This is a genomic window from Paenibacillus sp. FSL H3-0469 (assembly GCF_038051945.1).
In the GTDB taxonomy this organism is placed as follows: domain Bacteria; phylum Bacillota; class Bacilli; order Paenibacillales; family Paenibacillaceae; genus Paenibacillus_AQ.
In genome coordinates, this window is record NZ_CP150302.1 from 1 (window position 1) to 57,671 (window position 57,671).

Sequence of the window (57,671 nt, forward strand, 5' to 3'; positions counted from 1 at the left end):
CGTAGCGCGCTTCACCTCCGGTTCATCCCCAGATTCTTTTGACAAAAACTGCTGTAACGCTTACCATTCAATATAGAAAGAAAGGAGAGGGTCGCCTTGAATTGGCTCGGATCTTTGCAGCAGTTGGGCAGAGCCATTATGCTTCCTACCATGGTGCTTCCGGCGGCAGCTATCCTGCTGAGTCTGGGCAGCTTACCGTGGTCTGCATGGGGACTTTCTTCGCTATCCGAAGTGACGACGTACGCGGGGCAAGGAATATTCTATTTCATGCCTTATTTGTTTGCTGTCGGTGTGGCGTGGGGGTTGTCCAATCAGGCCGGACCGGCGGGACTGGCCGCACTCGCAGGGATGTTCACTTATGACCGGATTGTGTCCAACATGGGAGACGGGGCTGTACAGCCTGCAACATTAATTGGTATTATCCTTGGGATTGTAGCCGGTGTAGCGCATAACCGGTTTAAGAATATCAAGCTGCCGGAGGCGATCCAGTTTTTTGGAGGGTCGCGTTTTGTTTTGCTGTTCATGGGCTTATTCTCGGCGCTGTTCGCCTGGATCATGCTCGGTGTGTCTCCGCTCTTGCAGGAGCTGCTCAACGAGCTGTTCAGGGTAGTGCAGCTGACCGGCGGCTATGGAGTGTTTGTGTACGGGGTGCTATACAGGGTGCTGACGGCCTTTGGCCTGCACCATATTCTGAATAATGTGTTCTGGTTTCAATTGGGCTCCTTTACGACGCCTGACGGCAGTGCGGTCGTACAGGGGGATTTGCCGCGCTTTTTTGCCGGTGACCCTACAGCGGGTGTGTTCATGGCCGGGCTATTCCCGATTATGATGTTCGCCCTGCCCGCAATTGCCTTTGCGATCATTCAGGAAGCGCGCGAGGACCTCAAGCCCAAGATCAAGAAGACGTTTTTACGTGCAGCTTTGGTGTGCTTTCTGACCGGAGTGTCGGAGCAGATTGAATTTGCCTTCCTGTTCGCGTCGCCGTATTTGTTTGCACTGCATGTGGTCATGTCCGGGCTTGCGATGGTGCTGACCTACTCGCTCGGGATTCATCATGGCTTCTCCTATTCGGCGGGGACCATCGACTTCTTCCTCAATATGCATCTGTCCCAGCGGGCCTGGCTGCTGATTCCAATCGGGATCGGCTATGGCATTGTATATTATAACGTGTTCCGCTGGGCGATCCGCCGGTTCCAGATTCCTACGCCGGGCCGCGAGGAAGGCTCTGAGCTGGGCGACTGGGCGGGCAATATCCCGTATCAGGCTCCGCTGATTCTGGAGGCACTGGGCGGCAAGGAGAATATTGTGCAGGTTCAGGCCTGCATCACCCGGCTGAGATTAACGGTGCATAATGACCGCTTCATAGATACAGGGGCACTGAAGGGGCTGGGCTCCGCAGGCATTATCAAGCTGGGCGGGGGCAATGTGCAGGTCGTCTTCGGTACATATTCGGAGCTGATCCGTGAGGAGATTGACAAGCTGATGCTGCGCGATCTGCCGCAGGTGCTGTTCAGTGCGCCGATCCAGGGACGGATGATGCCGATTGAAGAGGTGCCGGATCATATTTTTGCCGCGAAGCTGGTTGGGGATGGGGTGGCCTTTGTCCCGGAAAAGGGAGAGCTGGTCTCGCCCGTATTCGGCAAAGTGATGCACGTATACCCTACGATGCACGCAGTGGGCATTGCTACGCCCGAAGGGCTCGAGGTGCTCATGCATATCGGGATCGATACTTCGCAGCTTAAGGGCCCGTTTGAGGCGCTTGTACAGGAAGGTGACAGTGTGGAGCCGGGGCAGCTGCTGGTCAAGTTTGATCTGGCCTACTTGAAGGAGCATGCCGCTTCGCTGGCGACACCGATGGTGATTACCAACCCGGACCGGGTCAAATCCTGGAGCTATGCGCCATTCAAAAACGTGAAAAAGGGGCAGTCTTCCGTCATGTCCGTGGTACTACATGAAAGCAATGTTGGAGGGATCGAAGCATGATACAAGGCATAGGCGCCGCAGCAGGTGTTGCCATCGGGAAGGCCTTTGTCCTGCCGAACTGGGAATGGAGTCTGCCGGACACCCAGGTGAATCCGGTGGATCTGGCGAAGGAGTTCGAACGGTTGTACGAAGGCATTCGGACCTCCAAGGACGAAATCGAGTTTATTAAAAAAGAATTCCGCGAGGTCGTCGGACCGGAGGAATCGAGTATTTTCGATGCCCATCTGGCGATCCTGGATGATCCGGTGTTCATGAGCGAAATCCGCGGCATTATCGAACGCCAATACAAGGCAGCCGAGGTGGCGGTCAAGGAAGCGATCGACCACTTCGTGGCGATGTTCGATTTGCTCGACGATGAATATATGAAGGAGCGTGCGGTGGATATCAAGGATGTCGGCAACCGCCTGCTGAAGCATCTCCTGGGTGCGCCTGAGGTTACACTGCCGTCGGATACCCAGCCGTACATCCTGGTAGCGAAGGAGCTGTCCCCCTCACAGCTGGCGCATTTGAATCCGGCGTATGTGCTGGGCATAGCGACGATGATGGGCGGCAAAACCTCGCATTCCTCCATCATGGCCCGTGCGCTCGGCATTCCGCTGGTGGCGGGCCTGGAGAACAAGATCCTGACTCCTATCCAGACAGGGGACATGCTGGTGCTCGATGGGGAGACCGGGGCGGTCATGATTCATCCGGATGAATCCACACTGCTTGATTTCAACACCAGACGTGCGAAGCAGCAGCGGAAGCGGGAGCAATTGGAGCTGCTGGCAACTGTCGAAGCGGTCACGAAGGATGGCGTGTCTCTGCGGCTGGCCGGCAATATCAGTTCCGTGAAGGAGCTGAATATGGCGCTGAAATACGGGGCCGAGGGAGTAGGGCTGTTCCGCACAGAGTTCCTGTATATGGACCGCAGTTCTTTTCCGACAGAAGAGGAGCAGTTCGAAGTTTATAAGCTGGTCGCGGAAAAAGTCGGCAAGGAGTCCGTGGTCATCCGTACGCTTGATATCGGGGGAGACAAGCACCTGGATTACTTCCAGCTGCCGGAGGAGCAGAACCCGTTCCTTGGCTACCGGGCCATCCGGATCAGCCTGGACCGCAAGGATATGTTCAAAACCCAGATTACAGCCATTCTGCGGGCCAGTCATTACGGCAATGTGCGGATGATGTTCCCGATGATCTCTTCGGTCGAAGAGGTGCAGGCGGCCAAAGCGGTGCTGAACGAGGTGAAAAGCGAGCTGGACAGCCGGGGAGTACCGTATAACCGCGAGATGAAGGTAGGTATAATGATTGAGGTTCCGGCCGCAGTGATGATTGCCGACCTGCTGGCGGAGGAAGTGGACTTCTTCAGTATCGGCACGAATGATCTGGTGCAGTATGTACTGGCTGTGGACCGGATGAATGAGCAGATTGCCCATATGTATCATCCGTACCATCCGGGAGTGCTGCGCATGATCCGCATGACGGTGGATGCGGCACGCAGCGTAGGCATCGATGTCAGTGTATGCGGCGAGATGGCCGCAGACGAGCGCTCACTGCCGCTCTGGCTGGAGCTGGGGATCAGTGTGCTGAGCATGTCGCCGCAAGCCTTGCTGAAGGTGAAGCACCGTACGCTGAACACCCTGGCTTCTGAAGCCAGAGAGATTGCGAAGGTCTGCTTCCGCAACCGCACCAGCTCGGAGACAGAGGAGCAGCTTACAGCTTTTGTAGGACGGAGCGGATTTCCGCTGGGCGCCGGCGGAGATTCCAAAGAGAAGACGTCATAGCCTTCTTGCGGCATAGAGTTATCAGCATGACAAGGACAAGTTGAACAAGAACATCGATATTAAGTCCGGGGTGAGGGTCAAGGGGGCCATACACACCGGGCTTTTTCAATGATTTTATATGTTTTGGGGTCCCCGCAAAGTATCTGAGTCATCATTGAAGCTAAGCCCCATTTTATGGGGTTATTTTGCTTTTGCAATCACTGGGAACAAGTGCGCTGTCAAAAAAGTAAAACCGTTTGGGCTGCGGGACAGTCAGTATATACAGAAGTCAAAAAAGAAAGGGGAGACTAAGCCTGGATGGAACATACGTGGGAAGGTGAGCAGGTGCGCCACTTGAATGAACAGGAGCAGCTGTTTATCAGCCGGGTACTGGAGCAGAAAAAAATACTCTACAGCATTGCTTACAGCTACTTGCGCAGTGAAGCGGAGTCACTTGAGATGGTTCAGGAAACTACATACCGGGCCTGGGTGAAGCGCGGGAGCCTGAAGGATGAGGACCGGTTCGCACCCTGGCTGACCCGGATTCTGATCAACTGCTGCAAGGATGAACTGAAGCGGAGGAAGCGGCTGGCTGCTCCTGTCCCGGAACCGGCAAGCGCTGGACTACAGGAGATGACCAGTGACCGTAAGCTGGATATGGAGCAGGCCCTGGAAGCGGTAAAACCGAAATACCGTCAGGTGCTTGTGCTGAAGTACTACCGGGATATGACGCTGACAGAAATTGCCGAGGTGCTGGGTAAGCCGGAAGGAACGGTCAAGACCTGGCTGAACAAGGGACTTAAGCAGTTGCGCGACAAAATGAGAATCAAAGGGGGACTATAGCATGGTCAAGACCGAAGAAGAGCTGCTGAAGGAGTACTACCACAGTCTGTCGGCAGAAGCGGATGAGGTTACAGAGATGAAGCTGAATACGGCAATCCGTAAAGGCATAACGCTTTCACGCAGAAGCTCTATGTCATTAAGGAAGCGTTATGCTCTGGCTACAGCGGCGGCAGTGCTGGGGATTGTGCTGTTATTCTCCTTTCCCCGGGCGGGTGAGGTGTTGAAGACCCAAGGGGCAGCTCCCGATCAGGCAGCAATATATCAGAGCTATGGACCCTTTGAAAAGTACATTCCAGCTGCGATGACCACAAACGCCGTATCTTCGGCAATCGAGGCTGGCCTTGTACAGCGCATTACGGGTGTTACTGCGGAGCAGAATGGATTTGTCCTGACTGTAGACGGAATTGCTGCAGATCAGAAGGGGATTATCATTTTGTATTCCTTGCAGAATAAGACTGATGAGAAGGCCAAAGTAGCACATATTCAGTTAACATCAGCTGTTTCAAATCCTTTGCATACATCCCTGGGGCCTGAGAACTCAATTTCCCCAAATCGTATAACCTATGGTTATGAAGTAAGGCAGTGGGAGAGTGACGGAGGCGCTCTTCCGGATCAATTTACACTGGAATTGGAACTTGGTAAGTACAAACAGTTCACGTCAGCTTCAGCAGATAGCTCTATTGCTAAATTGTCTGTAGCTCTTCCGCTAGACCGGGAGGAGATTGCTAAGGCAGGAGAAACCATACATGTAGACAAAACACTGGAAATAGAAGGTCAGAAAATTAAAATTAATCAGGTCTATCTGGCCGCCTCCGGCATTTATATGGATTATACTTCCGACCCGCTGAACTCCAAACAGATCTTCTCCATGTACAAACCGGGGCTCTTAGCAGGCGGTAGCGGTGATTTTACGTATCTGGCTTTACGCGCTGCCAGCTTTACGGACAGTGGGGGCAGACTGATATTTGCCAACGACAGGAGCTCGGCACAATCGCTCCAGCTGCAAATCAATGGAATTCTGGCGCTGGATAAGAAGGCAACCCAATTAATTGTAGATACGGATAAGCAACAAATTATCAAGGCTCCAGATCAGAATTTGCAAATGTCTGTCCACAACACGGAAAGGGGCTCTACGATGGTGCTGGAATATGATTCTCAGGCACAGAATAACAGTATCTACAATGACTTTAGGCTGGGGCCAACATTTACCGATGGAGCAGGTACAGTTCATTCAACAGATCAGTTTGATATCGATATTCCGCAACGCACGGAGCCGGAGAAAGCGAAGTCAATCCCTCACATGTATTACCTTGGTTTGGGGGGCAATATATATCCGCAGCCGCTGACGTTCGCCATTAAGGCATATCCTGCCCTGATCAAAGAGAAGCTGTCCGTTCCAATCCGGTAACCATCTGGTGAATTAGAACAAGCCCTGAACCTCATCGAAAGATAAGGCAGGGCTTGTTTGTGGCCGTTCCGGCATTAGTCTGCTATTCCAATTCTATTCCGCCTATTCACCAGCAAGCGCATCGCAGAACGCTTTGCCGTAAGGCGGCAGGTCCGGCGGGCGGCGGGCGGAGATGATATGGCCGTCAGTGACGACAGGCTCGTCCTTCCAGATGGCTCCAGCGTTCTCCATATCGTCACGGATGCCCGGTGTGGAGGTGACGGTTACGCCCTCTAGTATCTTCGCGGATATCAGTACCCATCCGGCATGGCAGATCTGGCCAATCGGCTTCTTCGCACTATTGAAATCCTGCACCAGCTTCAGCACTGCGCTGTACCGGCGGATTTTGTCGGGTGCCCAGCCTCCGGGAACGAGGATACCGTCATAATCGGCAGCGTTCAACTCGTCCCAGCTGTATTCAGCAGTGGCAGGTACGCCATACTTACCGACATACGTCTTTCCCTTCTCAAGGCCGGCCAAATGAACCTCGGCCCCTTCCTCGCGTACGCGGTATACGGGATACCACAGCTCGAGGTCTTCAAATTCATCGTCCACCAGCGCAATGACTTTTTTACCTGAAAGTCTCATTCTGTTCAGCTCCCTTCGGCTTAACTTCCTGATATCTATGTCATTCTATCAAAAGAGAGACTTGAAGTCACTTTTCGATATGGAAAATCCTAAAACTATTGCCAATTAAAACATGATATGCAAACTTGCAGGGATTCAGGGGAATAAGGTCGAATAGTAGATAGGGAAAAGGCAGAACTATGCGTTTTTAAAAGATCATTCTGAGGTGTGGGAGATGTATAAGGAACAATTAATGAAGAAGTCTTGTGGCTGCGGCGGGATCATGACCATACATATGCATACGCTGATTTATAGTGCGAAGATCAAAATTACTCATGTCCCTGTATATACCTGCGGGCAATGCGCCCGTTATGAGCCCTTGCCGGTTATTAAGCGTGACCTGGGTCTGCTGATCCGGGAGCTTGGAGAGCGCCCTGCGGGCAAGCTTCATCTATCCTTTGCGGACCGCAATGAGTGGGCCAGTGTGCTGAAGGATACGCTTTCTGCGGGCCTGTTTGCCGGCGGCCTGCCGGAACTGGAGGAGGCTATCCGCAAGGCTATGCAGAGCCGGATTGATCTGCTGCTGGATGTATACCGCACGGCGGCGGATCTATCCGACAAGAAGTGGATGGAAGAGATTGGCTTGCGGCTCTCCCAGTTGACTGCTCAATCGGCAGAAAGTGCCAAATAAAGAGCATTTTTTGACATTTTGAAAAAAAGTCTGCAAAAACAATGAAAAAGTTTCAACGAATGTTGGATTTTTCACGCGCTTTTTGATACGATAGAGAAAGCATACGGAATTCTTGAAATTTTAAGGGCTTTCAACTGGAAGCTATTGGAGAATCAGGAATTGGCGGAAGGCGTTAAAGCCGCGCCAGGACTGACGTTTCAACCTTTGAAAGAAATTTTGAAAGGAAAATGAAGCGTTATCATTGCACAATTGTACAAAGTGTCGTATCATAATTTTAATTAGTCGAACGATAAAATTTATCGCAATGGAGAGAGTAATTTGACGGTAACCATTTACGATGTAGCTCGAGAAGCAGGCGTATCTATGGCTACGGTATCACGGGTTGTGAATAATAACCCCAACGTGAAACCGCAGACCCGGAAGAAGGTTTTTGAAGCGATTGAGCGTTTGGGCTATCGTCCGAATGCTGTGGCGAGAGGTCTCGCCAGCAAGAAAACGACAACCGTAGGGGTTGTTATCCCAGATATCTCAAACTCGATTTTTGCGGAAATTGCACGCGGGATTGAAGATATTGCCAATATGTATCACTACAACATTATTCTCTGTAACGCTGACAAGCGCAAAGAGAAAGAGATTCGTGTCATTAACACACTGCTCGAGAAGCAGGTGGACGGGCTGCTGTTCATGGGCGGAACCGTTACGGAAGAGCATATTCAGGCGTTCCAGACCTCTGCTGTGCCTATCGTACTCTGTGCGACCCGCGATGAGAAGGGAACGTATCCTTCCGTGGATATCGACCACGAGACGGCTGCATTTGATGCAGTGAATACGCTGATCCGCCACGGACACCGTGAGATCGCCATGATCAGCGGTACGCTGCAGGATCCTGCGAACGGATATGCCCGGTTCCATGGCTACAAGAAGGCGCTGGAAGCGGCAGGTATCGAGTATCAGGAGGATCTGGTACGCATCGGTAACTATCGTTACGAATCCGGTGTCGAAGCCATGAAGTACTTCCTGGGTCTGAAGAAGAAGCCTACAGCTATCTTTGCCGCTACTGATGAGATGGCAATTGGCGCCATTCACAGTATTCAGGATGAAGGTCTCAAGGTGCCGGACGACTTCTCGATTATCAGTGTAGACAACATCCGGATGGCTTCAATGGTTCGTCCGCTCCTCACTACTGTAGCACAGCCGATGTATGATCTCGGTGCTGTGGCGATGAGACTGCTGACGAAGCTGATGAAGAAGGAGACGGTTGAGAATCCGCGGGTTATTTTGCCGCATGAGACCATTCTTCGTCTGTCTGTCAACCATGTCAACAAATAAGATCAGTCGCGTGAACATAGGTTTCATAAGAAGCTCCTTCGGGAGCTTTTTATGTTTGCGGGCAGAAAGTTCAAGGGGGATATGAAATGAGCGGAGTGCTGGGACTGATTGGCGCAATGGATGAAGAAATCAAGCTGCTGCTGGAAGAGATGGAGGACCGGCAGACCACGGTGAAGGCCGGCATTACCTTTTATGCAGGGAAGGTATTCGGGAAGGCGGCTGTAGTCTGCAAATCAGGGGTAGGGAAGGTGAACGCCGCCGTAACCACCCAGATTCTGCTGGACAGCTTCGACGTAGAGCAGGTGCTGTTCACCGGAGTGGCCGGAGCGCTGCATCCTGAGCTGAACATCGGGGATATTGTTATTTCGTCCTCCTGCATTCAGCATGATATGGATGTTACAGCGCTCGGTTATGCCAGAGGCGTGATCCCTTATCAGGAGATCTCTGCCTTCCAGGCAGATCCTCTGCTGGTGAAGTTAGCAGAAGAGGCTTGTCATGAGCTCAAGCAGAAGTCTGTAACAGGTATTGTGCTGTCCGGGGATCAATTCATTGCCAGCAGGGCCTCAGTAGCTATGCTGCGTGAGCAGCTGGACGGAGCCTGTGCAGAGATGGAGGGTGCGGCGGTCGCCCAGGTCTGCCATATGAACGGGATACCTTTTGTAATCGTACGCTCCATGTCAGACAAAGCAGACGGCTCAGCCCATGTGAATTACAGTGAGTTCACCGTAACGGCCTCGCAGCATTCGCATGCCATTCTGGAGCATATGCTTAAGGCTATGTAACCTGCCGGCAGGCCGCCTGCATTAATACATAAACCGCTGTCTGAAGCGCACCCGGTCGAAGGTCTCGCGGGAGGACAGCGGTACTTCCCGGCCCATGCGGACCATGAGGCAGTTGGCCGGATGCGAGCAGATCTCCGGATCATCGGTGGCATACCACACCATATCTACCGTCTTCATCAGCTTCTCCATCATCTGGCGGTACTCCCATACGGTAAGGCCGCTCCCCTTGAGGTCCCAGTGCCAATAATATTCGGTTGTGAATACAATACAGTTCTCCAGTTGTCCCTCTTCAAAAGCACTTGAAACCAGCAGCTTCGCAAGTCCGCTCCCGCGATACTCGTCAGCCACTTCGATCGCTCCCAGCTCAATCAGATCTTCCATCCCGCCCTGGGACCATAACTCCAATTCATCCGGATAATGAAAGGTGACATAACCCACGATAGCGCCTGAGACCACCGCTGCCACGATGCGTCCTTCAGGTAAGGCCGATATCTCTATCAGTGCTTCAAGCTGCTCCTGCGGCTTACGGAAGGCGTCCAGATCGCGGTGGATGCTTAAGGTCTGAAGTGTTTCGGGCGATAGGGGGCCACGGACAGAAATCAGCCGGCCTTGATGCTCTATCGTATGGGATACAGGAATTTTAAGATGCTCCATGCTTGGGCTCCCTCCGGTTCACTATAATATGGAATGTAACCGCTTCCTGTGATATACTGATTCCGACACGGAATATTCACATTTAGAGCGTTGACGGAATTACTAGAAGTAGATGGTACCCTTAAAGCTTAAAGCAAACCAGTAGGGGAGGCAAGAGTAATGGGGCAAGTTCGAGGTGAAATTTTGCCGGGCCGGGTGCAGCATTCGAATATGGAGGATTATTCCCGGGCAGTTGATGAATTCCGGTGGGAGGATGTCGAGCGCAGCTTCTCCTGGCATGGGACCGGCAAGGTGAATATGGCACATGAAGCGATAGACCGTCATGTCGAGGAGGGGCGGGGGGCTGCTACGGCACTGATCTACAGCGATGCGGTGCGTGAGGAGAGGTACACCTTCGCCGACTTACGGGAACGGTCGAATAAGTTCGGTAATGTACTACGCAAATACGGAATCGGCAAAGGAGACCGGGTGTTCATCTTCATGCCGCGTACCCCGGAGCTGTATTTCAGCCTGCTCGGCATTCTGAAGACGGGAGCAGTGGCAGGTCCGCTATTCGAGGCGTTCATGGAGACGGCGGTCAAGGACCGTCTGGAGGATAGCGGAGCAGTGGCGTTAGTAACCACACCGGAGCTATTGCACCGGGTGAAGCGGGAGCAGCTCCCGGGACTGCGCCATATCTTTGTGGTAGGAGCTTCTGCTGCTGAAGATTCGGGGCTGCTGAATTATGAAGCGGAAATGGCTGAAGCGTCGGCCGAGCTGGAACCGGAATGGCTGAGCCTTACGGACGGTCTGATTATGCATTATACCTCCGGTTCCACCGGGAAGCCCAAAGGTATCTACCATGTGCAGAAAGCCATGATTCAGCACTATTATACAGGCAAGGTAGTTCTGGACCTGCGGCCGGACGATGTATACTGGTGCACGGCCGATCCGGGTTGGGTAACCGGAACCTCTTATGGGATCTTTGCCCCTTGGCTCAATGGGGTAGCGAATGTAGTCCGGGGAGGACGTTTCAGTCCGCTGGATTGGTATAAGACGATTGAGCGCTTCGGGGTGAGCGTATGGTATAGTGCACCTACGGCGTTCCGCATGCTGATGGGGGCTGGCAAGGAGACTCTGGAGGGGGTCGATCTGAGCAGTCTCCGTCATGTGCTGTCTGTAGGCGAACCGCTGAATCCGGAGGTCGTGCGTTGGGGCGACAAAATCTATCAGCAGCGGATTCATGATACGTGGTGGATGACCGAGACGGGAGCGCAGCTCATCTGCAACTACCCGGGAATGGACATCAAGCCTGGTTCCATGGGCCGGCCGCTGCCGGGGATTGAAGCAGCTATCCTTGATGACCGCGGCAATGTACTGCCGCCGTATTCTATGGGTAATTTGGCCATCCGCACTCCCTGGCCGTCTATGATGGCCAAGGTATGGAATAACCAGGCTAAATACGATGAATACTTCCGGATTCCCGGATGGTATATCTCTGGGGACTCGGCGTACATGGATGAAGACGGCTATTTCTGGTTTCAAGGCCGGATTGATGATGTGATCAATTCCTCCGGGGAGCGGATCGGACCCTTCGAGGTTGAGAGCAAGCTGGTGGAGCATCCGGCTGTGGCGGAGGCTGGTGTAATCGGCAAGCCGGATGTCATGCGCGGAGAGATCATCAAGGCCTTCATCTCGCTGCGGGATGGATACAGTCCAACCGCTGAACTGAAGGAAGAGATCGCGGCATTTGTCAAAGCAGGCCTGTCTGCCCATGCGGCACCGCGTGAAATCGAGTTCAAGGATAAGCTGCCCAAGACCCGTTCCGGTAAAATTATGCGCCGTGTACTGAAGGCCTGGGAGCTGCATCTTCCAGCAGGCGATTTGTCTACCATCGAAGACTAGGCAGAGCTGGAGTACGTTGAAAAAAGCCCGTTCCCCTTATCCCGGGGAACGGGCTTTTGAGCTTATATTGAAGTCTGCCTGTTCAGCTTAACGTCCAGAGTTGCCTGTTGCGTTAGTGGTGGTACTGCCTCCGGCATTCCCACCCGTATTCCCGCCGGCATTGCCTGCAGGCTTCCCGCTGTTATTACCTGTGGCATTTCCGCCGCTGTTCCCGCCGGCTGCATTGGTTCCGCCTAACGGAGTTGAAGTATCCGCAGCAGGCGGTTGAACAATGATCATGCCAGGGTCTTCTGTACTGTCCGGGATGATTCCGGCATCCGGTGTCGGCTCTGCATCCGGCGTCTGTTCCGGAGTAGGCGTAGGCTCCGGTGTCGGCTTAATGCCGCCAGCCACACTGCCGGAAGCAGTCTCATGTCCGGCTACGTCTACAGCAGCCACATAGAAGGTAGCATTAGCGCCTGCTGGAGTACCCGGCCTGAAGACGGTGCTCTCTCCAGCCGCGAGAACGGCCTGCTTCTGGAAAGATCCGCCGTTCAGGGAACGGTAGAGGCGGTAGCCGACAACATCCGGCGAACCGCTTGGAGTGAACGTAACTACAGCCTTGCCTGTACTGTAGGAAACCATGACTTCACCGGGAGCACTTGGCCCGTTGCCGTCATCGACCCGCGGATCGACCTCAGTCGGATAGTCGGTCTTGGCATCCTGCGGCATGTAGTACGCCAGGGACTCATGTGATTTCATTGCCGGGAAGGCGGCCAGCAGCTCTTTAACCAGCTCCTGAATCGGCTTCTCACGCTTGACTACAATCTTCTCCTTCAGGAAATCCTCAGGAGTTCCTTCCAGAGGGATGTAGTTCACCCCGTTATAAGTGATATATTTGGCATTGGAGATTCCGTCGTCGCTCTCCTTAGGAACAAATTTCGCGTTGAACAGGTCCGTTGTGAATCTGTCCGTCAGCTTGGAAGGCTTCTTGCCGCTGTATGCCGAGACTGTCGCCTTGACGATACCCTCCGGCTGGGCGAATTGCTTCGTGGTGAACAGCTCGGGACGTTTGTCAATCACTGTATTCATTACCTTGGTCCACAGGGTCTGCGCCTGACGCTTCTGCGTATCCCCCTGAAGGGTATTGACCTGCTCTTTGTAGCCCACCCAAATTCCAAGGGTGACATCCGGCGAATAGCCCATGAACCAGACATCTCCATAGTTCTGGGTGGAGCCGGTTTTGCCGACAATCGGAACTTCCTTGAAATGCTTGTAGTTCCTCTTCACTGTAGTTGCTGTTCCGTCAGTAATTACGGTGCGCAGCATATCCGTCATCAGATAAGCGGTCTGCTTGGAGAAGACCTGCTCCGGGTTAACTTTATGCTGGTAGACGATTTTACCCTGACTATCCACGATCTTCTCGATCATATAAGCATCATTGAAGGCACCACCGTTACCGATGGAGGAATAAGCATTGGTCAATTCTTCCACGGATACCCCGTAACGCAGCCCCCCGATAACCCCGGTCTGAGCGCTATAGTCATTGTCCTGGATGGTGGTAATTCCCAGCTTCTTGGAGAAGGCCCAGGCCTTCTCAATACCCACCTTGTCGTTGAACAGCTTCAAGGCGGGCAGGTTCAGGGATTTGTTCAGGGCATAACGGGCGGTTACCAGACCCTGATAACGGTTGTTGGCGTTCTTGGGAATGTGGTAGCCTTTGCCCCCGTCCTTCATGACAATCGGCGCATCATCCAGAATACCCGCAGGCTGAATGAGACCTGCATCCAGTGCAGGCAGGTATGCTGCAATCGGCTTCATGGTGGAACCGGGCTGGCGGATCATCTGGGTGGCGTAGTTCATCTGCTCGATGTTGAAATCGCGCCCTTCAATCATGCCGAGAATCGCGCCGGTCTTGTTGTTGATCATCATACCGGCCGTCTGTTCCTTGCCTCTGGCTTTGCTGTCCTTGGTGAAATTACTGCTGTCATCCGAGATGCTGTGCATCGCACTGTACACTTTCTTGTCAATGGTGGTGTACACCCGGTAGCCGCCGGTCATTAACTGCTGGCGTGCTTCCTCCAGCGCTTGGGCGGAATCGGCAGCAGAGGCCGCCTTGTCTGCCGTATCCTGGTTCAGCTTCAGCAGGATCTCGGACGCTTTGCGTTCGGTCTCCATCATGAGATAAGGGAAGGTGGCATAGGCCTTCTTGGTATGCGGTGCAAGAGAGCTCTTGATGTCGAAGAGCAGGGCCTCGTCGTACTGGGATGTAGTAATTTTGTTCTCCTCCAGCATCCGCCGTAAGACCAGCTTCTGGCGGTCCATTGCCCGGCCGAAGGCCGTTTCGTTGAATTCGCCTACGCCGTTGAACGCAGAATACTTGGAGGGGAGCTGCGGCAAGCCGGCGAGATACGCCGCCTGGGCCACGTTCAGCTTCTCCAGATCATCCAGGCCGAAGATGCCTTTGGCGGCGGCCTTGATACCGAATACATTATAGCCGTTGGAACCGTTCCCGAAAGGAACCTTATTTAAATAAGCTGTTAAAATTTCCTGCTTGGACAAGAAACGTTCCAGCCGCAGGGACAGCAGAATTTCCTTCACCTTGCGGTCTTCCGTGCGGTCCAGGTTCAGGAACACGCGCCGTGCAAGCTGCTGGGTCAGGGTGCTGCCCCCGGTCTGAACAGATTCATTCAGTACCTTTTGCTTAACGGCCCGCAGGGTGCCGCTGAAATCCACCCCTTTATGATTGTAGAAATTATTGTCCTCTATAGCGAGAACGGCATCAATCACAAGCTGCGGAATATCGTTGAATTCAATAAGTCTGCGGTCTTCTTCTGTGCGGAGCTGGCCGATCGGCTGTCCGTCACTGAAATAGGCAAAGCCGGTAATGGCGTTCAGCCCAACCTGCTGCTGGATTAATTCTTCGGGCCGTACCGGATCGTCCTTCACTATTGAAGTGACGTAGCCGGCTACAGCGCCGCCGGCGAACAGGCAGCCGAGTATACCGAGTATGAACATCCACTTCACAACTGAACCGAACCTGCGGAGCCAGGATCTGCGCGGTGGACGCTGTTTTGCGGTCTTCTTTTTCTTCTCCTCAACCATCGACGATAATCCTCCTTTTAACGGAACTATTATAGCACAATTTGGCGATTTTGAATGCGCTTCTGCCGCAGAGGATTTTTAAAATAACCCCACCAAGCGGGGACTTCAGCTTCGATGATGACTCGGATTCATAAAAAAAGCTCCCGGATAGAAATCCGGGAGCTTTGATCAGATTCCGCTGTAAGCGAATCTTAACGGTTGTAGAATTCGACGATTTGCTTCTCATCGATATCCTGGGACAGCTCGGCACGTTCTGGCAGACGAAGGAATTTACCTTCGAATGATCCGTCAGCATATTCCAGGTAAGCCGGAAGGTGGTTGCGGTTCTCGAGAGCTTCCTTGATCGAAGTCATAGCACGGCTTCTTTCGCGAAGTCCGATAACGTCGCCAATGCTTACACGGAAAGAAGCGATGTCGACTTTTTTACCGTTAACGGTTACGTGGCCATGGGATACCAACTGGCGTGCGCCTGCACGGGAGTTAGCGAATCCAAGACGGTAAACCAGGTTGTCCAGACGGCTTTCGAGCAGGAACATGAAGTTTTCGCCCGCAATACCCTGGAGCTTTTGTGCCTTAGTGAAAAGAGTTTTAAACTGCTTTTCGCCCAGGCCGTACATGTGGCGCAGTTTTTGTTTTTCCAAAAGCTGCATTCCGTAGTTACTTACTTTTCTGCGTTGGTTAGCGCCGTGCTGTCCTGGTGGGAATGGGCGTTTCAGGTCTTTGCCTGTACCGCTAAGGGAAATGCCCAGACGGCGGCTGAGTTTGAATTTAGGTCCGGTGTAACGTGCCATATTATAGTAGACTCCTTTTAATGAAAAAAATTTATTGTAGGGCCTATTTGCGCCGCAATTCGTATCCGTGAAAGCGTTAAATGGTTTCACACTGCCGAGGGAAGTTCAGCCGCTGCCCTGGCAGTAACGAAATGCGTAGAGGGTGACACAACGTTACGCCCAATAAGACTTGTTACAGTCTTGTTCAACAATAAATATTATATGAAAATGGCAGGCAAAGTCAAGCGCAACTTAAAAGAGTTTTTGTCTATCTTTGTCGTTAGTTCTTTGGTCCTAAAAAAAATCCCGGTTTTGCGGAAAATATAATGCAATACCGCAAGAAAGGGAGTAAAATATAACTAATTGGATGTTATCGGAAAACTGTGATTTCAAAATATCCTGACTATATTTACGCTGGATTGGTAATGTCTCTACTATAGAATCAGGGGCCTACTCCGGTCTGGCCTGATTGAAGATGCAAAGGAGGTCCTCTTTATGTCAGAGCAGGAGGCATACGGCCATAAGGATCGGGACGGTCGTATGCTGTTACAGGACATGAGGCAATCCGGCGGAGAGTATGAAGATCCCGCCGCCTGGCTGAAGGAGACGGATATCGTGTCTCACGATTTCCCCTACGCCGCCAGCTTGATTGCCGAGAGTTTCAGGGAATGGCAAGGACAGGGAGTCCCCTCCTTCGCGAAGACCTGGAGCTGGTGTGTGCTGAATTATGAAGGTGATTGGATTGAGCCCGGCTCTGAACTCCGGCAGGGGCGCTGGAGTTCAGAGTGGGAAGAAGCGGCGGGAATCTGCCTGCAGACAGGCGGGATGTATGCTGCCGAGGTTCTGGAGGAAGGACAAGCCTATACCCATCTGGCTTTGCCGGTATTTACGCGCGGGCACCGGGAAATATTTGCCGTGCTTGGCTGCAGAATGCCTGCGGAGCAGTATGAGTCGGGAGGGAAGCATACGGCTGAAGCCATGTCGATGCATTTCCAGACCTGCTTTTATCACCGGTTTGAGCATGTGTTTGTCTCGGATCTTGCGGGGATTCATCTGCATGCCGAGCGTGAGGGCAGCCGCCGTTCGCTGCTTTTTCAGATTGTCCAGCGCATGCATGACAACATTGATGTAGACGCCGTACTGACGGAAGTCATTGACAGTATCGCTGCGATGTATCCGGGAGCACGGCTTGATTTGTTCATGTCCCAGGACCATCGCAGCACGCATCCTCAGGTCAAGCCGCTTCCGCTGACATGGGCAAATAATGATGTCTGTGCCCGGGCCTTCAAGGATGGGCGGGTTACGCTTCATACCGGGAGGGAAGAGAACGGGACTGTGGAGGTAGGGCTTCCGCTGGGCGGCAAGCAGGGGGTATACGGCGTGTTTCACATGATTATGGACAAGGCGTCCTTCCATGAGCTGGATCTTAGCTTCCTGACCATGGTCGCGGATACCGCTGGTACAGCCTTCGAGAATGCGAAGCTGTACGAACGCTCCAACCAGCTGATCAGGGAGCTGCGCATGAGCAATGAGCTTACGCAGCGGCTGAATCAGAGCCTCAGGCTCGGCGATATTTTCCAGTTTGCTTTTGAAGAGCTGCTGGACATGTTCGAGGCGGATTATTGCTGTATTCTCCATATGAATGAAGAACGCGGCGGGCTTGAGGTGATAGCCTGCAATTATCTGCCGCTGCTGGGTGAAATATTGGATCGCAACCAGGGACTCGGCAGTAAGGTTTACGCTACGGGAGAGCCGCTGCTGCTCTCCGATTACAAGTATGCTGTAGGGCAGACTTCAACGCTGATGGATGCTACCGGCTCAGAGTCGCTCATTGCTACTCCGCTGAATGTGGGCGGGGAGGTGCGGGGAGCCATTATGCTGGCGCATAAGCAGGCCCACTTTTTCTCCTATGACAGCTACAGGCTGCTGCAGGCGATGGCCGGTCATATCGGGCTGGCTGTCGGAAATGCGAGGCTTCATGCGGAGGTGCGCCGCCTGGCGAACCGGGATACGCTGACCGGACTTTTCGCCCGCCACTATCTCGATGAAGAGATTAAGCAGCGGCAGTCCAGTGATTTTTGCGGAACCCTGATTGTGGTGGATATTGACCAGTTCAAGATGGTGAACGACACCTATGGACATCAGAAGGGGGACAAAATCCTGAAGCAGGTCAGCGACATCGTGAAGACCTCGATCCGTCAGGGGGATGTCGCCGCCAGATGGGGCGGGGAAGAGCTTGCGGTCTATCTGCCTCAGCTTGGAGTGCAGCAGGCCGTATTCGTAGGGGAGCGTATCCGCAAGCGTGTGATGGGAGAGACAGAGCCGCGTGTGACCGTGTCCTGCGGGGTCGCCGAGTGGAGCTGGACCGATGACCGGGTCAGTGTCGAATCTCTCTTTTACCGGGCGGACATGGCACTCTACGAAGCCAAGAACAACGGGCGAAACCAGGTAGTGATCGATAACAAAAACGTTGAGAACAATTCGAAGAATCCTTGGGCTTAGGCCTTAAGGATTTTTCTTTTGAATGGACATCGAAGCTTAAGCGTCACCTTGTAGGGGTGTTTTGCATCATCCGGCGTATAAGCCCAGCATTCAGGGAGACCCTAGGTAGAATACAGCTGCACTCTACTTTTTGCGGAAAGGGCATGATGGCCATGATGAACTTACGACGCGTCCGCACGGAATTTCTTGCACTGCTAATGCTATCTAGTCTTGTATTTAGCGGGTGCACAGTGATGAAGGACAAACCGGCTGCGGAGGATTTGAATCTGGTAATGGCGGGGATGGATGGCACTGATGGGGTGTCCTTCGAAGGAGCGGCTGCGCTGCTGATCGACGGAAAGACGGTCCCGGAATCTTCGCTCTACTATGGAGGGAAGACCATGGATCACAACCAGATCAGCCTCTATTCTCTCCTGCCTGACGGCGGACAACCAGCTCCTGCAGCGGAGTCCGGTCCGCATTCTCTGAAGCAGGGCACAGGTGATGCGCCAGTCTACTATACTCGGATGGTGAAGGAAGACGGGAAATGGACGATGAAGCAGGCCTCTCCGGCCCTTGGCGGCAGCAATCCGCTGGAGGCGCTGAATCCGCTGCGTCAGCTGGAGGAGCTGGAGAAGATGGGCAAGAAGGTGACGGAGGAAGCGGGCAGCGCCAGAGGGACCCGGGTCCTGCGGATTGAATTAACGGCAGAGGAGGCGCGCAGACAGCTCTCGGCAGAGCTTGCACAGAAGATGCAGGCTATTAAACCGGTTGCCAGAATAGACGCTGCTGCGCCTGCTGACACTCACGCTAAGGCACTTGCGGCTAAGAGCGCACTTTGGGAACAGAAGCAGACAGAGCTGCAGCAGAGGCTGAACCAGGCGGATATCCGCACGGTATATTATCTTAAGGTCGACCCGAAGCGGAATCTGCCTACCCGGCTGACCTCGAACCGTACCCTCACCTATCCCGGCAAGGCCGGAGCGACCACGGAAGAGACCTATATTACACAGGTGGATTTCTACGGTTATAAGTGAGCGGTTCTCTTCCCGCAGATGGCTTGCGCTCTATGGCAGGCGTGCTACAATATAACGGTATGTTTATTTTCAGTAAGAGGAAGGAAGAGAGAGACAGATGAATGATCCCCGGATTCAAAAGCTTGCGGCGAACCTTGTTGGTTACTCCGTAAACGTACGGCCTGGCGAGAACGTGCTCGTCGAAATGATCGGCAGTGAACGAGATTTGATCAAAGCCGTTGTGGAGGAAGTGGGGAAGGCCGGAGGCCGTGCATTTGTGCAGCTGACTGACCGCACTGTTCTGCGCAGTATGCTCAAATATGCAACACCTGAAGGAATCAAGACCTGGGCGGAGATCGACCTGAACCGTATGAAACAGATGGACTGCTATATCGGCATCCGTGCCGGTGAGAATGTCAATGATCTGTCCGATGTGCCGGAAGAGAACATGAAGCTCTACAACTCCCTGTATTCCCACCCTGTACATAGCGAGCAGCGCGTCAAGCACACCAAATGGGTGGTGCTGCGTTATCCTAACGCCAGTATGGCCCAGCTCGCCAACACGAGCACAGAGGCCTTTGAGGACTTTTACTTCGAAGTCTGCAACCTGGATTATGCCAAAATGGACAAAGCCCAGGATTCGCTGGCTGAGCTTATGCGCAGAACCGACAAGGTGCGTATATTAGGTCCCGGAACAGACCTTACATTCTCCATCAAGGGAATCGGGGCGGAGAAATGCTCCGGCCAGAAAAATATTCCGGACGGAGAAGTGTACAGCGCGCCTGTCCGCGATTCCGTGAATGGAACGATCAGCTATAATGCCGCATCAATCTATAACGGGGTTACCTTCGAGAATGTGAAGTTCACATTCGAGAACGGCCGGATCGTAGAGGCTACCAGCAATGATACCGCACGCCTGAATGAAATTCTGGATTCCGACGACGGCGCGCGCCATATCGGTGAGTTCGCCATCGGCTTCAACCCTTATATTCTGCATCCGATGAAGGATATTCTGTTTGATGAGAAAATTGCCGGCAGTCTGCACTTCACACCGGGCCAGGCGTATGATGTGACGGACAACGGCAACCGTTCGTCCATTCACTGGGACCTCGTGCTGATTCAGCGTCCTGATTACGGCGGCGGCGAAATTTACTTCGACGATGTGCTGATCCGTAAGGATGGAATTTTTGTGGTGCCGGAGCTGGAAGGTCTGAATCCGGAGAACCTGAAATAAAATGATACAAAAGCGGTGATTCCAAAAGCACGTAATGCCTGTTTCCAAGAAACACCTTGCGTGAGTAAGCGGATTCAATGTATCATGGAATTGGTAACAAGTGAACATAAGTTTATAATCAAGTTGCGGAGGGATTCCTATGTCCAACAATGCGGCAATCGTGGATATTGCACAGACAGCAAGCCAATTTAATTCATCTATCGTTCTTCAAGCGGACAACAAGTACATTGATGTTAAGAGCATCCTTGGCTTGTTCACTACTCTGGTATCCAGCCAAAGCTACGAGCTGCATGTACATGGCACAGATGCCGAGGAAGCTAAGAAAGCCATGAGCGAAGTTTTTGCCAAACACAATCTGAATTTTACAGTAGTAGCAGAGTAATTCCAGTTTCTTCTCAGACGTCCGGCCTTGCGGCTGGGCGTCTTTGCTGTGCAGCGGGGTGATTTTGCAGGAACTTCAGGAATAACCCAAACTGAAATCTTGTATTAGGTCCTAATTTCGACTAATATTAAGAATAATAAGCAATCGCTGCTGTAACTTTTGGACATGGGGGGGAAAATGCATGACTTCATCGGATTTGCAGGAACAGCTCAATATCAAAGCAATCAATCTTCTTCAAGAAGATGCCGATAAAATTCAGAAGCTCATTGAAGTACAGATGGAGAATTTGGCAACCCGTTACTGCCCTCTCTATGAGGAAGTGCTGGATACCCAGATGTACGGCTTCTCCAGAGAGGTCGATTTTGCGGTCAGAGCGGGGCTCGTGCCGGAGCTTACCGGTAAGCAGGTGCTGAGCAAGCTGGAACGTAATTTGGCCGTACTATACGAGGCACTGAACAAGAAGGCTGAGGAACGGGAGATGTAAGTCCCGCTCATTCATAGAAAACGCACATGAAAGACCCGGGGGTCGATCATGTGCGTTTTTTTATAAAAATATAAGAATGTATAAGCTGTGCGGCTGCTTCACACCAGATAGAACGATACGCCGAGAATCATGTAAACCGCCAGCAGCAGGAGACCTTCGTACCAGTTGGTTGCGCCGTCCTGAATAATCGATTTGGCGATGAACACAGATACGGCAATCGCTACAATCTCAATCGTGGTGAAGACAATCGACATGGTGTTGCCCATGAAGTAACTGGCGAAGATCAGCACAGGGGCGACGAACAGGGCAATCTGCAGACTGCTGCCTACGGCAATCTCGACTGCGGCTCCGATCTTGTTCTTCATGGCGAGCATAATGGCAGCGCTGTGTTCTGCGGCGTTACCGATAATCGCTACAAGGAATGCCCCGACGAACAGCTCGCTGAAGCCGAAGCGTTCGGTGAGCGTCTCCAGCGTTCCGACCAGCCATTCACTGACGAAGGCGACCATCACGGTGGCAAGGACGAGATAGAGGATTGAACGGTTCCGGGACCAGACTGGAGCATGCTCATTCGGCAGCTCTTCCGCCGTATCGTCCGTAACATCTGCCAGATACTTCTTGTGTGTGATCATGGAGAAGACCAGCCAGGCGAGGTAGGCGGCAATCAGCAGGCCGGCGACGACAAGACTAAGCACATTGGTGTCTTTCTCGGTGATGGAATGCGTGTTGAAGAACATGGCCGGGACGAACAAGGCGATGACCGCAACGATCATCAGCGAGCCGTTCAGACCGGCGAGCGTGACATTGAAGTTCTGAACCTTGAACTTCATGCCCCCGGCAAATATACTTAATCCGAGGACGAGTAGCAGGTTACCGATGATGGAGCCGGTCAGACTCGCTTTGACCATGTCAAACAGTCCTTCCTTGACCAGGAAGAAGGCGATGATCAGTTCGGCTGCATTGCCGAAGGTTGCGTTCAGGAACCCTCCAAGCCGCTGCCCGGCGTAGTGGGCTACACTCTCGGTGGCCCGGCCGAGGAAGCCGGCCACGAAGATGACCGAAATCGCAGACAATATGAACTGAAGCGTATGATCCCAGTTCGCGTAATGCCCGATGGCGCTGAGGATGAAGCTGATGACCAGCAGCGCCGGTGAGATCCATTTTTTCAAGGGTAAGCACTCTCCAGTCTCTATATGTAGGTTGAATTCATAATCAATATACCCAAATTGTTCCTGGCTGTAAACGGGGGTGAGAGAAAGTCATTTGCTTTTTAGCCTGCTTTGGAATTACAATAATTGATAATGAGAGTAGGGGGGATATGGCATGGCAGAACAGCTTCAACTGGAATTGGGTAATATACGGATATCGAATGACGTTGTCTCAAAAATTGCCGGCCTGGCCGCGCTTGAGACTCCCGGAATTGCAGCCATGTCTGGCGGTTTGTCAGAGGGCTGGGCAAAGCGCCTGAGCGGCAAGAACGTGCAGAAGGGTGTTACTGTCGAAGTTGGCCAATTGGAAGCTGCAGTAGACTTACGCATCATCGTACTGTACGAAACGCCGATTCATGAAGTGTGCCGCATGCTTCAGCAGAATGTCCGCGAGGCTGTGGAGAGTATGACCGGGCTTCACATCGTAGAGGTTAACGTGAAGGTCGAAGGCGTAGCCTTCAAGAACGACGAAATTTCTTAAGCACAATTAACTTAGGCATCCATGCAAAAGGCAGTCCGGATTTATTCCGGACTGCCTTTCTATTTGGCTCAACCTTCATCTGTATGCAGGTTGCCTCTTAGCGTGCGCGTGTGCCTGCGCTTCTGTTGTTCCGCACCTGTCTGACCGTAGTCACAGACTTCACCACTTCCTCTTTGGCTGGACGGTTGGTCTCCCGTGAGATGCTGAGCATAATCCCCATGCAGAGCATCGTGACGAGCAGGGAGGAGCCACCGTAGCTGATGAAGGGCAGCGTAACGCCTGTAAGCGGAATCGTATTGGTCACACCACCGATGTTGATGAAGGCTTGAATGGCGATCAGGCCCATGATTCCGATACCGACCAGTGTACCGAAGGGATCGGTGCACCGCAGTGAAATCAAAATCCCTCTCCAGATGAAATACAGATAAAGCAGCAGGAACAAGGCGGTTCCGACAAAGCCGAGCTCCTCACCAATGACCGCGAAGATAAAGTCAGTATAAGGGTACCGCAGATAATGTAGCTTCTGAATACTCTGCCCGAACCCGGAGCCTTGTGTTCCACCTTCACCGAGGGCGATCAGGGACTGCATAATATTATATCCGCTGCCCTCGGAATTGGCCTGCGGGTCGAGGAAGGCTTCAATACGGCCCTGTCTGTAATCCTTCTGAAACTCTGCCTTCTCGGTTGGCGGGGACAAGGAGTCGATGGCGGCCTTTGCGCCTATGACGAGGGCCACCCCGAGAATCAGCAGACCGATCGATCCCATGATATGCTTCATGCTGGCGCCGCCGGCATAGATGACAAGACCGCTGGTCGCTACAAGAATGAGGCAGGAACCCAGATCGGGCTGCATCATAATCAGTCCGGCGACAATTCCGACGATAATCATGACCGGGATATACCCTGTCCGCAAATCGCGCAGGCGTTCGCCTTTTTTGGTGATCAGGGCAGCCAGGTAGAGAATGATAGAGATCTTGGCCAGCTCGGTGGGCTGAATCCCAAGGGTCCCGATGCTCATCCAGCTCTTGGCGCCGTTAATTCCCTCGGTGGTTGCTACGAACAGCAGCAGGACGAGGGTAATCACGAAGATCGGAGCATACCACTTCTTGAACTTGCTGTAGTGGATATTCATTACGACGAACATGATGAAGCTGCCCAGCATGGCCCAGACCAATTGTCTTTTTACGAAAAAAAACGCATCATTGCTGAATTTGCCGCTGGCCAGGGTTAAGCTGGAGCTGGAGCTGAATACCATAAGCAGGCCGAAGCCTACGAACAGCAGGGTGAGAATGAGTAACTGGAAATCGGGCGTTCCTCTTTTGGGCGGGCTGGCCTTGGCGGCCGTCTTTCCCTTCGCGGTACTCAAGCTTCCAGCAGCGCTTTCAAATCACCGATATGCTTCCGGGCTGCCTCAAGCACAGGCTGAGGCACCGGAGATTCATATTCCAGTCCGTGGGGGAATGTGGCCTTGCCGAGATAGACGGCTTCAATCGCCAGCACCGCGTCTGACTTCTCCAGCTTCCCCTCCACAGCACGGGTATTGATGCGCAGGAAGTATTCTCCGCCATCCTTGCGGTCTTCTATCTTGCAGTCATAGGTCGCGCGGTAGTATTCCCATTGCCATCTGATGAATCCTGCCTTTGCTGCACTTTCGTCGAGATAAAGAAGGTCGCTCTTTAATCCTTCGAGACCCGTGTTCTCAAATATCATAGCGCACAACTCCCCTTAATGAAGTATAATGATTCATTTGTAATTAAAATTTGTTATTGTTCTTCCTCATGATAGTCTGTTTCCCGGGGTTGTGCAAGGTAGAACGGGCTGATCGATACCCACTTTTTTGTGTTTCTGCTACAATAAAAGAAAGTTGGCAGGCTGCAGAGCGGGCAGAGCTTACGGGCTTGTCCTGATGGCTATCCGCAGGATGCTGCCAGAGAAGGGAATGGAGAGTTATGGAGAGGTTAGAGACCAGGGAGCTGTTCCCGGAAATGGTCAAATGGCGCCGCCATCTGCACCGTCATCCGGAGCTGTCCTATCAGGAGAAGGAGACCTCCGCTTATGTCGGGGCAAGGCTCACGGAGCTGGGGATTGAGGTCCGGCGGAGTGCAGCAGGCTACGGATTGACAGGCATACTTAAGGGCCGGGAGTCCGGCAAAACGGTAGTCCTGCGTGCCGATATGGACGCGCTGAATATTACGGAGGAGAGCGGCCGGGAATATGCTTCACAGCATTCCGGTGTCATGCACGCCTGCGGGCATGACGGGCATACCGCCATGCTGCTGGCTGCGGCGGCGTATTACAGCTCCCGCCGGGAGGAGCTGAAGGGGGAGATCCGCTTTCTGTTCCAGCCGGCGGAAGAGGTCTGTCCCGGCGGCGCAGTGGGCATGATTGCGGAAGGTGTGCTTGCGGGTGCGGATGCCGTCTACGGGCTGCATCTGTGGACGCCGTTCCCGCTCGGGACGGTAGGCAGTGCTCCGGGGCCGCTGATGGCTTCGGCCGATGAGTTCTTCATTGATCTGACCGGCCAGGGAGGACACGGCGGCATGCCGCACCGCACAGCAGACAGCATTGTGGCCGGTGCGGCACTGGTCACCGGGCTGCAGACGATTGTCAGCCGCAACGTTGATCCGCTGCGTCCGGCCGTAGTCAGCGTGGGGACGATTCAAGGCGGTTCGGCCCAGAATATCATTGCCGAGCGCTGCCGGATTACCGGGACGGTGCGGGCATTTGATGAAGAGACACGTCATCTGATCCGCCGCCGCATTGAAGAGTTGGCGGCGTCTATAGCCGCAGCCTATGGTACGGAGGCGAAGGTGGACTATCTGATGGGGTACCCGCCGCTGGTGAATGACGAGGCGGAATATGAACGTTTTGCCCGTGTTGCCCCTAAGGCGCTTGGGACAGATGCCGATGTGATGCTGATGGAGAAGATTATGCCGGCGGAGGACTTTTCCTATTATGTTCAGGAGATTCCCGGCTGCTTCATCTTCGTCGGTGCGGGCAATGCGGCCAAGGATGCTGTATATCCGCATCATCACAGCAAATTTGATTTCGATGAGGATGCCATGCTCTATGGCTTGAAGCTGCTGGTAGGTATGGCCGACTCCTGTCTGAATGAGTCAATTTCCGTATAAATGTTACCGTTACAGGAAAAACTACTCTCAAATGCCACGCTAACGTGGACAGGAGGGTTCATTCTTGAAGACTGTCAAAGAAGTGATGACCGCGCAGCCGGTGTCGGTTACTCTGCTGGACAATATCTATGAGGTTGCCGTCGCTATGAGAGATAGCGGGACGGGCTTCATTCCGGTGGTAGATTCGGCTGACGGGGCAACGCTGATTGGTGTGATTACAGACCGCGATCTGGTCATCCGCGGGTACGCAGCCAAGCACCCCGGCTCAACAGCCGTGGAGACTGTCATGAGCCGGGAGGTCCTATCCATTGAGGAGTCCGCCTCTGTGGAGGAAGCGGCAGAGCTGATGGCCTCCGCGCAGATCCGTCGCATTCCGGTAACGCAGGGCAAGAAGCTGACCGGAGTAGTCTCTTTAGGTGATTTGGCAGACAAGAGAATGTTCGCAGATGAGGCTGCTGAGGCGCTTCATGAAATCTCGCAGCGCCAGCAGCTGCATTAATAGAATGACGAATGGCTCATATCCGGTTAGGCGGAGGTGGGCTTTTTCGTTGTAGGGAGAATGTGGATGCTGGCAGCGGGATGGAAGGTGAAAAGAGAGGGATAAATCCCTTTGGTTCGGATGAGTATAGCCCGATTGAGTTCACCAAGCAAGGGTCGAATGAGCAAATGAGGGGCAGTTGTGCTCCTAGTATACTGGATGCCAACAGAAGTAGGGCAATAGAGATTAGATACAAGGAGGGAACAGGATGAGCGGAGCAGGGGCGGGGCCATGTATCATTCGGAATGACCGGACAATTCTGCTGGAATGCGGACATCCAGGATTTGAGGAGGCGCGGACGGTTCTAAGCGGATGCGCCGAGCTTGTCAAAAGTCCCCCAGCTTACCATACTTACCGGATCACACCGTTGTCCCTATGGAACGCCGCAGCCGGGGGACAGACAGCGGCAGAGGTCATTGAAGGCCTCCGCAGGCTGTCCAGGTGGGGCATTCCTTCCGAAGTCGAGGGGGAGATGGAACTGCTGATGTCCCGTTACGGAAGCTTGCACCTGCATGCGGATGAGACTGATTCACAGCTTGTCAGGTTAACCGCTGACCGGACGAGTCTGCTGGATGAACTGGACGATTCTCAGGAACTGAAGGAGCTGGGCCTGTGCCGGGCCGGGGAGCTGCATAGCCATTGTCCGAAGATGAACCGGGGGCTGCTGAAGCAGGAATTGACCAGACTGGGTTATCCGGTCCTTGATTATGCCGGGTATCGGGACGGGCAGAAGCTGAAGTTAGCCTGGCGGGAGTCTCTGGGGAACAACATCCAAGAAGGCAGCAGCAGTGGGTTCGAGCTCCGGGATTATCAACAGGAGGCTGTCCGAAAGTTCCAGGGGACTGGAGGACATGGCGGGAGCGGAGTGGTCGTGCTGCCCTGCGGGGCAGGCAAGACTGTTGTGGGCCTTGCGGTGCTGGAGCAGCTGCAGTGTGAGACGCTGATCCTTACTTCGAGCACGACTTCTGTAGAGCAGTGGCGCGGGGAGCTGCTGCTGCGGACCTCGCTGAGCGAAGATGAGGTCGGGGAATACACGGGAGAGCACCGGGAGGTGCGTCCTGTAACCGTTGCAACCTATCAGATGCTCACTCATAGGCGCTCTAAAGGAGGAGCGTTTGTCCACATGAATCTGTTCCATGAACGGAACTGGGGTCTGATTATCTATGACGAGGTCCATCTGCTTCCGGCACCTGTCTTCCGTGCGACCGCAGATATTCAGGCTACGCGGCGGCTGGGGCTGACAGCAACGCTGGTCCGGGAGGACGGTCGGGAGGGTGATGTGTTCTCCCTGATCGGCCCGAGATGCTATGACCTGCCCTGGAAGGTGCTGGAGCGGCAGGGATGGATTGCAGCTGTCGATTGCGTTGAGGTCATCGTCCCGATGAACCAGAAGCTGCGGCAGCAATATCTGTATGCCGGGGCGAAGGAGCAATTCCGGCTGGCGGCGGGCAATCAGGCCAAGGCGCAGGCGGCAGCACAGATTGTTGAAGCGCATCCCGCAGCGGCGATACTGGTGATCGGCCATTATCTGGACCAGTTAGAGCAGTTGGCGGCGCTGCTTGCGGCCCCGCTGATCACGGGCAAGACTCCACAGAAGGAGCGGAACGCGCTTTACGCTGCGTTCAATGAAGGCAAGCTTCCGGTACTGATCGTCTCCAAGGTGGCGAACTTTGCTGTGAATCTGCCGGATGCCTCAGTGGCAATTGAGGTATCCGGCGCCTTCGGCTCCCGCCAGGAGGAGGCTCAGCGTCTGGGCCGCATTCTTCGTCCGAAGCCGGGGGATAACCGGGCGTATTTCTATACGCTGGTCACGGGAAACAGCCGGGAGCAGGATTTCGCTCTGCGCCGCCGGATGTTTCTGACGGAGCAAGGCTACGAATACGGGGTCCGGATGCTGGACCCGGCGGAAGGAGCTGTTTTCTGATGGAACTGAATCCCGCAGATCATATTAGCAGACTATCTTCGGACGCCTGTGAAGTACTGCTGCGGATAGCGGCAGAGCATGCGGCTTCGCCGTGTACAGCAGATTCTATAGAGCGTCTGCGGCCTGAATTCCTGTGCCGGGCCGAGCAGATGCTGGCCCTGGACGAATTGCTTCATGCAGGGATGCTGGAGCTGCGGCAGAAGGTGTGGGGCGAGCGGCTGTATCAGGTTCCTCAGCAGCAGTATCCCTTAATCCTGCAGAGCTTCTGGGCGGGTTGCCCGCAGGTACAGGCAGAGGGGACGGTGCGGATTGAGCATGCGGCGTGTTCAGAACTGGCAGGGGAGTTATTTCAAAGCCTGCTGTTCATAGCCCGGGAAGGCCTGCCGCTGACTTCTAAGGGAGTGATACATAAGAAGCAGCTCAGCAGGTTAGCCGGAAGGTTGTCCATACCGGAGGAGTCTCTTGCCCTGCTTGAGTCCTCCGCCGGTCACCAGAACTATCCGCTGCCGGTTACATTAATCATTGATCTGCTGAGCGCACTGGGGCTGATTACCCGCGACAATAGCGGGTATGCAATAGACAGACCTATGCTGCAAAGCTGGCTGACCCTTACTGCACAAGAGATGACGGATACGCTCTATACCTTGATCATCAGCCGGTACGGTGCTCCGCTGCCTGAAGAGCAGCATTTCAGACACTTGCTCTCGGCAACGGAGTTTTGTCCGGACGAGTGGTTTTCGGTAGAGCCTGTTCTGAGCTGGATGAGACAGAATGGTCTTGCCGGGGAGCAACCTGTACCGGGGAAGGCAGGGACAGACTCAGGGCTTAAGCAGGCAGCACTCGCCTGGATTCGCCTTCTGGCAGCCTTCGGCTGGTGTGAGCTAGGGTCTTCAGCGGAAGGGGAGGAATGCTTCCGCTGGAAGGCACTGAAGCCGCAGCTAACGGAGCGTAGCCTAGGAATAACCCAGCAGAATCAAGGGGGGACAGAGGAAGCAGATAGTGACGCAGAAACAAGCAGCAGCCCTAGAATATTTGTAAGCAGCTCAAGCACAGCGGAAAGCACCCCAAATACCGCTGCCAGCGGCACCAAACCACAAGATAGAGTCCAAACAACAGTATGCAGAAACCTAGGGCCAGTAGACTGTGACATAGAACCAGCAGGCAACAGCTCAGAACTTGCAGACCTAGACAGCGCCTCCGAAGCTCAAGACACCGTCCTTAGCCCGCAGAGTCCTGTAGCAGCTGAAACTGCGCAGAAGCCGCTGCCGCAAGCAAAGGCTTCTGCATCTCCCGGCTTCATTGTCCAGCCGGATTTCGAGGTGCTGGTTCCGCCCGAGGTCCCTTATACGGTGCGCTGGACGTTGGCCGGATGCGCAGAGCTGCTGCACCACGAGGATATCTGGAGCTTCCGGCTGACCCGGGAGCGGCTGGAAGCGGCAGCGGACCAGGGCTTCGCTCCGGGTGAGGTGATCTCCTGGCTGAACGCCCATGCCGCCGGAGAATTACCGGAGCAGATCGAACTGGCGCTCCGGCAGTGGGCCAGTTCGATCGGACGGACGGAGCTGGCGGAGGTTCTTCTGCTGTCCTGCGCCGGAGAGCAGGAGGGCGAGGATATCGCTGCCCATCCCCGGCTGCAGGATATCGTTACCCGGATCGGCCCGCTCCACTTCATCGTCCGGCCGGAGGCTGCCGGGCAGCTGCGTAAGGAGCTTGCCGCCGCCGGTCTCGCGCCGTCCGTGAGGGCAGGGAACCTGGACGGGCCTGCTCCCCATACCCAGCTGTTTGAACTGTCCGAGCCAGCGCAGCGTTACCTGCTTCCTGCCGCAGCCGGAGAACGGGGCTTGCTGGGAACAGGCCCGCCCCCGAAGCTCCTGCCGCTTGACAGCGGCGGCCCCCCGAAGCTGGAGCTGCCGGGTGAAGAGACCGTGCCGCAGATGTGGTTCAATCAGTGGAGGCAGTATCATGTCACCACAGCGCAAAAGGTAATGGAGCAGGCTCTAAGCTGGGGAATCAAGGTCCGGCTCTCCTATGGCGGCAAGGCGGCGGATTTCATTCCAGAGCGGATCAACGGACGTCCATGGCAGGTGCGGGGCATTCTGCTGCTTCCGGGGACGGAGACGGCAGAGGAGACAGAGCTTGCAGCGGAAGACTGGCAGGAAATTCAGCTGCTGCATCCGCTAAAGGGCAGAAATTCTTCTTCTGCTGAGGCGGGCGGATATGTTATGATAAGGTAGTCTATCGCTGCGGTAGAACATTAAATGCAGAAAAGAGTTGAAGTTCATGAGCGTAGCGGAATTAAATACGGTCGATATGGCCGAAGTGCTGACATACGCCTATGAATTAGGCGATATGATTAATCAATCCGCAGAAGTGTCGGATTACCTATACTGGAAGGGACAGGTGGATAACCATCCCGAAATCCAGGCCATGATCAAGCGGCTGCAAAGCAAGAAGGAGCTGTTTGACGAGACACAGCGGTTTGGTCATTTTCACCCGAACTATCACTCTGCCAAGGATGAGGTTGAGGCCGTAGAGCGGGAGCTGGAGCAGTTCGAAGCAGTGGTCCGGTTCAAGAATGCGGAGAAGACGCTGGATGATATTCTTCATTCCATGTCAGAGGCGATCGCATTCTCGGTCTCGGACAGCATTAAGGTTCCCAGTAACGACCCGTCCCCCAAAGGCGGATGCGGCAGCGGCGGCAAATGCTCCTGCGGATAAGCTGACCCGTGAGGAGATAGAGAAAGAGAGGCGGATGAGCTTATGTTTGCGGAACGGACAGGTTATATTGTATGGGTTAGCGACGTCAAGGCGGCGCGCAACCTGGAGAAGTACGGCACACTGCACTACGTTTCCCGTAAAATGCATTATGCGGTAATGTACGTCAATGCGGAGCGCGCCGAGGAAGTCATGAAGAATGTCCGCAGACTTTCTTATGTGCGCAAGATTGAGCGTTCGTACCGCAATGAACTGAAGACGGAATATACCAGCAACGGACCGGACAAGTCCAAGTACTACGGTCTGTAGTTCAGGGATAAAGGTTATTTAGACAGACGCCGCTGGCGTCTGTTTTTTTAAGGGGGACCCGCAATGAACAAAGAGGAACAGGTCTTAACAGCTTTCCGGGAATTATTCAATAAGATGAACTGGCTGAACAAGTCGAAGATGGAGAACAGTCTTAAGGGGAATAAACCCTCCGAGGTACACTGTATTGAATACATCGGAACACATGCAGACGCCAACGTGACCAAGCTTGCAGAGGCCTTGTACATGACCAGGGGGGCGATCAGCAAGATTACACGGAAGCTCCTGCACAAGGGGCTTATTGAGAGCTACCAGAAGCCGGACAATCAGAAGGAAATCTATTTCAGGCTTACTGTTCAAGGGATGGCTGTATATCAGATTCATGATGAATTGCACCGTGAGTTCCGGGAGCGGGACAGACCTGTGTTTGAGCAGGTGACCGACAGCCAGTATGCCGGTATGCTCAGCTTCATGGAGAAGTACAATAAGCATTTGGATGAAGAGATTAAGAAGCAGGAGCCGGACAATAGCACGGAAGAAGAATAATTTCCCCTCTATGCTCAGGCAGAATAGTTCATCACAGTTACCTTCACCCGGCAGGGTGTTTTTTTATGTTAAATATTTTGTTTCCTTGGAATCAAAAGTGTGTTAGGATGATATTGTTTCTTAGGAAACAAATCACAAGCTCTAAGGAGAGAAGATACATGTCTACATCCAAACCTGCTCACCATCAAGATCAATCTTCAGAATCAAAGGTAGATAAGCACGCGCTTATATTCGGTCTAATCTCTGTATTTTTATGCGGAATAGGCTTCAGTATCATCGCTCCTGTGGTTCCGTTTCTCGTCCAGCCTTACATTAGCGATCCCGAAAAACAAGCGGTGATGGTTACCCTGCTGACTTCAGCTTATGCGGCCTGCCTGTTCTGCGCGGCGCCTGTGCTGGGTGCGCTGAGTGATAAATACGGACGGCGTCCGCTGCTGCTCCTGTGCCTGTTGGGTTCTGCTGCCGGTTACTTCATATTTGGCCTTGGAGGGGCATTGTGGGTGCTGTTCGCCGGGCGGATCATTGAAGGGATCACAGGCGGGAGCATCGGTACGATCTTCGCTTATTTTGCAGACATCCTTCCGCCGGAGCAGCGGACCAAGTACTTCGGCTGGGTGAGTGCTGTGGTCGGAGCCGGGACGATTATCGGCCCGTCATTGGGCGGGCTGCTGGCCAAGTTCGGGTATTCGGTGCCCATGTATGCTGGCGCAGCCGTAACACTGCTGAATGTGGGTTATGGCTTTCTGTTCATGCCGGAGAGTCTGGAGAAAAGCAAGAGACTGAAGGTCATCCCCCTAGTCAGGCTGAATCCCTTCTCGCAGCTTGCGAACCTGCTGTCCATGAAGAACCTTAACAGGCTGTTTGTCTCCGCGTTCCTGCTGTGGATACCGAATGGATCATTCCAGGCTATTTTTTCACAGTTCACGTTGGATAATTTCAGCTGGAAGCCGGTTATCATTGGAGTGATGTTCTCCATCATGGGCTTGCAGGATATCCTGTCCCAAGGATTCATTATGCCGAAGCTCCTGAAAAGATACACTGACAGGCAAATCGCTCTCCTTGGAATGGGCTCCGAAATTGTTGGCTACATTCTGTTTGCGTTGTCGGCTTTGCTCGCCTTTTATCCTCTTTTTATCGCAGGGATGTTTATCTTCGGCTTCGGTGATTCGGTCTTCGGGCCTTCGTTCAACGGAATGCTGTCCAAATCTGCCGCTGCGGGCGAGCAGGGACGGGTTCAAGGGGGCAGCCAGTCGATTCAGGCACTTGCGAGAATGATCGGGCCTCTGGTTGGAGGACAGCTCTACGTGTCCCTTGGACCGGCTGCACCTGCGTTCATGGGGGTAATCCTCATTGGAGCGGCGATCCCTGTGCTCTATACGATCAACCGGGCAGAAGTACTGTCGAAATAAGTCGTTAATGTGAAAAAAATGCGCAGAAGGCCATGCCCCGTCCCGAAGTTTATCCCTGCTTAATAATTCCAATCTATGCTGAGGAGAGTGTTATTGAATTCACGAAGACAAGCAGACGGGGGATTAGATGAATAAGACAGGAACCCTGTCCCGCAAGCTTGCGGCATTGCCGCAATATCTGAGGTATATGAGCGGGAGAGTCAGGGATGAGGTTCAGGAGCTGGGCAGATTAGCTGTGCTGCTGGATATTATGGAGCATGAATTGCTGGATACGTATTTTCAGCCCATTCTGCATTTGCGGACCGGGGAGACGCTGGGACATGAGGCGCTGAACCGTCCGCCCGCTTCGCCGCAGTTTCCGAGCACGGAGCATTTTTATGATTTTGCCGGACGGACGGATCAGATGTTCCGCTTCGAGCAGTACTGCCGGAGAATGTCACTGTCCCGGTACATGGAGCGGCTGCCGGAGGCAGAGTCCGGGAAAGGTGAATTGTTGTTGTTCGTGAACGTGCAGCCTGGTGTGCTGTATGACCCCCGCCACAAGAGCGGAGAGACGCTGGCCTATCTGAAGGAGCTAGGGCTTGCGCCGGAGCGGATCGTCTTCGAGCTGACAGAGCGTCAGGCGGTGCAGGATTATGTCCGGTTTGAAAAGGTTCTGTCCCATTACCGCGAGCAGGGCTTCCGCATTGCTGTGGATGATGCCGGCTCCGGCTATAACAGTCTCAAGACGCTGGTCTATCTGAAGCCGGAATTCATCAAGCTGGACAAGTCCCTCATCCGGGGAATTCATACCAGCCGGGAGCAGCAGGAACTGCTGGGACTGGTCCGGGAATATGCCGACCGTTCCTCTACCCGGGTGATAGCCGAGGGGATTGAGACTGCGCCGGAGCTGCATTTTTTACAGATGGCGGGGGTGGAATATGGTCAGGGCTTTGCGCTCGGGAGACCGGCTCACCGGCCTGAGCGTGGAGCGCTTCCGTCTCCGGTGCTTCCGTATCCAGTCAAGGGAGGGTGTAAGCATGTTTCTTCAGATCGGTGAAATCGCTGAACAAATCCCGGACATTTCGATTCATCACAAATGCGGGTTTGTGGACCAGATTTTTAAAAGCAATCCCCAGCTCCAAGGCGTAGTCGTCACGGAAAACGGGCGGACTGCCGGATTGATTATGAGGATCAGCTTTTATCAGAAGATAGGCACACTATACGGATATACGCTCTATATGGGCAGACCTGTAGAGCTGGTGATGGACAAAAATCCGCTGGTGGTGGACTATAACACGCCTATTATCGAGGTAAGCAGGCAGGCGATGTCGAGGCAGGAAGAGAATCTGTACGACTATGTGATCGTGACTCACGAGAAGGCTCTGTTCGGTGCGGTTAGCGTACGGGATCTGCTGCTTAATTTCGCGGAGATACAGGCGGTGGCCGCCAGCTTCCTGAATCCGTTAACGGGACTGCCGGGGAATATCAGCATTACCGAGTGGATGGTGAAGACGCTGCTGCAGGATGAATTCAGTGTACTCTACATCGATCTTGACCATTTCAAGGCGTACAACGACACCTACGGTTTCAAGGAAGGCGACCGGATGATTCAGGCTACTGCGGAGCTGCTGAAGCATGAGGCGCTGCGGATGAACGGATTCCTGGGGCATATCGGCGGGGATGATTTTATTATTTTCATCAGCAATTATCACTACGAGGAATGCTGCAGAAATATTATCGCGGCGTTCGATACGACAGTTAAGGATTTCTATCATGCCGGGCATCTGGCCCAGAAATACGTGCTGACCGAGAGCCGTTCGGGACAACTGGAGGAGATCCCGCTGGTCTCGATCTCGATTGCCGTGGTTACGAACCGCAGCCGCCGGTTTGCTTCCATTGAAGAGCTGTCGGTAGAGGCGGCCCGCTTCAAAAAAAGCTGCAAAATGATCAGAGGCAGCAGCTACGTCGATGACAGTGATATCAGTATACATAGGACGGGCAGCTGACGTTTCTCACTGCAAGACTCCCGGGGAGAGCGGTATGCTTGAACAACGGTCGTAAGTGCGGTAAGATTGACAACAATAAGAGCATGCCAAGACCCTTTTTACGTGGAGTGTGATGACTATGCAGGGCAAGGGGATGGACTGGTGGGGCGAGCACGAACCCTTCCATATCATGCTGAATAACTACGGGATTGCCGACATCGTGCTGACCCGGCATGCCAGGAGCCGTTATGCGGAACGGGTAGCTGCTGAGGACAGCGGGAATGTGGAGGTGACCGCCTGGATCTGGCAAGCCTTGAAGCAGAACCGGCTGAGGCCTTACTCTAACAGTGATTATAATGCCTATCTGATAGATAATGATACGGTGATCGTGGTTAATTTCAGGCTGCTTGAGGGCGTCACGGCCCTCTCCGGAGAGCCGCTGTATGTCATGGTGATCGTGTCTTTTCTGGGCAAAATATCGTTGACTCCGCAGCTCAGGGATCTCAAGAGATACTATTCCTGGCTGCGTCATTCCCGGCGGATGAAGCTGTCCAAGAAACGCCGCAGGCGCAAGTAGGGTACTTGAAACGAGTGAGGCATGCGGCTTAGGGCTGCGTGCCTTTTTTGCTCTACACTCTACAACTGTAATTAGTGAAGGAGCCAGTAACGTATGAATTTTCATCAGCTTCATATTTTCTATACTGTGTCTGAACGGGGCAGCTTCTCGGCGGCGGCACAGACTCTGCATATGACCCAGCCTGCGGTGACGATGCAGATTCAGGCGCTGGAGGATTATTTCGGAACCAAGCTGTTCGACCGCTCCACCAAAAAAATCATACTCACCGAGGCCGGCCTGACGCTGATGCCGTTCGCGGTGCGCAGCATGCAGCTGATGCGCGAGACGGATCAGGCGATGTCAGCCTTCACCCACATGCTGGAGGGCCGCCTGATGCTCGGAGCCAGCCTGACCATCGGCGAATATGTGCTTCCCCGCATGCTGGGGCCCTTCGGCAAGGAATATCCGAATATCTCGATTATGATGAAGGTGATGAACACTTCTCAGATTATGGATGAGATCCATAAGCATCAGCTCAATTTCGGGCTGATTGAAGCGCCGGTCTCCCATCCGGACATGGTCATTGAACCGGTAATGGGCGATGAGCTGAAGCTGATCGTTCCAGGGGAGCATCCGCTGGCCGGCCAGGTGGAAGTGACGCTGGCGCAAGCGCTCGCCTACCCATTCGTGCTGCGTGAACGCGGTTCGGGCACACGGCGGGTGATGGAGGAGCAGCTTGAGGCTAACGGACTTGATCCAGCGGCGATGCAGATTGTGATGGAGCTGGGCAGTACGGGAGCGGTGAAGTCGGCGGTAGAGGCGGGGCTGGGGATTACGATCATCTCGACCTCCTCGGTCAAGCATGAAGTGGCGCTCGGCCTGCTGAAAATTGTTAATCTGACGGATGCCTCCTTCAAGCGGCAATTCTACGCCATTCATCTGAAATCGACCTTGCTGCCGATCTCGGCGGTAACCTTCCTGAGCTTCCTGCGCCAGCATGCCGGCGGACAGTAACGGATAGGAACAACTGCGTATTTGCATAGGAAAGCGCGTGAACTTTAATTGAATGAACGGAGGAATTCCATGACAGAACACAAAAGTCATAGCGGTCAATCTGAGGCAGAGATAGTTACAGCGGGTTTTGCTGATACAGCCGGCAGATGCGACCTGCACACTCATACCCAGGCCTCGGACGGCATGCAGCCGCCTGCTGAGAATGTACGGCTTGGCTATGAGGCGGGATTGGCAGCGCTAGCTATTACTGACCATGATACGGTCAGCGGTGTAGCGGAAGCGCTGGAAGCAGGTAAGCGGTATGGGATTACTGTAGTTCCCGGTGTTGAGATCAGCACACGGCAAGGCGGGAAGGAGATCCACGTCCTCGGTTACTATATCGACATAGAGCAGGAGCTGCTGCTGTCCCGCCTGGAGGAGCAGCGGGGAACCCGGCTAGGGCGGAATGAAGCGATTCTTGAGAAGCTGCGCGGACTGGGCATTGCGATCACTCTGGATCAGGTAGTGGCCGGGCTGGGCCGCGAGCTGAAGCCTGATGAGAGCATCGGCCGGCCGCACATCGCGGATGAGCTGGTGCGGCTGGGTGCAGCCGCGGATATGCGGAATGCCTTCGACAAGTATCTGGGCGAAGGGGCGGCGGCTTATGTCTTGCCTCCGCGCATTACACCAGTGACAGCCTGCGAGTGGATTCGTGAAGCAGGCGGTGCAGCGGTGCTGGCCCATCCGGGAATCTATGGGGATGACGCTCTGGTCCGGAGCATTGTGGAGCAATGTGATCTGGACGGCATCGAGGTGTATCATTCCGACCATGGCCCGGCAGAGCATGAGCGCTACCTTGCACTGGCTGCGGAATTCGGCCTGCGGGTAACCGGCGGCTCCGATTTCCATGGTGCACGGCAGGGCGTTGTTTTCCACGGGGATATCGGCAGTGTGAGTGTGCCTGCCGCTGTGCTGGAGCAGCTTAAGGCTGCTAGAGGCTGACCGCAACACGCAGAGCAAAGGGCATAGGATACAGGATACAAAAAACAGACACAAGGCACCAAACCATGGGACACCAAAAACCCAAAAACCCAAAAACCCAAAAACCCAAAAACCTCCCTCCCTTAGCGCAGGCGCTACAGGAGGGAGGTTTTTGGGTAGGAGCAATCCTTACTGTAAGTAGAGCGCATGTCAGTAAGAGGAAACCACCTGCTATTGTGTTCGGTTTTCCGCATACATTGGGCCCATGCGCTTTGAGCGAGCCTGATGTATGTTGTTTTCCGCACACATTGGGCCCATGCGCCTTCACTCGAACCCATTGTATGCTGTTTTGCGCATACAATATGCAGACTACCTTCGCGCGAGCCCGATTTGTTAGCACACTACTTGAGCCTTAACTCCGCAGCACATTCGGCAGCTGCTTGACCCGCTCTTCATCCGGCGTTACGAACAGTGTGCGCTGATGATCGTAGATGACGAAGCCCGGTTTGGCTCCGCTTGGCTTGCGAACGTAACGGATCAGGGTGCAGTCCACCGGCACGCTGCTGGATTGCTTGGCCTGGCTGAAGTAGGCGGCGAGCTGAGCGGCTTCCTCCAGGGTGGCATCGCCGAATTCCTCACTGCGGATGACCACGTGCGAGCCGGGAATATCCTTGGTATGCAGCCAGGTATCGTTCGGCGCGGCGAGCCGGTTGGTGACATATTCGTTCTGCAGATTATTTTTGCCGACATAGATGTCCACCCCTTCAGAGGAAGTGAAGACCTGCAGCGTGGGTCTGGCAGCTTTCTTTTTCTTCTTGCCTTTCTTGCTGCGGTCGCGCAGATAGCCTTGGCTGACCAGCTCCTCACGGATCTCCTCGATGTCATTCAGTGAGGCATGGGCCAACTGCTGGAGCAGCAGCTCCATGTAGGCGATCTCTTCGTGTGTCTTCTTAACCTGCTCACCGATCACCCGCAGGCTGTTTTTGTACTTGTTATATTTCTTGAAATACCGCTGTGCATTGTCCGTTGGGCTTAGCAGCGGGTCAAGCGGAACGGTAATCTCCGCCTGATTCTCATCATAGTAGTTTACTAGTTTTGCTTGCTTGTCGCCTTTGCTCACAGTGTGCAGGGAAGCGAACAGCAGCTCGCCCCAGATGCGGAACTGGTCTGCATCCTCGGCTTCGTTCAGATCCTTTTGCAGGTTGGCCAGCTTCTTGATGTTCTTGCTGCGCTCGTTGCTGAGGAAGCGGATCAGGTCGCTGACCCGCTGCTTAACGGTGTCCTTCTCCGCCTTGTCCCCGTAATAATCCTCCAGGCACAGGCTAATGGAGCTGTAATGCTTCACATTCCCGCTCATCAGCTTCAGCGGAATGGCTGAGAAGACCGGCTTGCCCTTGGCATTCCAGCCAGTGACCGGAGCGAATTCCTGCTTGCTTACAGGCTCCATGACAGAATGGAAGGCTTCCCAGAGCTGTTCGGGCTTATCCATCCCGCTGCTGTAACCTTCAGCTTCGCCGCTGATCTCTTTGTACCGGTATAGAATCTCCCCGGCGATCAGCGGACTCAGTCCGCTGAAGGCGTGGACCAGCCATCCGGCCGGATCGGCTGAAGGGGCCGGGCCGCCGGAGCCGTCAGCCTGCGGGGACTCAAGCGAGGCCAGCAAGGCTGCGATCTCGCCCTCGATCAACTCCTCCTCCGGCTCCTGCGGATGCTCGGCAGCGTAGCGGGCCGCTTCCTCTGCCGAGGCCAGCAGGGTCAGGAAATCGGGCTGGCTGATCTGCAGGGGATTCAGCTTATGCTGCTGCGGCGGCTGGGTATACGCCGCACCCGGCATAACGACCCGGTAACTGCTGATCGACGGGGTAACATGATGAATGCCGTCGATAATCGTCCCCGTGGCCAGCTCGGTCAGAATGATGTTGCTGTGGCGCCCCATCAGCTCGATGATGATTTTTTTGGCGGAGACATCCCCCAGCTCATCCCGGGTTCTGACGGTGATATGAATAATCCGCTCAAGCCCCACCTGGGTAATGCTCTCGATGGTGCCGCCTTCACAATGCTTGCGCATCAGCATGCAGAACATCGGTGCTTCCGCCGGGTTGATGCTGCTTCTCTCGGTCAGGTGCAGCCGGGGGTAGGTCGGGTTTGCCGACAGCAGCAGCTTGCCGCCGCCGCCCGCACCGCGCAGGGTGAAGATGAGGTCATGTGTGCTGGGTTGATATATTTTGCCGATGCGTGCACCGATGAAGGGCTGAAGCTCATGCACGATCGCTTGGGTAACAATGCCGTCTAATGCCATGATAAGGTTCTCCTGTCGCCTGATAATGAAGTACTCCCTCTATGATGCCACACTTTTACCGTTTCGCGCAAAAGGAGAAACCCAGATGCGGTGATATTTTGGGACGACCATGAATACACTTGGACATGAACAGGTGGAAAAGCTGTGCGCCGCCGGAAGTCAAGAAACGACCGGGAGGGGAAAGATTAGTTATGGAACAAAAAAGCTGGCACCGGCTCGGTGCAGAGGAGCTGCAGGAGATGTTCGGCGTTCAGCCGGGAACGGGGCTAAGCGCCGAGGACGCCGCCGCAAGACGTAAAGAGAGCGGGTACAATGAGCTGTCTGAGGGCAAAAAGGTTTCACCTTTTACGCTGCTGCTCAATCAGTTCAAGGATTTCATGGTACTGGTGCTGATGGGGGCGACACTGGTATCCGGCCTGCTCGGCGAATACTTAGACGCCGTTACGATTATCGCAATTATTCTGCTTAACGGGGTACTCGGATTCGTGCAGGAGTTCCGCGCCGAGCGTTCGTTAAGAGCACTGAAGCAGCTCTCCGCGCCTACGGCCAAAGTGATGCGCGGCGGGAAGCAGGAGGTGCTTCCCGCCAGAATGCTGGTTCCCGGAGATATAGTCCTGCTGGAGAGCGGGGACCGGATACCGGCAGATGTCCGCTGGCTCCAGTGCAGCAGCATCTATGCCGAAGAGTCGGCGCTGACAGGGGAGTCGCTGCCGGTCTCCAAGCATGCCTCGGCGATCTATGCTGAAGATATCCCGCTGGGCGATCAGAAGAATATCGGCTTCATGGGTACGATGGTGACCCGGGGAACCGGCCGGGCCGTGGTCATCCGCACAGGTATGGCGACGGAGATGGGCAAGATTGCTGATCTGATCCAGAATACGGAATCTCAGGAGACCCCGCTGCAGCACCGCCTGGAACAGCTCGGCAAGATTCTGATCTACGTCTCACTGGGACTGACCATTGTTGTGGTCCTGGCAGGAATTATGCATGGTCAGCCTGCTACGGCGATGTTCCTGGCCGGGGTGAGTCTGGCGGTGGCAGCTATTCCCGAAGGACTTCCGGCCATTGTGACGATTGCGCTCGCGCTGGGTGTCCAGCGGATGATCAAGCGCAAGGCGATTGTCCGCAAGCTGCCTTCGGTAGAGACGCTGGGCTGCGCCTCCGTGATCTGCTCGGATAAGACAGGAACGCTGACGCAGAACAAAATGACCGTCACCCAGCTCTGGAACGCCGGACGGACCCTTGAGGTATCTGGGGAAGGCTATGCTCCGGTTGGCAGTGTGCTCCAGAAGGGCCGGCCCGTTGATCTGAAGAATGACCAGAGTCTCCGGCGCATGCTTCAGGTGGGTGCATTATGCAGCAACGCAGAGATTTATGAGAGCTTCCCCGACACGCGCAGTAAAAAGAAAGGCAAAGGCGCAGAGGCCGATAAAGGGGCTAACGCCCAGCCGGTCTGGGAACTGAAGGGCGATCCTACGGAAGGTGCGCTGGTTGCTTTGTCTGCCAAAATGGGACTAACTGCCCAGGCACTTGCCGTAACCTATACCCGGGAGACAGAGTTTCCGTTCGATTCCGAACGAAAGCTGATGTCAGTGGTTGTGAATCACCCCGGCGGCCGGATGATCTGCACCAAAGGCGCACCTGACGTGCTGCTGAATTGCTGCACGTATATGCTCTGGGAGGGCGGAGTCGTGCCGTGTACTCCGACCTTGCGCCAGAAGGTGCTGGATGCCAATGAACAGATGGCTTCGGGCGCGCTGCGTGTGCTCGGGATGGCGTACCGCGATCTGCGGAGCGGAGAAACGGCCGGCAGCGAGAAGGAAGCGGAGAGCCAGCTTGTCTTCGTGGGTCTGGCCGGGATGATCGATCCGCCGCGCAAGGAAGTGCGCGATGCAATCAGCGTGACCCGCCGGGCAGGCATCAAGACAGTCATGATAACCGGCGACCATGGGACAACGGCAGAGGCTATTGCCCATCAGCTCGGCATTCTGCAGCGCGGCGGCACGGTCCTGACGGGCAGCCAGCTTAGCCGGATGGACGATGATGCACTGGATAAGGTCTCCGATAATGTCTTCGTCTACGCCCGTGTATCTCCGGAGCATAAGCTGCGGATCGTCAAGTCGCTGCAGCGCCATGGCCATGTCGTAGCGATGACTGGCGATGGAGTAAACGATGCGCCTGCAATTAAGGCCGCTGATATCGGGATCTCGATGGGAATCACCGGTACGGATGTGACGAAGGAGGCTTCGGCCCTGGTCCTCGGGGACGATAACTTTTCGACCATCGTGGCCGCCATTGAAGAGGGGCGGAATATCTACGAGAATATCCGCAAGTTCATCCGGTACCTGCTGGCCTCGAATGTCGGCGAGATTCTGACCATGTTCTTCGCCATGATGCTCGGGTTGCCGCTGCCGCTGGTGCCAATCCAGATTCTGTGGGTCAATCTGGTTACAGACGGTTTGCCTGCAATGGCACTGGGCGTAGACCAGCCGGAGAAGGATCTGATGGAGCACAAGCCGCGCGGTGCGAAAGAAAACATCTTTGCCCGGCGGCTGGGCTGGAAGATTGTCAGCCGCGGGCTGCTGATCGGTCTCTGCACGCTGGCCGCCTTCTGGCTCACGCTGCGGATTGATCCAGGCAGTGCGCAGCAGCTGATCCGCGCGCAGTCGGTTGCTTTTGCCACCCTTGTGATGGCCCAGCTCATTCATGTGTTCGACTGCCGCAGCTCACGCTCGGTCTTCTACCGGAATCCGTTCCAGAACAGATATCTGGTCCTGGCGGTCCTGTCCTCTGTCCTCTTAATGCTAGCTGTAATGTACCTCCCTGTGCTCCAGCCGGTGTTCAAGACTGTTCCGCTGAGCTTCCGTGAATGGTGCCTGGTGCTGGTGATGTCCGGAATCCCGACCTTCCTGATGGGAGCGGGCAGCGTCTGGGGCGGCAAGAAGAACCGCAGCCGCAGCGGCGGACGCCAGATGATAAAAAGTACAAAGTTTTCAGCATAAAATCAATAGCCTCACTCCACTCCTATAAGGTATGCTGGTTTCACTGAGAAGCTTGGTTTATGATGAATCAGGAATGTGAAAGTAGCTGAGATTACTTATAGGAGTGGACCTGACAATGGAATTTACTAAAATGCACGGTTTGGGCAATGATTTTATTATCGTATTCGGTGAGGATGAGCTGCCTGGCAATGCCCCGGAGCTGGCAGTTAAGCTGTGCAACCGGTTCTTCGGCATCGGCGCAGACGGACTGGTCTACATTCTCCCTTCGCAGCGCGGCGATTACATGATGCGTATCATGAACTCTGACGGCTCCGAGGCTGAACAATGCGGCAATGCGATCCGCTGTGTATCCAAATATGTATATGAGCATGGTCTGGTGGAATCGGAGCAGATTGTCATTGAGACGATTGGCGCCGGAGAACAGAAGGTCTCCCTGAAGGTGAAGGACGGGATCGTGGAGAGCGTAACGGTGGATATGGGCGAGCCGGTCCTGTCCGGACTGCAGATTCCTGTTGCGATTGACGCGGAGCCTGTACTGGACCAGCCGATTGAAGCGGACGGCGCAGCGTTCAGATTCACCGCAGTCTCTATGGGGAATCCGCATGCGGTCATTTATGTGGACGATGCAGTATCGTTCGATCTCGCTACCTGGGGACCGAAGCTGGAGGTGCACCCGCTCTTCCCGCGTAAAGTGAATGTGGAATTCGCCACTGTCGTAAACCGCAGCCACGTGGATATGCGCGTCTGGGAACGCGGAGCCGGTCCTACCCTGGCCTGTGGAACAGGAGCCTGCGCTACCCTGGTCTCCTCCGTGCTGAACGGAGTGACGGACCGCTCGGCGGTCATCAGTCTCAAGGGCGGCGACTTGTTCATCGAATGGAACGAGCAAGACAATCATGTCTATATGACCGGCCCTGCCCAGGTGGTATACACCGGCTCAGTGGATATCTGATATCTGATTTCCATATCACTATTTGCAAACCTCTGCATACCGGATGCAGGGGTTTTTTATGTAATTCAGAGCCAGTATGAAGCTGGAGTGCGAAAGGAAAGCCGAATAATGGCAGGCATATCCGCGAATAATACAACTCTGCATAGAATCAGGGAGGAGGAGCGGAGATGAAGTCAGGGTCCAACCGAAAGGCACAGAAGGCGGGTACAGAGACTGCACCCGGACCGGGACGGCCGCAAGGAGATGTTCCCTTAGGCCTCACAGATACGGTCGCCCAAAGTCTGCTCCACATTCAGACGGAGCTTGGCGACAGCCCGGATCTCCTGATCCGCAGAATCCAGATCGGGGGAGCACGCCGCCTGGAAGCAGCCGCTGTTCATCTGAGCGGGCTGGCGGACTCAGCGTCCGTGAATGAATTCGTGCTGGGCTCGCTGCTGAATCATACAGAGGAGCTGTTCCCCGGCAGCACGGCTGGCGGCGCTGACGGCCCACGGGAGCAAGCTTCGCTCCCGCAGCAGATTCTTAGCCGGGCTATGGAGATAGGTGACGCGGAGCTCCAGGAGGATTGGAAGGAGATCATGCTTGCAATTCTCTCCGGGGACACAGCAATTCTGCTGGAGGGCTGCCGGGCAGCGATTCTGTGCGGGACCAGGGGCGGGGAGCAGCGGGCGGTCAGTGAGCCTTCCTCCCAGCTCGTGGTCCGGGGGCCGAAGGACGGGTTCGTCGAGTCGGTAGCCACGAACATCTCGCTGATCCGCCGCAGAATCAAATCTGCCAAGCTGCGTCTGGAAGTCATGAAGATCGGTTCCGAGACCCATACTCATGTGGCGCTGATGTACATGGAAGGGATTGCAGGGGAGGATCTGATCCGCGAAGCCAGAGACCGGCTGAACAAGATTGTCATCAATGAGATTCTGGAATCCGGATATATTGAGGAATTAATTCAGGACAAGACCTTCACACCGTTTCCGACGATCTACAATACGGAACGGCCGGATGTGGCTGCAGGCAATCTGCTCGAAGGCCGGGTGGTTATTATTGTGGACGGCACACCCTTTGTGCTGATTCTTCCGGCGGTGTTTACGCAGTTTTTTCAGTCTGCCGAGGATTATTCCCAGCGGTTCGACATTGCCATATTAATGCGGCTGGTCCGTTATTTGAGCTTCCTCGTTCTGATTCTTGGCCCTTCGGTGTACCTGGCGCTGACTACCTATCATTATGAGATGATTCCGACCACACTGCTGATTAATCTGCTCTCCCAGCGGGAGAATGTGCCTTTTCCGGCCTTTGTAGAGCTGCTCTTGATGGAGACAGCCTTTGAAATCCTGCGTGAAGCCGGGGTGCGGATGCCGCGCGCCATCGGGCAGACGGTTTCTGTGGTCGGTGCGCTTATCCTGGGAACGGCGGTAGTAGAGGCGGGTATAATTACACCCATCATGGTCATCGTAGTGGCGTTGACCGGGATTGCCAGCTTTGCCCTTCCGGCGTATAACATGGCCATTGCCGGGAGAATTATCCGGTTTGCTTTTCTGATCATGGCCAGTATATTCGGCTTCTATGGGATTACACTGGGTCTGATCCTGCTTGTGGCACATATGAGCAGCCTGAGATCCTTCGGTGTTCCCTATCTCTTCCCCTTCGTGCCGCTCTCCATTAAAGGGCATAAGGACACGCTGCTAAGAATGCCGCTCTGGCTGAGCGGGCCGGATAAGCCGCCGGCGCAGATGCGCGCAGAAATGCCGGACTACATGCTGCTGACGACCGGTCATGAGGAGCAGCTCCCCCCGTTGACCCGCAAGAACAGCAGGGCAAAGGAGGAACGCCGTGAGGAATAGAATTGTCTGCCTGGTGCTGCTGCTTGTCCTTCCAATGCTGCTGCTTACCGGCTGCTGGGACAGTGTTGAACTCAACCGGCGGGCGATTGTCTCGGGGGTGGCGATCGACAGGGGCGATTCTGAGGCTGAGCGGTACAAGCTGTCCTTTCAAGTGATTGTAGCGGAGGAAATCTCCGGGGAGAAGAGCAGAGGCATATCGCCGGTTGCGCTGTACACTGGAACAGGCCGCACGATGTTCGAGGCACTGGCAGACGCTTCCCGCCAAACAGCACGCTTCCTCTCTCTGGGCCATGTGCGGGTGCTGGTGATCTCGGAGGCGTTCGCCCGCGAAGGCATTAAGGATGTCCTGGATGTGCTGGAGAGGGAGAGTGATACCCGGCTGAACAGCCTGATCTTCATCTCTAAGGGACAGCCTGCGCGTGAGATCATGTCCACAATGACCGTGTTCAGCAAAATTCCGGCTAATGATCTGGTGGAGAAGCTGGAGACGACCTCCAAGCAGTTCGGTTATAACTTCCGCATGGCTGTGGATGATGTGATCCGGGGGATTCAGATCAGAGGAGGCGGTCCGGTGATCAACGGGGTATACACCAAAGGAGAGTGGACTCCGTCATCGGGCAGCAATGACAGCCTGAAGAATATCGAGCCCCGGTCGATCCTGAGAGTCTCCTCGCTTGCGGCGTTCAAGGATGACAAGCTGAAGGGCTGGCTTAAGGGTGACGCTGCTCTGGGCACCGTTCTTTTGCATAATCGGATCAAAGAGTTTCCAATTCTGCTTAAGCAGCAGGATGGCGGTTATCTCTCCTTCAATATCTACCAGTCCCAGGTGTCGCTTGCGGTCGAGTCGTCTGACCCGGAGCATCCGGTCTTTACGGTCAAGATCACCCAGCAGGCAGCGCTCAAGGAAGCTCCGAATCCGCTTGATCTTACCTCTCCTAAAGCGCTGGAAGAGCTATCAGACCGGCTTATAAAAGAAAGCGTGAAGCATATCCAAGCAGCTGTCAGCACCGCCAAAGAAATGGGCAGCGATTATCTCGGATTCGGACAGGCATTGCAGCGGAAGAACCCGCGCGGCTGGAAGAAGGTCAGGGACCACTGGGAGGACGTATTCGCAGACTGTGAGATCCGGTTCGATGCGGATGTGGTTATCCGGCATACCGATATGCGCAGCAACTCTTTTCAGATTCATTAAGTATGCCGGTAAAGTAACCGGGTGAGGAGGTCCACGGAATGGGTAAGGTCAAAATTGGACTCGGCGAATTCTTCAGCCTGACGGTGCTGTTCGAGCTGGGCACGGCGCTGGTGGTGAATCTGGGGATGGGGGCGGGCCGGGATGCCTGGCTCTCGATCCTGCTCGGCTGCGCGGCGGGGCTGATCATGTTCACGGGATACGCTTATCTGTACCGCAAGTACCCGGACCAGCCTTTTACAGCCTATACACGGCAAATTCTCGGAAAATATATCGGGGCACCGGTAGGCCTGCTCTATATTATTCTCTACATAAACCTGGCCGCCCGGGATCTGCGCGACGGCAGCACTATGCTCGCAATGGCGACCATGCACAACACTCCGCTGTTCATCTTAAGTGCCACGATGCTGTTATCGGGAGCTTATGTGCTGCACAAGGGGGTGGAGGTACTGAGCAGAACTTCCGTGGTATTTACGTTTGTCGTTCTGGGGATCGGCCTGTTCGGTACAGTGATGCTGATGCTCTCCGGTACGATCAATCTGAACAGACTGCTGCCTGTACTGGAGAATGGCTTCCGGCCCGTGCTAAGCTCGGTGATTCATCAGAATTATATGTTTCCGTTCGGGGAAATGGTGTGCTTCACTATGCTGATGCCGTATCTGTCCAGTGTCAAAAAAGGACCGTGGATCATTGCCGCCGCCATGGTGTTCTCCGCGCTGCTGCTCAGCTTTACGATGGCGCTGAATATTTCTGTTCTGGGTGCCGACATTGTTGAACGCTCGCCGCTCCCGCTGATGCCGACGATCAGCAAGATCTCCGTTTCGGATATCATCCAGCGGGTGGATATTTTTGTGGTCATGGTGCTGATCATCGGGGTGTTTTTCAAAATGGCCGTCTTCTTCGCTGCCGCACTGATCGGAATCTCGGACCTGTTCAAGCTTCCGTACCGGAGAATGCTCTATCCCTGCGGACTGATCATTCTCTTCACCTCCATGCTGGATGCACGCAGCTTCATTGAACATCTCGATGAGGGCGGGACCCTGCTGTACAGGGTATATCCTTATTTAATGATAGTCATTCCGGTGCTGCTGGTCATCGTGACGGCGGTTCGTGATCATTTCTCCGCTCCCCGGCCGGGCTGACGGCCGCTCACCCAATAGATGGCATCCGGCACGATTAGCAGCAGCACCAGCACAGCTGCAGTCAGCTTCTCCGAGGTAGTATAGAGCAGATAATTCAGAATATAGCGGATATTCTCCGCTCCGTAGCCTAACATCAAGTCCAGCAGGTACAGGTACAGCAGCGAGAGCGCCGACAGCAGGAGAATTACGGTATATTTGCGCAGCAGCAGTTTTCTGGTTTTTTTCTTCATTTATGCAGTCTCCTTCCGTCAAGATTAAGCGTAGTATGAATCAATTGACGGACCGGCATACAAGAATAATGGACGGCCGCCTCTTTTGCCTGCTAAAGCTTATCATCCATCCCGATTTATGTTACATTAGTATGAAACTAATGTCAGTCAAGGGGAGGTTCTTGCGGTGAAGCCGGATTTGCGCTCTGCATGGGAGAAGAACGTATTAGTCGGAGACGGAGCGATGGGAACTTTTTTGTATCAAAAGGGTTTCCCTGTCGGCATCTCCTACGAGGAATTGAATCTGACCTCACCGGAGGTCATTGAGGATGTGCACCGCAGCTATATCAATGCAGGTGCTGTACTGCTGGAGAGTAATACCTACTCCGCGAACTACGACAAGCTGTCGAAGTTCGGATTGGAAGCCAAGGTGGCGGATATCAACCGTGCGGGTGTCCGCATTGCCCGCCGGGCTGCCGGCGAGAACGGTTATGTGGTCGGAGCCATCGGCTCGATCCGCGCCGGCAAACGGGCGAATCTGTCCTCCTCCGAGCTGAAGAGATTCTTCTCGCAGCAGATTGCTGCGCTTCTGGAGGAAGCGCCGGACGGAATCATGCTGGAGACCTTCTATGATGTCGAGGAGCTTCATCTGGCGCTAAAGGCTGTGCGCAAGCTTAGTACGCTGCCTGTAATCTGCCAGCTGGCTGTGGACGATTCGGCGCGGACGCTGGACGGTTTAACCCTGCCGGAAGCTTTCCATATTCTGCAGCAGGACGGAGCGGACGTAATCGGCTTCAACTGCAACACCGGACCGAACGGAATCAAGCGTGCGCTGGGTACGCTGCAGGGCAAGCTGGCGCTGCCGGTGTCGATCTATCCGAATGCGGGCGTAGCCGATTATGTAGACGGCCAATACCGCTACGGGGCATCACCGGAGTATTTCGGCCAGATGGCACCGGTGTTCGCGGATATGGGCAGCCGGATTATCGGGGGCTGCTGCGGCACCACTCCTAAGCATATCGCTGAAATCTCCGCTGCCTTGAAGGGCTATGTGGTGGAGCCGCTGCCTGAGCCCGCTGCCTTCAGCGCGCCTGAGAGGATTGCGGTGCAGGAGCATTTGGCGGATGACGAGGGGCAGGGAGGCGGCGAACCGACGCTTGTCGATCTGGTCAAGGAACGCCACACCGTTATCGTAGAGCTTGACCCTCCGCGCGATCTGGACATCGCGAAGTTCATGAAGGGGGCAGAAGCGCTGCGCCGGGCCGGAGCTGATGCCCTGACGCTGGCCGATAATTCGCTTGCTGTAACCCGGATGAGCAATATGGCGCTGGGGCATCTGGTGCAGGCCCGCACAGGCCTGAGGCCGCTGGTGCATATTGCCTGCCGCGACCGCAACTTGATTGGCACCCAGTCGCATCTGATGGGCTTCGACGCGCTGGGGATTGACCATGTGCTGGCCGTGACCGGAGATCCTGCCCGGTTCGGGGATCTGCCCGGCTCAAGCTCGATCTATGACCTGACTTCCTTTGAAATTATACGTATGATTAAGCAGCTCAATGACGGCGTGGCCTTCTCCGGCAAGCCGCTCAAGCAGAACGCGAAGTTCGTCATCGGCGCAGCGTTCAATCCCAATGTCAAGCATCTGGACAAAGCGGTCGAGCGCCTGGAGAAGAAGATTGCCTCGGGTGCGGATTATATTATGACCCAGCCTGTGTATGATCCTGAATTGATTGCCCGGATGGCCAAGGCTACCGAGCACCTGGATATTCCGATCTTCATCGGCATTATGCCGTTGGCCAGCGGACGCAATGCCGAGTACCTGCATAATGAGGTTCCGGGCATTCAGCTCTCTGCCGAGGTCCGCAGCCGGATGGCCGGACTCGAAGGCGAAGCGGGCCGGGCCGAAGGGGTACTGATCGCTAAGGAGCTGCTGGATGCGGCGGTTGCACATTTTAACGGAATCTATCTGATTACGCCGTTTATGTTCTATGATATGAGCGTGCAGCTGCTGGAGTATATTTGGGAGAAGCAAGGACGTAAGTTATCCCCCTTGTTTCGCTAGTAATAATCAATTACAATAGTGTAATGGATGTGATTCCGTTGTCATATAGTATGACCGGATACGGTCAGTCAGCCCTGCAATCCGGCGGACACAAGATAACGTTCGAGGTCAAATCGGTGAATAACCGGTACTGCGAAGTTGTGCTGCGGTTGCCCAGGGAATGGACGGGGTATGAGGATAGGCTGCGCAGAATGGTTCAGGCTCATATCAGACGGGGACGGGTAGATGTTATTATTAATAGAGAACTCACCGACGGGGCGGCTGACACGCCTGTGCTGGACCGCCGCAGGGTGAGCGCCTATCTTGATGCAGCGGAGGTACTGGTCCGGGAGTATGGCTTCAAGGGAGAGTTGTCCCTGCGGGATATCCTTGCTATGCCCGGTGTGATGGAACCGAAGGAAGAGACGGCTGCGGATGACGCCTCCGGAGAACTTGCAGATCTTCTGGAGCAGGGTCTCCAGCTTAGTCTGGAGGCCCTGCTGGAGATGCGCGGACGGGAAGGCTCCTATTTGGCGGCCGATCTGACGCGCAGACTTGACCGCCTGGAAGAGCTGCATGCCGGAATCAGCAGATATGCGCCTCTGGTTGTGGAGGAGCAGCGCGAGAAGCTGCGGCAACGGCTTAACCTGCTGAATGACGGGAGCTTCCCCTGGGATGAGCATAAATTCGGCATGGAGATGGCTATTTTCGCCGACCGCTGCAATATAGATGAGGAGCTGACCCGGCTTCACAGCCATTTCGGCCAGTGCCGGGCCTTGCTGCTGGGCAGCGAGCCTGCCGGACGCAAGCTTGATTTTCTGATCCAGGAGATGAACAGGGAAACTAACACAATAGGGTCGAAGTGCACTCATCTGGCGGTTGTGAATCTGACGCTTGATATGAAGGCGGAGCTTGAGAAGATTCGCGAACAGGCGGCGAACCTCGAATGACAGGAACCAGTGAGCAAGCTATGATGTTACTTATGGGGGGAACAACCGGAACATGGCAATCAAATTAATCAACATCGGCTTTGGGAATATCGTGTCAGCGAACCGCATTATTTCCATTGTCAGCCCAGAATCGGCACCGATTAAGAGAATTATCCAGGAGGCCAGAGACAGGCATATGCTGATCGATGCCACCTACGGAAGGCGGACGCGGGCTGTTATTATTACCGACAGCGACCATGTGATTCTCTCGGCTGTACAGCCTGAGACGGTAGCTCACCGCCTATCCAGCAAAGACGACGATAACGATGAATAACAACAAATGGAGTGTACTATGTCAAAAGGATTGCTGATTATACTATCCGGCCCTTCCGGTGTCGGCAAAGGTACGGTATGCACAGCGCTGCGGCCGAAGATGCCTGAACTCGTCTATTCTGTTTCTGCCACCACACGCTTACCGCGTGCGGGTGAAGAGAACGGAGTCAATTATTTTTTCAAATCCAGAGAGCAGTTCGACGAAATGATTGAAGGCGACAAGCTGCTGGAATATGCGGAGTACGTAGGCAATTATTACGGTACTCCGCGTGACTTTGTAGAGAGAACCCTGGAGAGCGGAAGAGATATTATTCTGGAGATCGAGGTTCAGGGAGCGCTCAAGGTCAAGGAAAAATTCCCCGAAGGCATCTTTGTGTTCCTTCTTCCCCCGTCAATGGACGAGCTGAAGGACCGCATCCGCGGCCGGGGCACAGAGCATCCTGATGTGATCAGCCACCGCATGTCTGTGGCCGAGGATGAGATCGGTCTGATCCGGCATTATGACTATGCCGTGGTGAACGATGAGATTGATTTGGCTTGCAAGCGAATAGAAAGCATTATTATCGCCGAACATTGTAAGGTTAGATGATCGGTTCAGCAGATGGGTCCATTGCTCCACAGTAAAAGATGAAGAGGTGCCTTACATGCTATATCCATCCATTGATGAAATGATGACTAAGGTTGACAGTAAATACTCCCTGGTTGTAGCTTCAGCCCGCCGGGCCAGAGCACTCCGTGAAGGCGGCAAGACCGATATCGTTGCGCCAAAATCGCATAAATATGTTGGTGTTGCCCTTGAAGAAATCTATGAAGACCGCATTATAGTCACACGCGGTGAAGAATAGGACCAGTTCCGTAGCCTAAGCCTGAAGAGGCTTGGGTCCATTAACTATCCGCACTTGTTACGCTTGAAATGGTGCCGCCATGCTAAGGGCGGCAGGACCATTTCTGCCGGGCAGGCTGCTCATAACCATAATAGCCCGTACCGGGCTGTTCCTGACAACCGGAAGGTTGTTATTTTTTTCTCTATCTTTAGGGAAAGGTTGAGGCTGTATATAGATTCTGTAGCGGGGGGAGAGCACAAATGAAGAGCCTACAAGGGAAGTCAATTATACTCGGAATTACCGGCGGAATTGCTGCGTATAAAGCGGCGGCGCTGACCAGCAAGCTTACCCAGAAGGGTGCCGAGGTGCATGTCATTATGACGTCATCGGCCAAGCAGTTCATTACGGAGCTGACGCTCCAGTCGTTGTCGAAGCAGCGGGTATACAGTGATACGTTCCAGGAGCGTGATCCGTCCTCTATTTCGCATATTGATCTGGCAGATGCTGCCGACCTGGTCCTGATTGCTCCGGCTACGGCTAATATTATCGCCAAGATGGCCCACGGGCTGGCAGACGATATGCTGTCCACCACGCTTCTTGCTACAACAGCGCCTATTATGGTAGCTCCGGCGATGAATGTCCATATGTATCAGCATCCGGCGGTCCTCAGCAATATGGATACCCTCTATAACAGAGGCGTTCAATTTATTGAACCCGGGGAAGGGCTGCTGGCCTGCGGGTATGTGGGCAAGGGACGGCTGGAGGAGCCGGAGGAGATCGTGAAGGTGGTTGAGAACTTTTTTGTGCTGCAGAAGGAGAAGACCTCCGGACCGCTTGCCGGCAAAAAAGTGGTGATTACCGCAGGAGGCACGGTAGAACGTATAGATCCCGTCCGTTATATCTCCAATGATTCCTCTGGTAAAATGGGCTTCGCCCTTGCGCGCGCCGCGCGCGCCATGGGTGCTGCGGTGACGCTGATTGCCGCACGTACCGATGAAGTGCCGCCCCGTGATGCCGGTATTGATCTGGTCCGTGTCCAGTCAGCACAAGAGATGCACGATGCGGTCATGGACCGCTGGAAGGATTGCGATATTCTTGTAAAAGCAGCGGCGGTTGCCGATTACCGTCCACGCGAGAGCAGCGACTCGAAGATTAAGAAGAGCGGCAGCACCATGACGCTGGAGCTGGTGAAGACAACTGATATTCTGGAGAGCTTGGGCAGAATCAAGGAGAAGCAGTTCCTGATCGGCTTTGCCGCCGAGACCGGAAATGCCGAAGCCTATGCCAAGGATAAGCTGGTCCGCAAGAACCTTGATCTGATCGTAGCCAATGATGTGGCCGCAGAAGGCGCGGGCTTCGGCACGGATACCAACATCGTCAAGGTGTATGATGCCGAAGGTCTGGTGCTTGATCTTCCGCTGGCCTCCAAGGATGAGGTGGCGCGCCGGATTCTGCGGCTGGCGGCTGAGCGTGTTGCCGGAGCCTTACTATAATGGATATTGCCAAGGTCATTGTCGATGTTCCTGTACGCAGCACCGACCGGCCGTTTGACTATATTATCCCGGATGCACTGAAGCTGTGGATTGAGGTGGGCAGCCGTGTGGCTGTTCCGTTCGGTCCCCGCACGGTCCAGGGGTTCGTAGTTTCCCTGGAATCGGGCGAGACCGGCAGTGTCTCCCGGATGAAGCCGATTGTAGAAGTACTGGATTTGCTTCCTCCGCTGTCGCCGGAGCTGGTTGAGCTGGCCGACTGGATGAGCCAAAGATACGCCTGCAGACGGATCTCCGCACTGCAGGCGATGCTTCCGACTGCCTTGAAGGGCAAAGCCGAGCGGCTGATCTCGCTTGGGAGTACAGAGGAGGCGGCCAGCGCCCCCGCAGATGAGCTCTTTCCGCTCTTCCTGGAGGCGGATAACGAAGAACAGCAGATCATTGACTTCGTTAGGCGACACAGTGAGGTATCCATGAAGCTGCTGACCCGCACCTTCCCTGAGGCTGCAGAGACGATTAAGTTCATGGTGCGGCGTGGTGTACTGGCAGAGAGCCAGTCGATTAAGGATAAGATGGGCAAAAAGAAGATCAAGGCCGTTGATTTGGCTATTGGATTGTCAGCAGCGCGGGAGTCGCTCGCCAGCTTCCCGGCGCGTTCGGCGCGCCAGAAGGAGGTGCTCTCCTACCTGATTGAAATGGAAGCCCTGCTGCCGATGCCGCTCAAGGATATTCTGGCGATCCTTCAGGTTACTGCGGGCACGGTCAAAGCACTTGCAGATAAGGGTTATATTGAAATCAGTGAAATTGAAGTCTACCGTGACCCCTACCAGGGACGGGACTTCAAGCCAAGTACCCCGCTTCCGCTGACAGCGGAGCAGGAGATTGTATACAAGCGGATTGTGCGCACTGTAGAGCAGCAGACGCATGAAGTCTTCCTGCTGCACGGGGTGACCGGCAGCGGAAAGACGGAGATCTATCTCCAGACGATCCAGCGCTGCATCGAGCAGGGACGGCAGGCAGTGGTGCTGGTGCCTGAGATTGCGCTGACTCCGCAGATGGTGGAACGGTTCAAGGGCCGGTTCGGCAGCGGGGTAGCGGTGATGCACAGCCGGCTGTCTGTCGGCGAACGTTATGACGAGTGGCGCAAGATCCGCGAAGGCAAGGCGATGGTTGCGGTCGGAGCACGCTCAGCCGTGTTCGCTCCGTTTGCCAATCTGGGCCTTATTATTATGGATGAAGAGCATGAAGGCTCTTATAAGCAGGAGGAGAATCCGAAATATCATGCCCGTGATGTGGCTGTCCGCAGGGCAGAGCAGGGCGGGGCCGTGGTTATTCTGGGCTCTGCAACACCTTCACTGGAGAGCTATCATGCTGCCAGATCGCAGAGCGATATCCACTTCTCGCCGATTCTGCTGGAGATGCCGAGCCGTGCACTCGGCAACGAGCTGCCGCAGGTGGCAGTGGTCGATATGCGTGAAGAGCTGAAGGAAGGCAACCGCTCCATGTTCAGCCGCAGCCTGCATGCCGCTCTGGTCAGCAGATTGGAGCGCGGTGAACAGACGGTGTTGCTGCTCAACCGAAGAGGCTTCTCGACCTTCGTCATGTGCCGGAGCTGCGGCTATGTTGCCGGCTGTCCGGAATGCGATATCTCGCTCACCTATCACAGCCGAAGCGACAATCTGCGCTGCCACTACTGCGGGCATGCGCAGCCCGCGCCCAAGCTGTGCCCGGAGTGCGGCAGTGAGCATATCCGCTTCTTCGGGACAGGCACTCAACGGGTAGAGGAAGAGCTGGGCAAGCTGTTCCCCGGCATCCGGGTTATCCGAATGGATGTGGACACGACAACGGAGAAAGGCTCGCATGAGAAGCTGCTCAACCAGTTCAGGGACAAGAAGGCCGATGTGCTGCTGGGTACACAGATGGTCGCCAAAGGACTCGACTTCCCCGATGTAACTCTGGTTGGGGTCATTACTGCGGATTCTGCACTCAATCTGCCTGATTTCCGGGCGGCTGAGAAGACCTTTCAGCTCTTGACGCAGGTTGCCGGCCGTGCGGGGCGGCATCAGCTCCCCGGCGAGGTGGTGGTGCAGTCGTATACACCGGAGCATTATTCGATTATCCATGCCAGCGGGCATGATTACCGTTCATTCGTCCGGGACGAGCTGAAGCACCGCAAAGAGCTGCATTACCCTCCTTATTGCCGTCTGATTCTGGTCACCCTCTCGCATGAGCAGCTTCCGCTGCTGCTGAAGCTTGCGGAGAATTATGCGCTCAGCATTCAGGGCAAAGCCAGACAGCTGCGCTGGTACGGCAGTCTGGACAAGCTCTCCTCGGATGCGCTGGATCTGCTGGGGCCGGTGGCCTCGCCGCTGCCCCGGCTGAAGGGGCGTTACCGGTTCCAGTGCATTATCAAATGGCGCGGTGCGATTGATGCCATTGCGCTGGCCCGCCAGGTGGCGGAGGAGCTGGAGGATTCCGTCCGCGATAAGGGTCTGCAGATCAGCATTGATGTTGATCCGCAGATGTTGATGTAATTCTCCGGCGTGTTACAATAGTAAGGCGGTTTTGCCCTAAGGAATCGATAAGTACTAAATGATATGTATAGAACAAGGATGGTGTTAGTGTAAATGGCAATCAGGCTGATTGTGAAAGAACCGGATGAAGTATTGCACAAGAAAGCGAAGACGGTAACCACCGTCACCCCCAATGTACAAAAATTGCTCGATGATATGGCCGATACGATGTATGACGCGGAAGGCGTAGGTCTCGCAGCCCCGCAGGTAGGCATTCTGAAACGGCTGATTGTAATAGATGCCGATGAAGAGCATGGATTGATCAAGCTGATCAATCCCGAGATCGTCAGCATGGAAGGGGAGCAGTTCGGACCCGAAGGCTGCCTGAGTATTCCCGGCTTGAACGGGGATGTCCGCCGTGCGGAGACAGTGACCGTACGCGGCCTGAACCGCGAGGGCGAGGAAGTGACCATTACCGGAAGCGGCCTGCTGGCACGGGCTTTTCAGCATGAGATTGACCACCTGAATGGCGTGCTGTTCACGGATATTGCTGAGAAGGTCTATGAATACACGGCAGAACGCAGTGAAACTGAGGAGTGAATGAAATGAGAATAGTGTTCATGGGAACACCAGCCTTTGCAGTCCCCTCCTTGCGGATGCTGCTGGAAGAGGGCTATGAGGTAGTGGCCGTGGTGAGTCAGCCGGACCGGCCGCAAGGCCGCAAGAAAACGCTGGTGCCATCCCCGGTGAAGGCGGCTGCACTGGAGCTGGGACTGCCTGTCCTT

Annotated in this window: 50 protein-coding genes (1 of these 50 running past the window's edge); 41 read left to right on the forward strand and 9 right to left on the reverse strand. The window is 54.5% G+C overall.

Annotated elements, in window-relative coordinates:
* Positions 1-96 precede the first annotated feature (96 nt).
* The 4 genes from NSS83_RS00005 to NSS83_RS00020 all read left to right on the forward strand — a co-directional run bounded on the left by NSS83_RS00005 (position 97) and on the right by NSS83_RS00020 (position 5,976).
* On the forward strand, positions 97-1,983 hold the full coding sequence (locus tag NSS83_RS00005) for a glucose PTS transporter subunit IIA (protein WP_341347451.1): 1,887 nt from the start codon (positions 97-99) through the stop codon (positions 1,981-1,983).
* Entirely contained in the window at positions 1,980-3,746 is a 1,767-nt protein-coding gene (gene ptsP / locus NSS83_RS00010) for a phosphoenolpyruvate--protein phosphotransferase (protein ID WP_341186302.1), read from the forward strand. Before NSS83_RS00005 ends, ptsP begins: the two co-directional genes overlap by 4 nt.
* Before the next feature lie 297 nt (positions 3,747-4,043).
* Positions 4,044-4,568 (forward strand): sigma-70 family RNA polymerase sigma factor, encoded by a 525-nt coding sequence (locus NSS83_RS00015; RefSeq protein ID WP_341186301.1) that lies wholly within the window; start codon positions 4,044-4,046, stop codon positions 4,566-4,568.
* Between the two features lie 76 nt (positions 4,569-4,644).
* Positions 4,645-5,976 (forward strand): DUF4179 domain-containing protein, encoded by a 1,332-nt coding sequence (locus NSS83_RS00020; protein ID WP_341347452.1) that lies wholly within the window; start codon positions 4,645-4,647, stop codon positions 5,974-5,976.
* A 102-nt stretch (positions 5,977-6,078) separates the two neighbouring features.
* On the opposite strand, the gene NSS83_RS00025 is transcribed toward NSS83_RS00020, so the two are convergent.
* A complete protein-coding gene (locus NSS83_RS00025) occupies positions 6,079-6,603 on the reverse strand; it encodes a type 1 glutamine amidotransferase domain-containing protein (protein WP_341186299.1) in 525 nt (174 codons plus the stop codon).
* 232 nt (positions 6,604-6,835) lie between these two features.
* Here NSS83_RS00025 and NSS83_RS00030 point away from each other — a divergent pair, with 232 nt between their 5' ends.
* The 3 genes from NSS83_RS00030 to NSS83_RS00040 all read left to right on the forward strand — a co-directional run bounded on the left by NSS83_RS00030 (position 6,836) and on the right by NSS83_RS00040 (position 9,384).
* Positions 6,836-7,273 (forward strand): hypothetical protein, encoded by a 438-nt coding sequence (locus tag NSS83_RS00030; protein ID WP_341347453.1) that lies wholly within the window; start codon positions 6,836-6,838, stop codon positions 7,271-7,273.
* 318 nt (positions 7,274-7,591) lie between these two features.
* Positions 7,592-8,602 (forward strand): catabolite control protein A, encoded by a 1,011-nt coding sequence (gene ccpA / locus NSS83_RS00035; RefSeq protein ID WP_036695017.1) that lies wholly within the window; start codon positions 7,592-7,594, stop codon positions 8,600-8,602.
* An 86-nt stretch (positions 8,603-8,688) separates the two neighbouring features.
* A complete protein-coding gene (locus NSS83_RS00040) occupies positions 8,689-9,384 on the forward strand; it encodes a 5'-methylthioadenosine/adenosylhomocysteine nucleosidase (protein WP_341186297.1) in 696 nt (231 codons plus the stop codon).
* Positions 9,385-9,405: 21 nt separating this feature from the next.
* Here the strand turns inward: NSS83_RS00040 and NSS83_RS00045 are convergent, their stop codons facing one another.
* Positions 9,406-10,038 (reverse strand): GNAT family N-acetyltransferase, encoded by a 633-nt coding sequence (locus tag NSS83_RS00045; protein ID WP_341186296.1) that lies wholly within the window; start codon positions 10,036-10,038, stop codon positions 9,406-9,408.
* A gap of 159 nt (positions 10,039-10,197) precedes the next feature.
* Between NSS83_RS00045 and acsA the strand changes: the two genes are divergently transcribed.
* Positions 10,198-11,922: an acetate--CoA ligase gene (gene acsA, locus NSS83_RS00050; protein WP_341186295.1), complete on the forward strand. Its 1,725-nt coding sequence runs from the start codon at positions 10,198-10,200 to the stop codon at positions 11,920-11,922.
* A gap of 87 nt (positions 11,923-12,009) precedes the next feature.
* On the opposite strand, the gene NSS83_RS00055 is transcribed toward acsA, so the two are convergent.
* Positions 12,010-15,006 carry a transglycosylase domain-containing protein gene (locus tag NSS83_RS00055; RefSeq protein WP_341186294.1) on the reverse strand — a complete coding sequence of 999 codons (2,997 nt, stop codon included), beginning with the start codon at positions 15,004-15,006 and terminating at the stop codon, positions 12,010-12,012.
* A gap of 191 nt (positions 15,007-15,197) precedes the next feature.
* Positions 15,198-15,797: a 30S ribosomal protein S4 gene (rpsD, locus tag NSS83_RS00060; RefSeq protein WP_341186293.1), complete on the reverse strand. Its 600-nt coding sequence runs from the start codon at positions 15,795-15,797 to the stop codon at positions 15,198-15,200.
* Between the two features lie 474 nt (positions 15,798-16,271).
* Between rpsD and NSS83_RS00065 the strand changes: the two genes are divergently transcribed.
* The 5 genes from NSS83_RS00065 (at position 16,272) to NSS83_RS00085 (ending at position 21,373) form a co-directional block, all read left to right on the forward strand.
* On the forward strand, positions 16,272-18,278 hold the full coding sequence (locus tag NSS83_RS00065; protein WP_341347454.1) for a sensor domain-containing diguanylate cyclase: 2,007 nt from the start codon (positions 16,272-16,274) through the stop codon (positions 18,276-18,278).
* Between the two features lie 233 nt (positions 18,279-18,511).
* Positions 18,512-19,294, forward strand: coding sequence for a hypothetical protein (locus NSS83_RS00070; RefSeq protein ID WP_341347455.1), 783 nt, complete (start codon positions 18,512-18,514; stop codon positions 19,292-19,294).
* 97 nt (positions 19,295-19,391) lie between these two features.
* Positions 19,392-20,507 (forward strand): aminopeptidase, encoded by a 1,116-nt coding sequence (locus NSS83_RS00075; protein WP_341347456.1) that lies wholly within the window; start codon positions 19,392-19,394, stop codon positions 20,505-20,507.
* Between the two features lie 139 nt (positions 20,508-20,646).
* Positions 20,647-20,889: an HPr family phosphocarrier protein gene (locus NSS83_RS00080; protein WP_036695008.1), complete on the forward strand. Its 243-nt coding sequence runs from the start codon at positions 20,647-20,649 to the stop codon at positions 20,887-20,889.
* A 181-nt stretch (positions 20,890-21,070) separates the two neighbouring features.
* Positions 21,071-21,373 (forward strand): YlaN family protein, encoded by a 303-nt coding sequence (locus NSS83_RS00085; protein ID WP_036695007.1) that lies wholly within the window; start codon positions 21,071-21,073, stop codon positions 21,371-21,373.
* Between the two features lie 98 nt (positions 21,374-21,471).
* Here the strand turns inward: NSS83_RS00085 and cax are convergent, their stop codons facing one another.
* On the reverse strand, positions 21,472-22,542 hold the full coding sequence (gene cax / locus NSS83_RS00090; RefSeq protein WP_341186289.1) for a calcium/proton exchanger: 1,071 nt from the start codon (positions 22,540-22,542) through the stop codon (positions 21,472-21,474).
* A gap of 154 nt (positions 22,543-22,696) precedes the next feature.
* Here cax and NSS83_RS00095 point away from each other — a divergent pair, with 154 nt between their 5' ends.
* Positions 22,697-23,062 (forward strand): Asp23/Gls24 family envelope stress response protein, encoded by a 366-nt coding sequence (locus NSS83_RS00095; protein ID WP_036695005.1) that lies wholly within the window; start codon positions 22,697-22,699, stop codon positions 23,060-23,062.
* A gap of 97 nt (positions 23,063-23,159) precedes the next feature.
* On the opposite strand, the gene ftsW is transcribed toward NSS83_RS00095, so the two are convergent.
* Together ftsW and NSS83_RS00105 are read right to left on the reverse strand one after the other, a co-directional pair.
* Positions 23,160-24,428, reverse strand: coding sequence for a putative lipid II flippase FtsW (gene ftsW, locus NSS83_RS00100; RefSeq protein WP_341347457.1), 1,269 nt, complete (start codon positions 24,426-24,428; stop codon positions 23,160-23,162).
* Entirely contained in the window at positions 24,425-24,772 is a 348-nt protein-coding gene (locus NSS83_RS00105) for a YugN family protein (RefSeq protein WP_341347458.1), read from the reverse strand. Before NSS83_RS00105 ends, ftsW begins: the two co-directional genes overlap by 4 nt.
* A 239-nt stretch (positions 24,773-25,011) precedes the next feature.
* Between NSS83_RS00105 and NSS83_RS00110 the strand changes: the two genes are divergently transcribed.
* The 13 genes from NSS83_RS00110 (at position 25,012) to NSS83_RS00170 (ending at position 38,149) form a co-directional block, all read left to right on the forward strand.
* Positions 25,012-26,193: an amidohydrolase gene (locus tag NSS83_RS00110; protein ID WP_341347459.1), complete on the forward strand. Its 1,182-nt coding sequence runs from the start codon at positions 25,012-25,014 to the stop codon at positions 26,191-26,193.
* A gap of 64 nt (positions 26,194-26,257) precedes the next feature.
* Positions 26,258-26,692 carry a CBS domain-containing protein gene (locus NSS83_RS00115; protein ID WP_341186285.1) on the forward strand — a complete coding sequence of 145 codons (435 nt, stop codon included), beginning with the start codon at positions 26,258-26,260 and terminating at the stop codon, positions 26,690-26,692.
* 247 nt (positions 26,693-26,939) lie between these two features.
* The gene (locus NSS83_RS00120) at positions 26,940-28,655 is read left to right on the forward strand and encodes a DNA repair helicase XPB (RefSeq protein WP_341347460.1); all 1,716 of its coding nucleotides are present in this window, start codon (positions 26,940-26,942) and stop codon (positions 28,653-28,655) included.
* Positions 28,655-30,889 (forward strand): helicase-associated domain-containing protein, encoded by a 2,235-nt coding sequence (locus tag NSS83_RS00125; protein ID WP_341347461.1) that lies wholly within the window; start codon positions 28,655-28,657, stop codon positions 30,887-30,889. Before NSS83_RS00120 ends, NSS83_RS00125 begins: the two co-directional genes overlap by 1 nt.
* Before the next feature lie 46 nt (positions 30,890-30,935).
* Positions 30,936-31,373 carry a YlbF family regulator gene (locus NSS83_RS00130; protein ID WP_341186282.1) on the forward strand — a complete coding sequence of 146 codons (438 nt, stop codon included), beginning with the start codon at positions 30,936-30,938 and terminating at the stop codon, positions 31,371-31,373.
* Between the two features lie 42 nt (positions 31,374-31,415).
* Positions 31,416-31,679 carry a YlbG family protein gene (locus tag NSS83_RS00135; protein ID WP_036694997.1) on the forward strand — a complete coding sequence of 88 codons (264 nt, stop codon included), beginning with the start codon at positions 31,416-31,418 and terminating at the stop codon, positions 31,677-31,679.
* A gap of 63 nt (positions 31,680-31,742) precedes the next feature.
* The gene (locus NSS83_RS00140; RefSeq protein ID WP_341186281.1) at positions 31,743-32,222 is read left to right on the forward strand and encodes a MarR family transcriptional regulator; all 480 of its coding nucleotides are present in this window, start codon (positions 31,743-31,745) and stop codon (positions 32,220-32,222) included.
* 23 nt (positions 32,223-32,245) lie between these two features.
* A complete protein-coding gene (locus NSS83_RS00145; RefSeq protein ID WP_341348800.1) occupies positions 32,246-33,631 on the forward strand; it encodes an MFS transporter in 1,386 nt (461 codons plus the stop codon).
* 127 nt (positions 33,632-33,758) lie between these two features.
* Positions 33,759-34,670, forward strand: coding sequence for an EAL domain-containing protein (locus NSS83_RS00150; RefSeq protein ID WP_341347462.1), 912 nt, complete (start codon positions 33,759-33,761; stop codon positions 34,668-34,670).
* A complete protein-coding gene (locus tag NSS83_RS00155; protein ID WP_341347463.1) occupies positions 34,651-35,619 on the forward strand; it encodes a GGDEF domain-containing protein in 969 nt (322 codons plus the stop codon). Before NSS83_RS00150 ends, NSS83_RS00155 begins: the two co-directional genes overlap by 20 nt.
* Positions 35,620-35,737: 118 nt before the next feature.
* Positions 35,738-36,175 carry a hypothetical protein gene (locus tag NSS83_RS00160; protein ID WP_341347464.1) on the forward strand — a complete coding sequence of 146 codons (438 nt, stop codon included), beginning with the start codon at positions 35,738-35,740 and terminating at the stop codon, positions 36,173-36,175.
* 93 nt (positions 36,176-36,268) lie between these two features.
* On the forward strand, positions 36,269-37,168 hold the full coding sequence (locus NSS83_RS00165) for a selenium metabolism-associated LysR family transcriptional regulator (RefSeq protein ID WP_341186278.1): 900 nt from the start codon (positions 36,269-36,271) through the stop codon (positions 37,166-37,168).
* Between the two features lie 69 nt (positions 37,169-37,237).
* A complete protein-coding gene (locus NSS83_RS00170; RefSeq protein WP_341347465.1) occupies positions 37,238-38,149 on the forward strand; it encodes a PHP domain-containing protein in 912 nt (303 codons plus the stop codon).
* A gap of 391 nt (positions 38,150-38,540) precedes the next feature.
* Here NSS83_RS00170 and NSS83_RS00175 read toward each other — a convergent pair whose 3' ends face one another.
* Positions 38,541-40,427: an NFACT RNA binding domain-containing protein gene (locus NSS83_RS00175; RefSeq protein ID WP_341186276.1), complete on the reverse strand. Its 1,887-nt coding sequence runs from the start codon at positions 40,425-40,427 to the stop codon at positions 38,541-38,543.
* 191 nt (positions 40,428-40,618) lie between these two features.
* Between NSS83_RS00175 and NSS83_RS00180 the strand changes: the two genes are divergently transcribed.
* The 5 genes from NSS83_RS00180 to NSS83_RS00200 all read left to right on the forward strand — a co-directional run bounded on the left by NSS83_RS00180 (position 40,619) and on the right by NSS83_RS00200 (position 48,547).
* On the forward strand, positions 40,619-43,429 hold the full coding sequence (locus tag NSS83_RS00180) for a calcium-translocating P-type ATPase, SERCA-type (protein WP_341186275.1): 2,811 nt from the start codon (positions 40,619-40,621) through the stop codon (positions 43,427-43,429).
* A 115-nt stretch (positions 43,430-43,544) separates the two neighbouring features.
* The gene (gene dapF / locus NSS83_RS00185) at positions 43,545-44,381 is read left to right on the forward strand and encodes a diaminopimelate epimerase (protein WP_341186274.1); all 837 of its coding nucleotides are present in this window, start codon (positions 43,545-43,547) and stop codon (positions 44,379-44,381) included.
* 167 nt (positions 44,382-44,548) lie between these two features.
* Positions 44,549-46,216 carry a spore germination protein gene (locus tag NSS83_RS00190; RefSeq protein WP_341186273.1) on the forward strand — a complete coding sequence of 556 codons (1,668 nt, stop codon included), beginning with the start codon at positions 44,549-44,551 and terminating at the stop codon, positions 46,214-46,216.
* Positions 46,206-47,408 (forward strand): Ger(x)C family spore germination protein, encoded by a 1,203-nt coding sequence (locus NSS83_RS00195; RefSeq protein WP_341186272.1) that lies wholly within the window; start codon positions 46,206-46,208, stop codon positions 47,406-47,408. The genes NSS83_RS00190 and NSS83_RS00195 overlap by 11 nt, the downstream gene beginning before the upstream one ends.
* A gap of 38 nt (positions 47,409-47,446) precedes the next feature.
* A complete protein-coding gene (locus tag NSS83_RS00200; RefSeq protein WP_341347466.1) occupies positions 47,447-48,547 on the forward strand; it encodes a GerAB/ArcD/ProY family transporter in 1,101 nt (366 codons plus the stop codon).
* Here the strand turns inward: NSS83_RS00200 and NSS83_RS00205 are convergent.
* Positions 48,520-48,777 (reverse strand): hypothetical protein, encoded by a 258-nt coding sequence (locus tag NSS83_RS00205; protein ID WP_341021188.1) that lies wholly within the window; start codon positions 48,775-48,777, stop codon positions 48,520-48,522. The two genes, NSS83_RS00200 and NSS83_RS00205, sit on opposite strands and share 28 nt — an antisense overlap.
* Before the next feature lie 166 nt (positions 48,778-48,943).
* Here NSS83_RS00205 and NSS83_RS00210 point away from each other — a divergent pair, with 166 nt between their 5' ends.
* From NSS83_RS00210 to fmt, 9 genes are all read left to right on the forward strand, one after another.
* The gene (locus tag NSS83_RS00210; protein WP_341347467.1) at positions 48,944-50,818 is read left to right on the forward strand and encodes a bifunctional homocysteine S-methyltransferase/methylenetetrahydrofolate reductase; all 1,875 of its coding nucleotides are present in this window, start codon (positions 48,944-48,946) and stop codon (positions 50,816-50,818) included.
* Between the two features lie 38 nt (positions 50,819-50,856).
* The gene (locus tag NSS83_RS00215) at positions 50,857-51,747 is read left to right on the forward strand and encodes a YicC/YloC family endoribonuclease (protein WP_341186268.1); all 891 of its coding nucleotides are present in this window, start codon (positions 50,857-50,859) and stop codon (positions 51,745-51,747) included.
* Between the two features lie 52 nt (positions 51,748-51,799).
* A complete protein-coding gene (locus NSS83_RS00220) occupies positions 51,800-52,060 on the forward strand; it encodes a DUF370 domain-containing protein (RefSeq protein WP_006209218.1) in 261 nt (86 codons plus the stop codon).
* Positions 52,061-52,078: 18 nt separating this feature from the next.
* Positions 52,079-52,648, forward strand: a complete 570-nt coding sequence (gene gmk / locus NSS83_RS00225; RefSeq protein WP_341186267.1) for a guanylate kinase — start codon at positions 52,079-52,081, stop codon at positions 52,646-52,648.
* A 55-nt stretch (positions 52,649-52,703) separates the two neighbouring features.
* On the forward strand, positions 52,704-52,904 hold the full coding sequence (gene rpoZ / locus NSS83_RS00230) for a DNA-directed RNA polymerase subunit omega (RefSeq protein WP_341186266.1): 201 nt from the start codon (positions 52,704-52,706) through the stop codon (positions 52,902-52,904).
* 239 nt (positions 52,905-53,143) lie between these two features.
* A complete protein-coding gene (gene coaBC, locus NSS83_RS00235) occupies positions 53,144-54,376 on the forward strand; it encodes a bifunctional phosphopantothenoylcysteine decarboxylase/phosphopantothenate--cysteine ligase CoaBC (protein ID WP_341186265.1) in 1,233 nt (410 codons plus the stop codon).
* Positions 54,376-56,907 (forward strand): primosomal protein N', encoded by a 2,532-nt coding sequence (gene priA, locus NSS83_RS00240; protein WP_341186264.1) that lies wholly within the window; start codon positions 54,376-54,378, stop codon positions 56,905-56,907. The genes coaBC and priA overlap by 1 nt, the downstream gene beginning before the upstream one ends.
* 93 nt (positions 56,908-57,000) lie before the next feature.
* Entirely contained in the window at positions 57,001-57,486 is a 486-nt protein-coding gene (gene def, locus NSS83_RS00245; protein WP_341186263.1) for a peptide deformylase, read from the forward strand.
* A 5-nt stretch (positions 57,487-57,491) separates the two neighbouring features.
* Positions 57,492-57,671 carry the 5' portion of a methionyl-tRNA formyltransferase gene (gene fmt, locus NSS83_RS00250; RefSeq protein WP_341347468.1) on the forward strand. 762 nt of this gene lie beyond the right edge of the window, so 180 of the gene's 942 nt are visible here — the first part of the coding sequence; the start codon lies at positions 57,492-57,494; its stop codon lies off the right edge, out of view.

What these genes read in the sequence shown, in the direction of transcription:
- ptsP (WP_341186302.1), top strand. Translation starts at nt 1,980, where the DNA reads ATGATACAAGGCATAGGCGCCGCAGCAGGTGTTGCCATCGGGAAGGCC.
- NSS83_RS00015 (WP_341186301.1), top strand. Translation starts at nt 4,044, where the DNA reads ATGGAACATACGTGGGAAGGTGAGCAGGTGCGCCACTTGAATGAACAG.
- NSS83_RS00020 (WP_341347452.1), top strand. Translation starts at nt 4,645, where the DNA reads ATGAAGCTGAATACGGCAATCCGTAAAGGCATAACGCTTTCACGCAGA.
- NSS83_RS00025 (WP_341186299.1), bottom strand. Translation starts at nt 6,603, where the DNA reads ATGAGACTTTCAGGTAAAAAAGTCATTGCGCTGGTGGACGATGAATTT.
- NSS83_RS00030 (WP_341347453.1), top strand. Translation starts at nt 6,836, where the DNA reads ATGAAGAAGTCTTGTGGCTGCGGCGGGATCATGACCATACATATGCAT.
- NSS83_RS00040 (WP_341186297.1), top strand. Translation starts at nt 8,689, where the DNA reads ATGAGCGGAGTGCTGGGACTGATTGGCGCAATGGATGAAGAAATCAAG.
- NSS83_RS00045 (WP_341186296.1), bottom strand. Translation starts at nt 10,038, where the DNA reads ATGGAGCATCTTAAAATTCCTGTATCCCATACGATAGAGCATCAAGGC.
- acsA (WP_341186295.1), top strand. Translation starts at nt 10,198, where the DNA reads ATGGGGCAAGTTCGAGGTGAAATTTTGCCGGGCCGGGTGCAGCATTCG.
- NSS83_RS00055 (WP_341186294.1), bottom strand. Translation starts at nt 15,006, where the DNA reads ATGGTTGAGGAGAAGAAAAAGAAGACCGCAAAACAGCGTCCACCGCGC.
- rpsD (WP_341186293.1), bottom strand. Translation starts at nt 15,797, where the DNA reads ATGGCACGTTACACCGGACCTAAATTCAAACTCAGCCGCCGTCTGGGC.
- NSS83_RS00065 (WP_341347454.1), top strand. Translation starts at nt 16,272, where the DNA reads ATGTCAGAGCAGGAGGCATACGGCCATAAGGATCGGGACGGTCGTATG.
- NSS83_RS00070 (WP_341347455.1), top strand. Translation starts at nt 18,512, where the DNA reads ATGAAGGACAAACCGGCTGCGGAGGATTTGAATCTGGTAATGGCGGGG.
- NSS83_RS00075 (WP_341347456.1), top strand. Translation starts at nt 19,392, where the DNA reads ATGAATGATCCCCGGATTCAAAAGCTTGCGGCGAACCTTGTTGGTTAC.
- NSS83_RS00080 (WP_036695008.1), top strand. Translation starts at nt 20,647, where the DNA reads ATGTCCAACAATGCGGCAATCGTGGATATTGCACAGACAGCAAGCCAA.
- NSS83_RS00085 (WP_036695007.1), top strand. Translation starts at nt 21,071, where the DNA reads ATGACTTCATCGGATTTGCAGGAACAGCTCAATATCAAAGCAATCAAT.
- NSS83_RS00095 (WP_036695005.1), top strand. Translation starts at nt 22,697, where the DNA reads ATGGCAGAACAGCTTCAACTGGAATTGGGTAATATACGGATATCGAAT.
- NSS83_RS00105 (WP_341347458.1), bottom strand. Translation starts at nt 24,772, where the DNA reads ATGATATTTGAGAACACGGGTCTCGAAGGATTAAAGAGCGACCTTCTT.
- NSS83_RS00110 (WP_341347459.1), top strand. Translation starts at nt 25,012, where the DNA reads ATGGAGAGGTTAGAGACCAGGGAGCTGTTCCCGGAAATGGTCAAATGG.
- NSS83_RS00120 (WP_341347460.1), top strand. Translation starts at nt 26,940, where the DNA reads ATGAGCGGAGCAGGGGCGGGGCCATGTATCATTCGGAATGACCGGACA.
- NSS83_RS00125 (WP_341347461.1), top strand. Translation starts at nt 28,655, where the DNA reads ATGGAACTGAATCCCGCAGATCATATTAGCAGACTATCTTCGGACGCC.
- NSS83_RS00130 (WP_341186282.1), top strand. Translation starts at nt 30,936, where the DNA reads ATGAGCGTAGCGGAATTAAATACGGTCGATATGGCCGAAGTGCTGACA.
- NSS83_RS00135 (WP_036694997.1), top strand. Translation starts at nt 31,416, where the DNA reads ATGTTTGCGGAACGGACAGGTTATATTGTATGGGTTAGCGACGTCAAG.
- NSS83_RS00140 (WP_341186281.1), top strand. Translation starts at nt 31,743, where the DNA reads ATGAACAAAGAGGAACAGGTCTTAACAGCTTTCCGGGAATTATTCAAT.
- NSS83_RS00150 (WP_341347462.1), top strand. Translation starts at nt 33,759, where the DNA reads ATGAATAAGACAGGAACCCTGTCCCGCAAGCTTGCGGCATTGCCGCAA.
- NSS83_RS00155 (WP_341347463.1), top strand. Translation starts at nt 34,651, where the DNA reads ATGTTTCTTCAGATCGGTGAAATCGCTGAACAAATCCCGGACATTTCG.
- NSS83_RS00160 (WP_341347464.1), top strand. Translation starts at nt 35,738, where the DNA reads ATGCAGGGCAAGGGGATGGACTGGTGGGGCGAGCACGAACCCTTCCAT.
- NSS83_RS00165 (WP_341186278.1), top strand. Translation starts at nt 36,269, where the DNA reads ATGAATTTTCATCAGCTTCATATTTTCTATACTGTGTCTGAACGGGGC.
- NSS83_RS00170 (WP_341347465.1), top strand. Translation starts at nt 37,238, where the DNA reads ATGACAGAACACAAAAGTCATAGCGGTCAATCTGAGGCAGAGATAGTT.
- NSS83_RS00175 (WP_341186276.1), bottom strand. Translation starts at nt 40,427, where the DNA reads ATGGCATTAGACGGCATTGTTACCCAAGCGATCGTGCATGAGCTTCAG.
- NSS83_RS00180 (WP_341186275.1), top strand. Translation starts at nt 40,619, where the DNA reads ATGGAACAAAAAAGCTGGCACCGGCTCGGTGCAGAGGAGCTGCAGGAG.
- dapF (WP_341186274.1), top strand. Translation starts at nt 43,545, where the DNA reads ATGGAATTTACTAAAATGCACGGTTTGGGCAATGATTTTATTATCGTA.
- NSS83_RS00190 (WP_341186273.1), top strand. Translation starts at nt 44,549, where the DNA reads ATGAAGTCAGGGTCCAACCGAAAGGCACAGAAGGCGGGTACAGAGACT.
- NSS83_RS00200 (WP_341347466.1), top strand. Translation starts at nt 47,447, where the DNA reads ATGGGTAAGGTCAAAATTGGACTCGGCGAATTCTTCAGCCTGACGGTG.
- NSS83_RS00205 (WP_341021188.1), bottom strand. Translation starts at nt 48,777, where the DNA reads ATGAAGAAAAAAACCAGAAAACTGCTGCTGCGCAAATATACCGTAATT.
- NSS83_RS00220 (WP_006209218.1), top strand. Translation starts at nt 51,800, where the DNA reads ATGGCAATCAAATTAATCAACATCGGCTTTGGGAATATCGTGTCAGCG.
- gmk (WP_341186267.1), top strand. Translation starts at nt 52,079, where the DNA reads ATGTCAAAAGGATTGCTGATTATACTATCCGGCCCTTCCGGTGTCGGC.
- rpoZ (WP_341186266.1), top strand. Translation starts at nt 52,704, where the DNA reads ATGCTATATCCATCCATTGATGAAATGATGACTAAGGTTGACAGTAAA.
- coaBC (WP_341186265.1), top strand. Translation starts at nt 53,144, where the DNA reads ATGAAGAGCCTACAAGGGAAGTCAATTATACTCGGAATTACCGGCGGA.
- priA (WP_341186264.1), top strand. Translation starts at nt 54,376, where the DNA reads ATGGATATTGCCAAGGTCATTGTCGATGTTCCTGTACGCAGCACCGAC.
- def (WP_341186263.1), top strand. Translation starts at nt 57,001, where the DNA reads ATGGCAATCAGGCTGATTGTGAAAGAACCGGATGAAGTATTGCACAAG.